The organism is Rhizobium leucaenae USDA 9039 (genome assembly GCF_000426285.1).
GTDB classification, from domain to species: Bacteria; Pseudomonadota; Alphaproteobacteria; order Rhizobiales; family Rhizobiaceae; genus Rhizobium; species Rhizobium leucaenae.
In genome coordinates this window covers 55,506-112,324 of the sequence record NZ_AUFB01000009.1, presented here as the reverse complement: position 1 = coordinate 112,324, position 56,819 = coordinate 55,506, and the positions used below count along the sequence as shown (strand labels likewise).

The 56,819-nt window shown below is 60.0% G+C and carries 57 protein-coding genes (2 of these 57 cut by a window edge); 28 read left to right on the top strand and 29 right to left on the bottom strand.

Going from position 1 to position 56,819, the window contains the following annotated elements; translation table 11 throughout:
* On the bottom strand, positions 1-249 hold the start of the coding sequence (locus tag K290_RS0115765; RefSeq protein ID WP_028752819.1) for a putative bifunctional diguanylate cyclase/phosphodiesterase. 2,055 nt of this gene lie to the left of the window's left edge; the window shows 249 of its 2,304 coding nt (coding positions 1-249); it begins with the start codon at positions 247-249; the stop codon falls past the left edge of the window.
* 228 nt (positions 250-477) lie between these two features.
* The gene (locus K290_RS0115760) at positions 478-1,584 is read right to left on the bottom strand and encodes a TRAP transporter substrate-binding protein (protein WP_028752818.1); all 1,107 of its coding nucleotides are present in this window, start codon (positions 1,582-1,584) and stop codon (positions 478-480) included.
* A gap of 284 nt (positions 1,585-1,868) precedes the next feature.
* On the opposite strand from K290_RS0115760, the gene K290_RS0115755 reads away from it, so the two are divergent.
* On the top strand, positions 1,869-2,657 hold the full coding sequence (locus K290_RS0115755) for a gamma-glutamyl-gamma-aminobutyrate hydrolase family protein (protein ID WP_028752817.1): 789 nt from the start codon (positions 1,869-1,871) through the stop codon (positions 2,655-2,657).
* On the opposite strand, the gene K290_RS0115750 is transcribed toward K290_RS0115755, so the two are convergent.
* The 3 genes from K290_RS0115750 to K290_RS0115740 form a co-directional block, all read right to left on the bottom strand.
* Complete coding sequence (locus tag K290_RS0115750; RefSeq protein WP_028752816.1) at positions 2,658-3,626, bottom strand: 2-hydroxyacid dehydrogenase; 969 nt, start codon at positions 3,624-3,626, stop codon at positions 2,658-2,660. It lies immediately after the preceding gene.
* 30 nt (positions 3,627-3,656) lie between these two features.
* On the bottom strand, positions 3,657-4,679 hold the full coding sequence (locus tag K290_RS0115745; protein ID WP_028752815.1) for a LacI family DNA-binding transcriptional regulator: 1,023 nt from the start codon (positions 4,677-4,679) through the stop codon (positions 3,657-3,659).
* 119 nt (positions 4,680-4,798) lie between these two features.
* Positions 4,799-5,311, bottom strand: coding sequence for a MarR family winged helix-turn-helix transcriptional regulator (locus K290_RS0115740; protein WP_028752814.1), 513 nt, complete (start codon positions 5,309-5,311; stop codon positions 4,799-4,801).
* A gap of 86 nt (positions 5,312-5,397) precedes the next feature.
* Between K290_RS0115740 and K290_RS0115735 the strand changes: the two genes are divergently transcribed.
* The 6 genes from K290_RS0115735 to cysE all read left to right on the top strand — a co-directional run bounded on the left by K290_RS0115735 (position 5,398) and on the right by cysE (position 9,934).
* Positions 5,398-6,189 carry a creatininase family protein gene (locus K290_RS0115735; RefSeq protein ID WP_028752813.1) on the top strand — a complete coding sequence of 264 codons (792 nt, stop codon included), beginning with the start codon at positions 5,398-5,400 and terminating at the stop codon, positions 6,187-6,189.
* Positions 6,190-6,261: 72 nt separating this feature from the next.
* The gene (locus tag K290_RS0115730; RefSeq protein WP_028752812.1) at positions 6,262-6,522 is read left to right on the top strand and encodes a type II toxin-antitoxin system Phd/YefM family antitoxin; all 261 of its coding nucleotides are present in this window, start codon (positions 6,262-6,264) and stop codon (positions 6,520-6,522) included.
* The gene (locus K290_RS0115725) at positions 6,497-6,913 is read left to right on the top strand and encodes a type II toxin-antitoxin system VapC family toxin (protein ID WP_342426198.1); all 417 of its coding nucleotides are present in this window, start codon (positions 6,497-6,499) and stop codon (positions 6,911-6,913) included. The genes K290_RS0115730 and K290_RS0115725 overlap by 26 nt, the downstream gene beginning before the upstream one ends.
* A 102-nt stretch (positions 6,914-7,015) precedes the next feature.
* Positions 7,016-8,113 carry a CobW family GTP-binding protein gene (locus K290_RS0115720; RefSeq protein ID WP_028752810.1) on the top strand — a complete coding sequence of 366 codons (1,098 nt, stop codon included), beginning with the start codon at positions 7,016-7,018 and terminating at the stop codon, positions 8,111-8,113.
* Positions 8,113-9,102: a WD40 repeat domain-containing protein gene (locus tag K290_RS0115715; RefSeq protein WP_028752809.1), complete on the top strand. Its 990-nt coding sequence runs from the start codon at positions 8,113-8,115 to the stop codon at positions 9,100-9,102. Before K290_RS0115720 ends, K290_RS0115715 begins: the two co-directional genes overlap by 1 nt.
* A gap of 16 nt (positions 9,103-9,118) precedes the next feature.
* Positions 9,119-9,934 (top strand): serine O-acetyltransferase, encoded by an 816-nt coding sequence (cysE, locus tag K290_RS0115710; RefSeq protein WP_028752808.1) that lies wholly within the window; start codon positions 9,119-9,121, stop codon positions 9,932-9,934.
* A 210-nt stretch (positions 9,935-10,144) separates the two neighbouring features.
* On the opposite strand, the gene K290_RS0115705 is transcribed toward cysE, so the two are convergent.
* Together K290_RS0115705 and odc2 are read right to left on the bottom strand one after the other, a co-directional pair.
* On the bottom strand, positions 10,145-10,735 hold the full coding sequence (locus tag K290_RS0115705; protein ID WP_028752807.1) for a GNAT family N-acetyltransferase: 591 nt from the start codon (positions 10,733-10,735) through the stop codon (positions 10,145-10,147).
* 90 nt (positions 10,736-10,825) lie between these two features.
* Positions 10,826-11,959, bottom strand: a complete 1,134-nt coding sequence (gene odc2 / locus K290_RS0115700) for an ornithine/lysine decarboxylase (protein ID WP_028752806.1) — start codon at positions 11,957-11,959, stop codon at positions 10,826-10,828.
* 528 nt (positions 11,960-12,487) lie between these two features.
* Between odc2 and K290_RS0115695 the strand changes: the two genes are divergently transcribed.
* The 3 genes from K290_RS0115695 (at position 12,488) to K290_RS0115685 (ending at position 15,234) form a co-directional block, all read left to right on the top strand.
* Positions 12,488-13,381, top strand: a complete 894-nt coding sequence (locus K290_RS0115695) for a LysR family transcriptional regulator (RefSeq protein ID WP_028752805.1) — start codon at positions 12,488-12,490, stop codon at positions 13,379-13,381.
* 90 nt (positions 13,382-13,471) lie between these two features.
* Positions 13,472-14,128 carry a DUF1007 family protein gene (locus tag K290_RS0115690; RefSeq protein ID WP_037135577.1) on the top strand — a complete coding sequence of 219 codons (657 nt, stop codon included), beginning with the start codon at positions 13,472-13,474 and terminating at the stop codon, positions 14,126-14,128.
* Positions 14,122-15,234, top strand: a complete 1,113-nt coding sequence (locus K290_RS0115685; RefSeq protein ID WP_028752803.1) for a nickel/cobalt transporter — start codon at positions 14,122-14,124, stop codon at positions 15,232-15,234. The genes K290_RS0115690 and K290_RS0115685 overlap by 7 nt, the downstream gene beginning before the upstream one ends.
* Before the next feature lie 13 nt (positions 15,235-15,247).
* Here the strand turns inward: K290_RS0115685 and K290_RS0115680 are convergent, their stop codons facing one another.
* The 3 genes from K290_RS0115680 to K290_RS0115670 form a co-directional block, all read right to left on the bottom strand.
* Positions 15,248-15,472 carry a hypothetical protein gene (locus K290_RS0115680; protein WP_037135575.1) on the bottom strand — a complete coding sequence of 75 codons (225 nt, stop codon included), beginning with the start codon at positions 15,470-15,472 and terminating at the stop codon, positions 15,248-15,250.
* 84 nt (positions 15,473-15,556) lie between these two features.
* Entirely contained in the window at positions 15,557-16,264 is a 708-nt protein-coding gene (locus K290_RS0115675) for a tellurite resistance TerB family protein (protein WP_028752801.1), read from the bottom strand.
* A gap of 187 nt (positions 16,265-16,451) precedes the next feature.
* A complete protein-coding gene (locus tag K290_RS0115670) occupies positions 16,452-17,090 on the bottom strand; it encodes a 2-dehydro-3-deoxy-phosphogluconate aldolase (protein ID WP_028752800.1) in 639 nt (212 codons plus the stop codon).
* A 160-nt stretch (positions 17,091-17,250) separates the two neighbouring features.
* On the opposite strand from K290_RS0115670, the gene K290_RS0115665 reads away from it, so the two are divergent.
* Complete coding sequence (locus K290_RS0115665) at positions 17,251-17,736, top strand: CYTH domain-containing protein (RefSeq protein ID WP_028752799.1); 486 nt, start codon at positions 17,251-17,253, stop codon at positions 17,734-17,736.
* Complete coding sequence (locus K290_RS0115660; protein WP_028752798.1) at positions 17,714-18,622, top strand: CHAD domain-containing protein; 909 nt, start codon at positions 17,714-17,716, stop codon at positions 18,620-18,622. Before K290_RS0115665 ends, K290_RS0115660 begins: the two co-directional genes overlap by 23 nt.
* 69 nt (positions 18,623-18,691) lie before the next feature.
* Here K290_RS0115660 and K290_RS0115655 read toward each other — a convergent pair whose 3' ends face one another.
* Complete coding sequence (locus K290_RS0115655; protein ID WP_028752797.1) at positions 18,692-19,156, bottom strand: GNAT family N-acetyltransferase; 465 nt, start codon at positions 19,154-19,156, stop codon at positions 18,692-18,694.
* Positions 19,157-19,323: 167 nt separating this feature from the next.
* On the opposite strand from K290_RS0115655, the gene trhO reads away from it, so the two are divergent.
* Entirely contained in the window at positions 19,324-20,268 is a 945-nt protein-coding gene (trhO, locus tag K290_RS0115650; RefSeq protein WP_028752796.1) for an oxygen-dependent tRNA uridine(34) hydroxylase TrhO, read from the top strand.
* 96 nt (positions 20,269-20,364) lie between these two features.
* Here trhO and K290_RS0115645 read toward each other — a convergent pair whose 3' ends face one another.
* From K290_RS0115645 to K290_RS0115605, 8 genes are all read right to left on the bottom strand, one after another.
* Entirely contained in the window at positions 20,365-22,578 is a 2,214-nt protein-coding gene (locus K290_RS0115645) for a bifunctional diguanylate cyclase/phosphodiesterase (protein WP_028752795.1), read from the bottom strand.
* 109 nt (positions 22,579-22,687) lie between these two features.
* Entirely contained in the window at positions 22,688-23,233 is a 546-nt protein-coding gene (locus K290_RS0115640) for an NADPH-dependent FMN reductase (protein ID WP_028752794.1), read from the bottom strand.
* A gap of 81 nt (positions 23,234-23,314) precedes the next feature.
* A complete protein-coding gene (locus tag K290_RS0115630) occupies positions 23,315-24,688 on the bottom strand; it encodes a GH1 family beta-glucosidase (RefSeq protein ID WP_028752793.1) in 1,374 nt (457 codons plus the stop codon).
* A gap of 189 nt (positions 24,689-24,877) precedes the next feature.
* Positions 24,878-26,065 carry a Gfo/Idh/MocA family protein gene (locus K290_RS0115625; protein WP_028752792.1) on the bottom strand — a complete coding sequence of 396 codons (1,188 nt, stop codon included), beginning with the start codon at positions 26,063-26,065 and terminating at the stop codon, positions 24,878-24,880.
* Between the two features lie 284 nt (positions 26,066-26,349).
* Positions 26,350-27,405 (bottom strand): sugar phosphate isomerase/epimerase family protein, encoded by a 1,056-nt coding sequence (locus tag K290_RS0115620; protein ID WP_028752791.1) that lies wholly within the window; start codon positions 27,403-27,405, stop codon positions 26,350-26,352.
* A gap of 258 nt (positions 27,406-27,663) precedes the next feature.
* Positions 27,664-28,611, bottom strand: a complete 948-nt coding sequence (locus tag K290_RS0115615; RefSeq protein WP_028752790.1) for a substrate-binding domain-containing protein — start codon at positions 28,609-28,611, stop codon at positions 27,664-27,666.
* 63 nt (positions 28,612-28,674) lie between these two features.
* Positions 28,675-29,691 (bottom strand): ABC transporter permease, encoded by a 1,017-nt coding sequence (locus tag K290_RS0115610; protein ID WP_028752789.1) that lies wholly within the window; start codon positions 29,689-29,691, stop codon positions 28,675-28,677.
* A gap of 63 nt (positions 29,692-29,754) precedes the next feature.
* On the bottom strand, positions 29,755-31,278 hold the full coding sequence (locus tag K290_RS0115605; RefSeq protein WP_028752788.1) for a sugar ABC transporter ATP-binding protein: 1,524 nt from the start codon (positions 31,276-31,278) through the stop codon (positions 29,755-29,757).
* 166 nt (positions 31,279-31,444) lie between these two features.
* On the opposite strand from K290_RS0115605, the gene K290_RS0115600 reads away from it, so the two are divergent.
* Positions 31,445-32,470, top strand: a complete 1,026-nt coding sequence (locus K290_RS0115600; protein WP_028752787.1) for a LacI family DNA-binding transcriptional regulator — start codon at positions 31,445-31,447, stop codon at positions 32,468-32,470.
* A gap of 12 nt (positions 32,471-32,482) precedes the next feature.
* Positions 32,483-32,839 (top strand): VOC family protein, encoded by a 357-nt coding sequence (locus tag K290_RS0115595; RefSeq protein ID WP_028752786.1) that lies wholly within the window; start codon positions 32,483-32,485, stop codon positions 32,837-32,839.
* A gap of 41 nt (positions 32,840-32,880) precedes the next feature.
* On the opposite strand, the gene xylA is transcribed toward K290_RS0115595, so the two are convergent.
* The 5 genes from xylA to K290_RS0115570 form a co-directional block, all read right to left on the bottom strand.
* Entirely contained in the window at positions 32,881-34,191 is a 1,311-nt protein-coding gene (gene xylA, locus K290_RS0115590) for a xylose isomerase (RefSeq protein ID WP_028752785.1), read from the bottom strand.
* A 170-nt stretch (positions 34,192-34,361) separates the two neighbouring features.
* The gene (gene xylB, locus K290_RS0115585) at positions 34,362-35,819 is read right to left on the bottom strand and encodes a xylulokinase (protein ID WP_028752784.1); all 1,458 of its coding nucleotides are present in this window, start codon (positions 35,817-35,819) and stop codon (positions 34,362-34,364) included.
* 39 nt (positions 35,820-35,858) lie between these two features.
* Positions 35,859-36,884, bottom strand: coding sequence for a LacI family DNA-binding transcriptional regulator (locus tag K290_RS0115580; protein WP_028752783.1), 1,026 nt, complete (start codon positions 36,882-36,884; stop codon positions 35,859-35,861).
* 157 nt (positions 36,885-37,041) lie between these two features.
* A complete protein-coding gene (locus K290_RS0115575) occupies positions 37,042-38,640 on the bottom strand; it encodes a DHA2 family efflux MFS transporter permease subunit (RefSeq protein ID WP_028752782.1) in 1,599 nt (532 codons plus the stop codon).
* Positions 38,641-38,655: 15 nt separating this feature from the next.
* The gene (locus K290_RS0115570) at positions 38,656-39,885 is read right to left on the bottom strand and encodes an HlyD family secretion protein (RefSeq protein ID WP_028752781.1); all 1,230 of its coding nucleotides are present in this window, start codon (positions 39,883-39,885) and stop codon (positions 38,656-38,658) included.
* A gap of 169 nt (positions 39,886-40,054) precedes the next feature.
* Here K290_RS0115570 and K290_RS0115565 point away from each other — a divergent pair, with 169 nt between their 5' ends.
* The 3 genes from K290_RS0115565 to K290_RS0115555 all read left to right on the top strand — a co-directional run bounded on the left by K290_RS0115565 (position 40,055) and on the right by K290_RS0115555 (position 42,555).
* Positions 40,055-40,735: a TetR/AcrR family transcriptional regulator gene (locus tag K290_RS0115565; protein ID WP_028752780.1), complete on the top strand. Its 681-nt coding sequence runs from the start codon at positions 40,055-40,057 to the stop codon at positions 40,733-40,735.
* A 103-nt stretch (positions 40,736-40,838) separates the two neighbouring features.
* Complete coding sequence (locus K290_RS0115560) at positions 40,839-41,678, top strand: GyrI-like domain-containing protein (protein ID WP_028752779.1); 840 nt, start codon at positions 40,839-40,841, stop codon at positions 41,676-41,678.
* A 133-nt stretch (positions 41,679-41,811) separates the two neighbouring features.
* Complete coding sequence (locus tag K290_RS0115555; RefSeq protein ID WP_028752778.1) at positions 41,812-42,555, top strand: TerC family protein; 744 nt, start codon at positions 41,812-41,814, stop codon at positions 42,553-42,555.
* Between the two features lie 33 nt (positions 42,556-42,588).
* Here K290_RS0115555 and K290_RS0115550 read toward each other — a convergent pair whose 3' ends face one another.
* The gene (locus K290_RS0115550) at positions 42,589-42,999 is read right to left on the bottom strand and encodes a hypothetical protein (protein ID WP_028752777.1); all 411 of its coding nucleotides are present in this window, start codon (positions 42,997-42,999) and stop codon (positions 42,589-42,591) included.
* A gap of 363 nt (positions 43,000-43,362) precedes the next feature.
* On the opposite strand from K290_RS0115550, the gene gltX reads away from it, so the two are divergent.
* From gltX to K290_RS0115535, 3 genes are all read left to right on the top strand, one after another.
* Positions 43,363-44,820, top strand: a complete 1,458-nt coding sequence (gene gltX, locus K290_RS0115545) for a glutamate--tRNA ligase (RefSeq protein WP_028752776.1) — start codon at positions 43,363-43,365, stop codon at positions 44,818-44,820.
* A gap of 16 nt (positions 44,821-44,836) precedes the next feature.
* Positions 44,837-46,333 (top strand): lysine--tRNA ligase, encoded by a 1,497-nt coding sequence (gene lysS, locus K290_RS0115540; RefSeq protein ID WP_028752775.1) that lies wholly within the window; start codon positions 44,837-44,839, stop codon positions 46,331-46,333.
* Between the two features lie 134 nt (positions 46,334-46,467).
* On the top strand, positions 46,468-46,752 hold the full coding sequence (locus tag K290_RS0115535; RefSeq protein ID WP_028752774.1) for a hypothetical protein: 285 nt from the start codon (positions 46,468-46,470) through the stop codon (positions 46,750-46,752).
* A gap of 39 nt (positions 46,753-46,791) precedes the next feature.
* Here the strand turns inward: K290_RS0115535 and K290_RS0115530 are convergent, their stop codons facing one another.
* The gene (locus tag K290_RS0115530; protein ID WP_028752773.1) at positions 46,792-47,640 is read right to left on the bottom strand and encodes a hypothetical protein; all 849 of its coding nucleotides are present in this window, start codon (positions 47,638-47,640) and stop codon (positions 46,792-46,794) included.
* 193 nt (positions 47,641-47,833) lie between these two features.
* On the opposite strand from K290_RS0115530, the gene K290_RS0115525 reads away from it, so the two are divergent.
* From K290_RS0115525 to K290_RS36260, 7 genes are all read left to right on the top strand, one after another.
* Entirely contained in the window at positions 47,834-48,742 is a 909-nt protein-coding gene (locus K290_RS0115525; RefSeq protein ID WP_028752772.1) for a LysR family transcriptional regulator, read from the top strand.
* 146 nt (positions 48,743-48,888) lie between these two features.
* Positions 48,889-50,049: an ABC transporter substrate-binding protein gene (locus tag K290_RS0115520; RefSeq protein WP_028752771.1), complete on the top strand. Its 1,161-nt coding sequence runs from the start codon at positions 48,889-48,891 to the stop codon at positions 50,047-50,049.
* A gap of 166 nt (positions 50,050-50,215) precedes the next feature.
* Entirely contained in the window at positions 50,216-51,202 is a 987-nt protein-coding gene (locus K290_RS0115515) for an ABC transporter ATP-binding protein (RefSeq protein ID WP_028752770.1), read from the top strand.
* Positions 51,199-52,164, top strand: coding sequence for an ABC transporter permease (locus tag K290_RS0115510; protein ID WP_028752769.1), 966 nt, complete (start codon positions 51,199-51,201; stop codon positions 52,162-52,164). Before K290_RS0115515 ends, K290_RS0115510 begins: the two co-directional genes overlap by 4 nt.
* Positions 52,154-52,969: an ABC transporter permease gene (locus K290_RS0115505; protein ID WP_028752768.1), complete on the top strand. Its 816-nt coding sequence runs from the start codon at positions 52,154-52,156 to the stop codon at positions 52,967-52,969. The genes K290_RS0115510 and K290_RS0115505 overlap by 11 nt, the downstream gene beginning before the upstream one ends.
* Before the next feature lie 13 nt (positions 52,970-52,982).
* Positions 52,983-54,410 (top strand): gamma-aminobutyraldehyde dehydrogenase, encoded by a 1,428-nt coding sequence (locus tag K290_RS0115500; RefSeq protein ID WP_028752767.1) that lies wholly within the window; start codon positions 52,983-52,985, stop codon positions 54,408-54,410.
* 207 nt (positions 54,411-54,617) lie between these two features.
* A complete protein-coding gene (locus K290_RS36260; protein WP_028752766.1) occupies positions 54,618-54,791 on the top strand; it encodes a DUF1328 domain-containing protein in 174 nt (57 codons plus the stop codon).
* Positions 54,792-54,826: 35 nt separating this feature from the next.
* Here the strand turns inward: K290_RS36260 and K290_RS0115490 are convergent, their stop codons facing one another.
* The 3 genes from K290_RS0115490 to K290_RS0115480 form a co-directional block, all read right to left on the bottom strand.
* Positions 54,827-55,495, bottom strand: coding sequence for a DUF1345 domain-containing protein (locus tag K290_RS0115490; RefSeq protein WP_028752765.1), 669 nt, complete (start codon positions 55,493-55,495; stop codon positions 54,827-54,829).
* A gap of 118 nt (positions 55,496-55,613) precedes the next feature.
* Positions 55,614-56,345, bottom strand: a complete 732-nt coding sequence (locus tag K290_RS0115485; RefSeq protein WP_028752764.1) for an SDR family oxidoreductase — start codon at positions 56,343-56,345, stop codon at positions 55,614-55,616.
* 115 nt (positions 56,346-56,460) lie between these two features.
* A protein-coding gene (locus K290_RS0115480) for an extracellular solute-binding protein (RefSeq protein WP_028752763.1) crosses the window boundary here: on the bottom strand, positions 56,461-56,819 show its 3' portion. Its footprint extends 775 nt past the window's final position; 359 of the gene's 1,134 nt are visible here — the last part of the coding sequence; its start codon lies beyond the right edge, outside the window — the gene reads right to left on this strand; the stop codon is at positions 56,461-56,463.

Genomic DNA, 56,819 nt, shown 5'->3' with positions numbered 1-56,819 from the left:
GGCACGCGAAAAGGCGTGTTTGTTGGCAGCGTCGAACTGCCAGAAGGAATGCATGCGGAAAGCGAAAACGGCGGCAAAGGCGAGACAAAGGCCGAGATAGATACCGGCACCCGTGCTCAGAAACACGATGACATAAGTTAGGATGTGAACGAACACACCCGTAAACAGCGTTTTACGGTTTCCGAAAAGCGAACTTACGAACGACAGATAAACATCTGTCGGCACGGTGTCCGGGCTTTGAGGCTTCATTCAGAGTTCCCCTGATGCGGCAGGCACTCTAGTTGAAACTTTTTAAAATTTGATTGCCCAAATAGGAGGTATCTGGACGGATTTTCTAATTATCTCGGTTACTTACACTAATTTTGAGTGAGATTTTGCATCGTATTCGTGCAATCAGTTAAAACTGATTCTACTCAGACTATATTTCTTCAATCATCAATTACTAAAACAAGAAGTAGTGAAGTAAGGCGCGACCGACTAGAGTTTGCCCGCTCTCTGCTGGATCATCATGAAAGTATCGAAAGTGTATTCCGAAAGTTGCATCCAAAGATAAGCGTCCTTCTTGTAAGCAACTTGATCGTCATAGATCCGCTTGAAATAATTGTTCGATTTTGAAAGATCACTATAGATGCCCATTGCCGCCTGGAAGCAGGCCTCCAGAATTTCCTGGCTGAACGGCCGCAGCGTCACGCCCTGTTTGACGATCTCCTTCAATGCCTGCGGATTTTTCAGATCGTATTTGGCCAGCATGTTGGTATTGGCGAAGGCGCAGGCGTCCGCAAGGATCGTCTGATAGGTCTTCGGCAGTGCGTTCCATTTTTCCAGATTGAAGAAGGCGTGCACGACAGCGCCTCCCTCCCACCATCCCGGGTAATAATAGTATTTGGCGATCTTCTGGAAGCCGAGTTTCAGATCATCATAAGGGCCGACCCACTCGACCACGTCGATCGTACCCTTCTCGAGCGCGGCGTAGATGTCATTGATGGGGATATCCTGTTGCGGGACGACGCCGATCTTTTCGATGACTTTCCCGGCAAGGCCGGCAATGCGCATCTTCAGACCCTTGAGATCGTCCAGCGTATTGATCTCCTTACGAAACCAGCCGCCCATTTGCACGCCGGTATTGCCCGCCGGCAGGCCAAAAATGCCCTGTGTGGCGTAAAACTCGTTCATCAGCTTGTTGCCGTTGCCCTGGTAGAACCAGGCATTGGTGAGCCGCGCATTGAGGCCGAAGGGCAGAGCGGTGCCGATGGCATAGGTCGGGTCCTTGTTCCAGAAATAATAGGAACAAGTGTGCGCCGCATCGACCGTCCCGGCGCTCACCGCATCGGCCGCCTGCGCGCCGGGCACGATCTCACCGGCTTCGAAGGTCTGGATGACGAAATTGCCGCCGGTCGCATCCGAAACATGCGTCGCGATGTCCTCCGCGCCGCCATAGATCGTATCGAGGCTCTTGGGAAAGGAGGACGTCATCTTCCAGTTGATCTTGGGATATTCCTGAGCCACGGCAGGGCTGGCGAGCGCCGAGGCGGCCGCGCCTGCGCCAAGCGCTCCGGCCCGCCTGATGAACGAACGGCGATCCATCGAAACCTCCCGTACAGATGGCGTTGCGGGAAAGATGCTCTCCCGATCATGGCGCAAGCGATGGAGCTAATCACGCCATGCTTTGTCTTTCAAGGTTGCTTTTGCACTGCATTATGGCGATTCCTGTACATCGTCATGACGAACGGAAACAAAGCCTGCCGGCAACCGATCCGCGTTGCCGAAGGACTGCCCTTCGCGTAGATTTGACCGGCCTCGGCGTTGACACCATATTCATGCTTGGGGTTCAACGATCCCGATAGTTTCGCATTTCTCCGGAGCCTTTCATGCCCAGACCGATCGTCGCCATTCCTGCCGATTTCCGCGAATTCGATGGAGTGGCCTGGCATGCGGTGCAGCAGCAATATGTCCGGGCAGCCGTCAAAGCTGCGGAAGTGACGGTACTGATCGTCCCGGCGCTAGAGGACGGCAACGACATCGACGCCATTCTCGACCGCGTCGACGGCCTGCTTGTCTCCGGATCTGCCAGCAACGTCCATCCCTCGCTCTTTGGCAAGGAAGCGTACGAGAGCGACGGTCCCTTCGATCCGGCCCGTGACGCGACGTCGCTGCCGCTCATTCGCCGCGCCATCGATCGTGCCATCCCGATGCTCGCTATCTGCCGCGGCATTCAGGAATTGAACGTTGCATTGGGCGGCACGCTCGCCAGCGAAATCCAGGAGCAACCGGGCATCTGGGACCACCGCAAACTGCCGAATGTCGATCGCGACACGATGTATTCGATCCGCCAAAGCGTGTTCGTCAAGGAAGGCTCCTGCATCGCCGGCGTCATCGGTCCTGGGGAAGTGCGCGTAAACTCGCTGCACCGTCAGGCGATTGCCGAAACGGCGCCGCGGCTGCAAGTGGAAGCCATCGCCGAAGACGGCACGATCGAAGCCGTCTCGGTCATCGACGCTAAGGCCTTCGCGGTCGGCGTGCAGTGGCATCCGGAATATTGGGCGGAAACGGATTCGCCTTCGCGCAAGCTGTTCGCCGCCTTTGGCGACGCGGTACGCGATTATGCGGCGAGCAAGGAGCAGTCTTTAGCTGCCCCCCTCCACCAGCAGGCCATTTGATCAGCCTTTTGCCTTCACGGGGGTTTCCGGCACCGGCGTCGGGACGTTGCCGTTGGCGAACCATGCGATGATATTCTCCGTCACGAGATCTGCCATGGCGTTGCGCGTCGGCACGGAGGCGGATGCAACATGCGGCAGCAGCGAGACATTCGGCAGAGAAAGATAGGCCGCGGGGACGTGCGGCTCATCGTAGAAAACATCGAGCCCGGCGGCACCAAGCGTGCCGTTCCGAAGAGCTGCGATCAGCGCGTCGTCATCCACCGACCAGCCCCGGCCGACATTGATGAACACGCCCTGCGGCCCCAGCGCAGACAGGATCTCCGCGTCGATGACCTTGTGCGTTTCCGGCGTCTTTGGCACGATGGAGATCAGCGTATCCACCGATTGTGCCATCTCCTTCAGGGTCGGATAGTAGTCGTAAGGTAACGAGTCGCGCGGCGAACGCGTGTGATAGCCGATCTTCACCTTGAAGGGCTCCAGCCGTCTGGCAATCTCCAGGCCGATGCGGCCTAGACCGTAGATGCCGACGCGCCGCCCCCTCATGGAGAATGGGGAAAGAGGGAAAGGTCCCTGGCCCGCCCACCGTCCCTCGCGCAGCCAGGTTTCCGCGCTCGGAAACTGCCGCAGCGTGTTCAGCAGCAAGGCAATCGCCGTATCGGCCACCTCATCGTTGAGCACGTCGGGCGTGTTCGTGACCACGATGCCTTTCGAGGCTGCATGCCTGACATCGATGCCGTCATAGCCGACGCCGAAATTGGCTATGACCTCAATATTGGGGAAAGCGTCCATCCAGATGGCGTTAAAACCGCCTGCCACCGCCACCCCGCGGACACGCGTCGCCGTTTCAGCATCGACCTTCGGGCTTTCGCCGCGCTCGACCGAGACGATATCGAAGCGGCCTTTGAGGGTTTCGAGAACGCGCGGATGTATCTTCCCCGGAACGAGGATGGCGATTCGATTATCGGGCATGATCTTTCCTCTTGAAGATACGGTTCGGCGCTATTGGCGCGCCTGGTAGGGAGATGTCGATTGACGAATGCGCATTTCCGGCTTGATGAGATGAATACCGTCCGGCTCATGGCTGCCCGCCAGCCTATCCAAAAGAGCGCGCGCAGCAAGCCTTCCGACCTCCGCCTGGCCGTTCCACACCGTCGTCAGCGCCGGAGTCGCGATCGCCGCCTCCTCCAGATCGTCATAGCCGGTTACCGAAATATCCTTGCCCGGCACGAGGCCGGCGCGGGAAATGCCGTTCATCAAGCCGATCGCCACGAGATCGTTCCAGCAGACGGCGGCCGTCGGCTTCTGCGGCAATGACAGGAGATGAACCGCGGCCTCGAACCCGCCCTGTTTGGAGCGAGCACCGGGAATGCGCAGGTCGGGATCGACCTCGATGCCAGCCTTGCGCAGAGCATTCACGTAGCCTTGATAGCGGTCGCGGCCGGTCGAGGTCTGATCCGTGCCGCCAATCATCGCGATGGTGCGGTGACCGAGGCTGATCAGGTGATTGGTCGCCAATGAAATGCCGTAGCTGTCGTCGCCGCGAAAGGTCGGCAGGTCCAGCCCTTCCATCGAACGGGCGACGAGAATGGCCGGCATGCCGTTTTCTTCCGCCATATCGAAATCCTCCGGCGGCGTGCCGATTGCCGGCGACATGATGATGCCATCGCCGCCGAGCTGCAGCAGGGTTTCGACGAAGGTTCGTTGCTTCTCGACGGAATCGTAGTGGTTGGAGAGGATGAAGGTATGGCGGCTGCGGTCGAGCTCGCTTTCGATCGCCTTCAGGATCTCGCCATAGAACGGGTTCATGATATCATGAACGACAACGCCGATAATCCCGGATCGCGATGTCCTGAGGCTCGCCGCGCGGCGATTGTAAATATAACCGAGCGTACGCGCCTGGTCCTTGATCTTCTCGCGCGTGTTCACCGCCACCAGCGGACTGTCGCGTAAGGCAAGGGATACAGTCGCCGTTGAAATACCCAGCGTTTCTGCAATGGTCGAAAGCTTTATCTTTTGCGCCACGCGCTCCTCCCCTCGTGAAACGCAGCAAATATGCGATCCCGGCATCTGACGATGCCCGAATTTAAAAACTTTAATTAAAAGCTTAAATCGCGCCGCGCAACTCGAATCCTCAAGGATTCTCAGAATTCCCCATCATCTTCACTATGGTCGCCGGCCTGAAGGTTGCCGTCGATCGCCTTCAACAGGCGCACGAGCGAACGGATATCCTTCTCCGAAAAACCGCGGGTGGCGAGCTCGTCGCAAGCCGCCGCCGAGCTTGTGATCTCCGTGACGCTGTTGCGTCCGGCCTCGGTCAGATAGACTTTTGTCAACCGGGCATCCCCTGCATCGGGTCGCCGCTCGACGAAGCCCTGCGCTTCCATGCGCCCAATCGTGCGGGTCATGGTCGGCGCCTTGACGCCGAGCTTCTGCGCGAGCGTCCCCGCCGGCAAGCCATCGCTTTCCGCCAGGGCGAGGATGACGCCATCTTGGCCAGCGTAAAGGCCGCTTGCCGTCAGGTTGCGGGTCAGAACCGTGCGCATGGAGCGTGCCGCCTGCGTCAACGCCAGCGACAAATCGGCAAGCGTGTAGTCGCCGTGGTCCTTCTTCTTACCCGACTTACCTTTTTTTCCGTCCTTGTTCTTCTTACCCATCGTGATTCCGTTGATCTTTCCGACGCTGCAGCATCACGGTATGACATTGCGCAGCTTATTGACATAAACAAGAGGCACATCCGCAGATGGCACAGCCTATGCCCCGTTTCGATGACAATGATAGGACGCTGGCGCCAACGGACCGGGCAAACTGGATTGCCGTCCTGCCGCTTGGCGCCCATGAACAGCACGGCCCCCACCTGCCTTTCGAAACCGACACCTTGATTGCGGCAGGTATCGTCGCTCGCCTGCAGACGGCGCTGCCTGCCGATTTGCCCGTCACCTTTTTGCCCGCGGAGCCAATCGGTTACTCCATCGAGCATATGGATATCGTCGGCACCAAGACACTCGCCTTCGACGAAGCTGTCAACCGATGGCTTGGCATTGCCGACCACATGCACCGTCTCGGGATCCGCAAATTTGTCATGCTGAACGCCCATGGCGGCAACTCGCCCTTAATGACCATCGTCGCGACGGAAGCGCGTGTCCGCTTCAATATGCTCGCCATCGCGACCAGTTGGACACGCTTCGGCGTGCCGGAAGGGCTGATCGCGCCGGAGGACAAGATTATCGATATCCACGGCGGCGATATCGAAACGTCGGTCATGCTGGCGCTCTACCCCGAGAAAGTCGACATGACCAAGGCTGCGGATTTTCCTTCGCGCCAATCCGATTTCATCAGACGCTTCAAACATCTGCGCGCCTATGGACCGCACGCTTTTGGCTGGAAAATGTCGGATCTGAGCGCAGCGGGTGTGGCGGGCAATTCGGCAGCCGCGACGGCGGAGAAGGGCGAGCTGTTGATCGCCCATGCCGTGAAGGGTTTGGTGGAGTTGTTGAAGGATGTCGATGAATTTGAGATTGCAGCGTTTAAATAGGCCAAGACCTTGTAGGCAACTGAGGAATACACCATAATATCAGAGTATTGATTGTCCCTCGGGAAACAGAGCATGCGTATTTCCATGGCAGATGCCGCAGGACAGTTGGCTGAGCTGTCGCGCCTTGCCAATCAAGGCGAAGAAATCGTTTTGACCCAGAACGGTTATCCCGAAGTGCGCTTGCAGCCAATGCGTAGGATTCTCACCCCGGAAGAGAGGGACGAGGCCGTAAAAAAGATTCAACGAGGGGTGAAGGAAAAAAATCTTTCACCAGGCCCTGATGCGGCTCGTAGCCAAGATTTCCTTTATGATGAATACGGTCTGCCGAAGTGATCGTTATCGATACTTCGCCTTGATGGCGTTAGTGCAAGACGAACAAGCTGCTAAGCAGTGCCATGCAGTGATGCGAAGCCAGGATCGAATTATCATCTCTGCTGGCACATACGCTGAGGCCCTGATCGTCGCAACGATGCGTGGCCTCAGAAGAGACATGGATGATCTGCTCCAAGTGTTCAGCGTCGAAATTATTCCAGTCACTCCGGAACGCGCCCGACTTACAGCCCAAGCCTACAGTGTCTGGGGTAAGGGCATCCACCCGGCCACGCTGAACTACGGCGATTGTTTCGCCTATGCGACCGCCAAGGAATATGGTTGCCCTCTTCTCTTCGTCGGAAATGATTTCTCCCAGACCGACATCGAGCCCGCCGCCCCAAACCTAATGTGATCTTATAACATACAAAAGCCTTTGAACTGACGCCGCCAACTCCTTATATGGAACCCGATCACTTTCCGCTATCCGGGCAAACTCCCATATTTCGAGGCTCCCATGACCGAAACAGCCACGCAGAAGCCCATTCCCGTCACCGTCCTGACCGGCTATCTCGGCGCCGGCAAGACGACGCTGCTGAACCGTATCCTCTCCGAAAACCACGGCAAGAAATACGCCGTCATCGTCAATGAGTTCGGCGAAATCGGCATCGACAATGACCTGATCGTGGAATCCGACGAGGAAATCTACGAGATGAACAATGGCTGCGTCTGCTGCACGGTGCGCGGCGACCTGATCCGCGTAGTCGAGGGCCTGATGCGTCGTCCCGGCCGTTTCGACGGCATCATCGTCGAGACCACCGGCCTTGCCGATCCGGTTCCCGTCGCTCAGACCTTCTTCATGGATGACGATGTGCGCGCCAAGACCGAACTCGACGCCGTCGTGGCGCTTGTCGATGCCAAGCATCTGCCGCTGCGCCTGAAGGATAGCCGCGAGGCGGAAGACCAGATCGCCTTTGCCGACGTCGTCGTCATCAACAAGTCCGACCTTGTCTCTGCAGAAGAGCTAGCTCAGATCGAAGACATTGTCCGCGCCATCAACCCGGCCGCGCGCGTCTACAAGACCACTCGCTCCGGCGTCGATCTCGCCCGCGTTCTAAACCAGGGCGCCTTCAACCTTGAGCGTGCGCTGGAAAACGATCCGCATTTCCTCGAGCACGGCCATGACGATCATGTCTGCGGCCCGGATTGCGATCATCACGACCATGACCACCACCATCACGACCACGATCACGATCATCACCACCATGATCATGATCACGACCACCATCACCACGCCCCATCGCCGATTCACGATGTGACAGTGCAGTCGGTGTCGCTCCGCGGCGGCGAGATGAATCCGGAGCGTTTCTTCCCTTGGATCCAGAAGGTCACGCAGACGGATGGCCCGAACATTCTGCGCCTCAAGGGAATCATCGCCTTCAAGGGCGACGCCGAGCGCTATGTCGTTCAGGGCGTGCACATGATCATCGAAGGCGATCATCAGCGTCCGTGGAAAGACGGCGAAAAGCATGAGAGCCGCCTGGTTTTCATCGGCCGCGAACTCGACCGCGAAAAGCTGGAAAATAGCTTCAAGGCCTGCGAGGCGGCCGCCTGATGCCGACTGTTGCTCCGCTTGATATCGACGGCCACGTTCTGGCCGTCGAATTTTTAGGTGATACCCCCTTCTTCGCCAGCGCCGCCGGCGCGATCCATCACCTGGAAGGCGGCGAGAAGGTGACGGAAGCCCATCAGGGCATGCTCACCTGCATTCGCGATCCCCACAGCGACAGCCTGATTTCCGGCGGCGAGGACGGCAAGGTTCTCCGGATTGCCGCTGACGGTGGCGTTACCGTGCTTGCCGAAGCCCCGCGCAAATGGATCACCCAGGTCGCCGCCGGCCCGCAGGGCGCGGTAGCCTATGCCTACGGGAAAAGCAGCTTCGTGCGGCTGGCAGACGGCTCGGTCAAGGAATATGCCGAGGAGCGCACCGTCGAAGGCATCGCGTTTGCGCCGAAGGGCCTGCGCATCGCGGTCGCGCGCTATAACGGCGTGTCGCTGCATTGGGTCGGCATGGCCGCGCAGCCGGTCAATCTGGAATGGAAGGGCGCCCATACCGGCGTGACCTTCTCTCCCGACGGTCAGTTCGTCGTCACCACCATGCAGGAAAACGCGCTGCACGGCTGGAAGATGGACTCAAAGCCCGGCGCCGAGGCCAGGCATATGCGTATGACGGGATATCCCGCCAAGGTGAAATCGCTCTCCTGGTCCAACAAGGGCAAGTGGCTTGCCTCTTCCGGCGCACCGGCGGCGATCGTCTGGCCGTTTCAGGGCAAGGATGGCCCGATGGGCAAGGCGCCGCTGGAACTCGGCACCCGCGGCAACATCATGGCGACCTCCGTCAAGTTTCATCCGGTGGAAGATATCTTGGCGATCGGCTTCATTGACGGCATGATCCTGGCGGTGCGCATTGGCGACTCCAAGGAAGCGCTCTTGCGCCGTCCTGGCAAAGGTGCCATCACCTCGATGAGCTGGAGCAAATCCGCCAAGCTGCTCGCCTTTGCCTCCGAGGCCGGCGATTGCGGCGTGGTTGACGTTTCTGCTTGACGAGAAAGATAGGCCCATGTCCCAGACAGGAACGGCAATCGCCCGACATTCCCCGGCCCCAGCCGGCAGCGTCTGGGACGTGATCCGCCGCGAGGCCGTCGATCTCGCCGGCCGCGAACCGACCCTGCGCCCGCTGCTCGCGGCGCAGATCATCACGGCGCAATCGGATGCCGAAAGACTTGCCAATGTGCTGGTCGCTCGGCTTTCCGTCGCAAAGATCGAAACCGGCGATCTCTTCGCCCTGTTCCATGATGTGCTCACCCGGCACATCACGATCCTCCAGGCGACCGAGGCCGACCTCGTTGCCGTCCGCACCCGCGATCCCGCCTGCACGACCTATCTGCATGCGCTCCTGAACCTCAAGGGCTTCCACGCCCTGCAGACCCACCGCATCGCCCACGCGCTCTGGATGGAAGGCCGGCCGGAAATTGCCAGTTGGCTTTCCAACCTGGCCTCGCTCGTCTTCGGCCCGGATATTCATCCGGCGGCAAGGATCGGCTCGTCCATCATGCTCGATCACGGATCCGGTATCGTCATCGGCGAGACTGCCGTCATCGAGGATGAAGTCTCGATCCTGCAGAATGTCACACTCGGCGGCACCGGCAAGGAAACCGGCGACCGGCATCCGAAGATCCGCCATGGCGTGATGATCGGCGCCGGCGCAAAAATCCTCGGCAACATCGAAGTCGGCGCCTTCAGCAAGGTCGCGGCCGGCAGCGTCGTCGTGAAGCCGGTCCCGGCCCACTGCACCGTCGCCGGCGTTCCCGCCACCGTCGTCCGCATCCACCGCGCCGACGAGATTCCGGCTGAAACGATGGATCAGAACATCTAGTTTTGGCCTCGTAAACGACTGTGGCCGCCTCGCCCTTCGAGGCTCCGGCCTGTGGGCTATGCACCTGAGGATGAGGCGGAGCAAGCTCTTTATCACGGCAAAAGTAGAGCCCGCACGACTACCCCTTATTGGGGCTGGGCAAAGCCCATAAGCAGGTCTTAACCCGGCTGCGCCAGGAAGCTCCTCATATTCGCCAACAGTTCCTGCTTTTTACGCAGCCTTGGCGATTGGCGGTTGTGCGAGCTTGCGGCCGCTGGCGACGATCATGCCGGCGGCGCCGTCGAGCCAGCCTTCCTTGAGCTCGAGAGCAAGGAAACGCTCGCGCTGGAATGGCCCAGGCATCACAAGATGGCGGGTCTTTGCAGCAAAGAAGCCGAAACGCTCGTAGTATGGCGCATCGCCAACGAGCAGGATCGCACCATGACCGCGCTTCTTGGCTTCCAGGATGGCGGCGCGCATCAGCGCCGAGCCCATACCCTTGCCTTCATAGGCGGGATCGACGGCCAGCGGGCCGAGCAGCAGCGCATCGACCGGCCGGGTATCGCGATCTACGCCGGCTTCGACGTTCCACAAACGTACCGTGCCAATGACATGGCCGGCACGATCGCGGGCGACGAGCGCCAGGCCTTCGGCCGGAACACGGCCGCGGCGGAGCTTTTCGGACGACTTCTTGCGGCGCTCGGCGCCCATGGCGCGATCCAGCAGATTTTCGCGCGCAACGACATCGCCTGCATTTTCCAGGTCGAGGGTGAAAGTGGAAGGCGCAAAGAATGCGCGGACAGAATTAAGAACAGCGGCCATCTCGGCCTCCCGTGCCCAATACCGTTATCAGCGGTGCTAAAGGGAATTGTGAGTGTGCCGCCCCGGCTGATTACGGGCCAGCATTGAATCTTAAATGATGTAGGTCTTCAGCGGATCGAAACCGTTGAATGCGACAGCCGAGTAGGTCGTCGTGTAGGCGCCGGTGCCTTCGATCAGGACCTCGTCGCCGATGGTGAGCGTCACCGGCAGCGGATAGAGGTTCTTCTCATAGAGCACGTCGGCCGAATCGCAGGTCGGGCCGGCAATGACGCAGGGCTCCATGTCGTCGGCGTCCCGCTCGGTGCGGATCGGGTAGCGGATCGCTTCGTCCATGGTTTCAGCGAGACCGCCGAACTTGCCGATGTCGAGGAAGACCCAGCGAGCGGCATCGTTGTCCGACTTCTTGGAAATCAGGACGACTTCAGCCTTGATCACGCCGGCATTGCCGACCATGCCGCGACCCGGCTCGATGATCGTGTGTGGGATCTGGTTACCGAAATGGGCACGCAGAGCCGCAAAGATCGCCTTGCCGTAGGCTTCCGCCGACGGAACGTCGCGCAGGTACTTAGTCGGGAAACCGCCGCCCATGTTCACCATCTGCAGGTGGATGCCCTGCTTGGCGAGCGAGACGAAGACGCGCTTGGCATCGGCAAGAGCCGCATCCCAGGCATCGACCTTGGTCATCTGCGAGCCGACGTGGAACGACACGCCGTAGGACTGCAGACCGAGCTGATGGGCATAGACGAGAACGTCGACGGCCATCTGTGGGACGCAGCCGAACTTGCGCGACAGCGGCCATTCGGCGCCTTCGCCGTCAGTCAGGACACGGCAGAATACGCGAGCGCCGGGAGCGGCGCGGGAAATCTTCTCGACTTCCTCATGGCTGTCGACGGCGAAGAGGTTGATACCGAGTGCATGCGCACGGGCGATATCGCGCTCCTTCTTGATCGTGTTGCCGAAGGAGATGCGGGCAGCCGTCGCACCGGCATCGAGCGCCATTTCGATTTCGGCGACGGACGCGCAATCGAAGTTGGAGCCGAGGCTTGCGAGCAGGCGCAGAACTTCCGGAGCCGGGTTGGCCTTGACGGCATAATAGATGGCGCTGTCGGGCATGGCATGACGGAAGGCATGAAAATTGTCGCGGACGACGTCGAGATCAACCACCAGGCACGGACCGTCCGGACGTCGGGTAGCGAGGAAGTCGCGAATACGTTGCGTGGTCATGTCAAATCCCTTTCAATTCCAAAAGCTCCGGGAGAAAGACCCAGAGGACAAAGGGCGACGCTCATTCGCTTAGGTACCAGCCGGTGGAGACCCCGGAACCGTGCAAATGCGCGAAGCGCGGATGGTGAACGAGTGCCGCAAGCGGCGCTAATTCGCTTTGTCTGCCATGGATTGGAGGGATAATCCCAACCGCACTTCCGGCAATGAAGGTGTGCCTCTTCAGTAACCCCGGCTGATGGAAAGCCGGGAGAGAACAAAAAGGCCCGCACCGTCGTTGCTTCAGATGTCCTCGCATTTTCCGGTTGGCCGGAATAGCGACTGGAGGGGTTAATTCCAGGTACCTTACCGATTTTCTCACCACATCGAGGATCGGCGGACACCCACGGGCACGTGCGACTTTGGGCTGAACCCGAAATAAGAATATTCGCCGACATAATCAAGAATTTTTTTCGCCTATGCCCGAAAAAATTATTGAACAAATCGGCGCATTTTGTTCAATAACTTGCGACAGTTAACGAGGGCTTCGCCATGGACACTTTGACCCGGATTCGCGCCTTCATCGACGTGGTCGAAGCCGAAGGCTTTTCAGCGGCGGCGCGCAAGACCGGACGCTCCAAGGCGCTGCTTTCCAAATATGTCCGAGAACTCGAGGATGAGCTCGGTGCTCTCCTGCTCAATCGCACGACCCGGCAATTCTCGATGACCGAGGCGGGCCACACCTATTATCGCACGGCTTCCGACATATTGAAGGAAATCGACAACCTCGCCGATCTCGTGCGCGAGAGCAATCAGCAGCTCAAGGGCCGCCTGCGCGTATCCGTCCCGCGTACCTTCGTCGACGCCGACGTCGGACAATCGCTAATCGACTTCGCCAAGGAAAATCCTGACCTCGCGCTGGAGATCTCGGCCGACGACCGATTCGTCGACCTGATCGAGGAAGGCTTCGATGTCGCCGTACGCGTCACCAAGCTCGAGGATTCCGGCATGATTGCCCGCAAGATCTCGGATTTCCGGGTTCACATCTGCGCGACCAAAGAATTTCTCGATCGCTATCCGACATTGGAGCATCCCAACGATCTGGCGAGCGTACCCTTCATCATCGATACCAATAACCGTTCGCAGAACAGCATCCGCTTCTTCAATCCTGACAACACCACATTCAATGTCGCGATCAGCGGCCCCGTCGAAGTCAATAGCCCGCACGCTACGCTACGCGGCGCTTTGTCCGGACTCGGTGTCGCCGTGATTCCAGACTTTATCGGCCGCAAAGCAATCGAGAGCGGAGAGTTGCTGACGCTGTTCAACGATTACATGCCGACCGACCGCGGCATTTACGCTGTTTATCCGCACCGCCGCTATCTTCCGGCCAAGGTCCGCATCTTCGTCGACTATCTGCATAACTGGTTCCGCAAGCACGGCTGAGCATTTCAGCCCCGCCGGCCGGTCCCAATTCCGTCTTATTTGCTCACCAGAAAACGCAGTGAATCAATGCTCACGAAACACATCGGACGCATGAGAATATTCACGACCGCCTATGCCATTGCCCTGATCGGCGGCCTGTTGCTTGTGCCGGCCGCAGCATCCGCGCATCCGCATATCTTCGTGGAGGCCCGCCTGGAAGTACTCGCGGGCTCGGACGGTAACGTGCAGGAACTGCGCAATGTCTGGCGCTTCGACGAGGTCTTCTCCTCCTCGGTGCTGATGGATTTCGACAAGAACACCAATCTGAAGCTCGATCCCGACGAGCTGAAGGAGGTCGGAAAAACCGTCCGCGACTCGCTGGCCGACTATGACTACTACACAAATCTGACGTTCAACGGCAAAGCCATCAAGGTCAACAAGCCGGACGTCATCAATGTCGACTACAGGGACGGCCAGCTCCTGATGTTCTTCGCCGTCAAACCGTCCGAGCCGATGCCGCTGAAAGGCAACAAGCTGAGCTTCGGCATTTACGATCCGACACTCTACACCTCGATCGATTTCCCCAGCGACAATGAGCTGGTAACGGAGGGTGATGCCTTCAAAAGCTGCACGCAGAAGGTCGTGCGCCCCAATCCGGACGAGGTCATCGCCGAAAACAAATCGACATTGACGGATGCCTTCTTCAACGATCCGACGGGAACGACCATGTCGAAGCTTTTTGCAACGCGGATGGACGTTCAATGCTGACGTTCCGCATAGCGAAGCTGCTTCCGGCAGTGGCTCTCGCTCTTCTGGGGGCGGCAAGCCTTGCCCACGCCACCGGATCGCCGCTCGGCATCGGCACTGCGGAGCCGAGCTTCCAGCCGGTCGGCGGGCCTCTGGCGCCGATCTTCCTCTATGTGAACTACGAGCAGCAGGCCTTCTATCGGGCGCTTACCAAATCCATCGAGGCCATGCGCAGGGATCCCTGGCAGCTCTGGACGCTGATCGGCCTTTCCTTCGCCTACGGCATCTTCCATGCCGCCGGCCCCGGCCACGGCAAGGCCGTGATCTCGTCCTACATGGTGGCCAATGAGATCGAGCTGAAGCGCGGCATCGTCATTTCGTTCATCTCTGCCTTCATCCAGGGTCTGGTTGCCGTTCTCGTCGTCGGTGCCGCTTATTTCGCCCTGCGCGGCTCGGGCATCACCATGACGATGGCCACCAATGCGATGGAGATCACTAGCTTCGTCATGGTGATCATCTTCGGAAGCTGGCTACTGTTTCGAAAATTGCGCTCGATGATCCGGAGCCGGCCGCAATGCCGGGAAGTGCAGCTCGCGACATCGGCCGGTCCGATCGGCATCTCGCTGTTCGAAGACGCCTCGAACGACACGGCTCCCGTTCAAAGGCTCTCCCACGTCCGCACCACGCCACCGGAGGGCAACCGGTATAATTGCGACGATCCGACCCACGATGCGGCCAATGGCATGGTCTGCGAGAGCTGCGGCCATTCACACCTGCCCGACCCGAAAATGCTGTCGAACGAGAAATTCAGCGTCCGAGAAGCCTGGTCGGCGATCATCACCGTCGGCCTGCGCCCCTGCTCGGGCGCTCTGCTCGTCATGACTTTCTCTATGCTGAATGGGCTCTATCTCGGCGGCCTGCTGTCCGTCGTTGCCATGTCTGTCGGGACGGCGCTGACGGTGTCGCTGCTCGCCACGATCGCCGTCTTCGCCAAGGGAACGGCCGTGCACTTCACGGGCCGCGGCTCGCGACTGTCGATGTGGGTCAGCAATGGCATAGAAATTCTGGGCGCGCTGCTGGTCATCTGCACCGGCATCGTGCTGCTCGGCGCGTCGCTGCAGACCTGACCCGGTCGGTGGATTATCGGCCCTTGCGCCGCTGGTAGCGGGCTCTCAGCCAGAAGACCAGGAAGAAGGCCAGGATGACGAGAACGCCGAAACCGGTGCCGAGCCACGGCGAAACATTGCCGAGCCAAACGATCACATCGGGCATCAGGTACAACAGCACCATCGCGGCCAGCAGGATGATGGCGGCGGCGATCGCAGTGGAGCGGGTTTCGCTGTTTTTATCCGTCAAGATGGGCATTCCTTCGCGCACCACTACTCATTGTCCGGCGAAGGCTTAGGCCGGCCGCCCGCGAAACGCAACCGGCCCTTTTCTGGACGATAGTCAGACCTTGGCGCTCGCAACCGTTGCCTCGATATGGTCGACCAGCGCATCGGCTAGACCAAGCCGGCCGGCGAGAAGATCGAGATAACCGCGTTCTGCCCGCGAATCCGGCTCGATCGCCAGGCGGGAGGCGGTGTAGACCTGCACGCGCTGCTCTTCCGTTTGCGCCGACGCGATGATGGCGTCGAGATCGACGGGATTGGAAAGCTCGCGCTCGAAAAAGGCCTGCGCTTCCGCATCGACGCCCGCCTCCTGCACCTTGCCAAGGATATGCTGCCGCTCCGCATCATCGATATGCCCATCGGCACGGGCTGCTGCGATCATGGCGCGGACGAGGGAAAGCGCGAAATCATTACTGGCAATCGCCGGCGCAGTGCTGAAGCCGGAATTGGTAGGCGGTGGCAGAAATTGCGGTTCCGCCTGCGAGGCGGGCTGCGGCGTCGTCTGCGGTGTATTGCCGGCCTGATAGTTCTTGTAGGCCTGGTAGCCGAGCCCGGCGATAGCGGCGAGACCGCCAAGCGTCAGTACGTTGCCCGCAATGTCGCGGCCTGTCTTCGTGCCCAGCAGCACGCCGGCGATAGCGCTGGTCGCCAGCGGGTTGTCTCTGGCGAGATTGATGGCCTCGCTCGCCTTGTCTCTTACGCTTCCCTGCATTCCCGGAACTTGCGATCCGAGGAACTGATCCAGAAGCTTGCGGGCGTCGATCATGTCGATGGTCCTCCGTCCTTTGTGAAGCATGATCCCAAAACGTACGCAGCGTTTTTTGGGCGAGATCATGCGCAAACAAGATTGCGAGAGGGAGATAGGAAGGTGGGACCGCAAATACAAATCCGCTGAAAAGCAAAAAGGGCGCGCATGAGGCCATGCACGCCCTTTGATCGATCTTCCGGAAGGCTCAGCCCTTCAGTGCAGCGGCTTCGGCGGCGAGCTTGGTGATCCCAGCCCAATCGCCGGCCGCGACCAGTTCCTTCGGCGCAACCCAGGAGCCGCCGACACAGATGACGTTCGGCAGCGACAGGTACTCATGGGCATTCTTCAGCGAAATGCCGCCGGTCGGGCAGAACAGCGTGCCTGCCAGCGGCGAGGACAGCGCCTTCAGATAGGTAGCGCCGCCAGCCTGCTCGGCCGGGAAGAACTTCAGCACCTTGTAGCCTTCCTCGCGTAGCGCCATGACCTCGCTCGCCGTCGCCGCACCCGGCAGCAGCGGCACGTCGGAGGTGCGGGCAACGTCCAGCAGCTCCTGCGTCGTGCCGGGGCTGACGATGAATTTGGAGCCGGCCTGAACGGCCGCCTCCCATTGCGCGACATTCAGGATGGTGCCGGCACCGACTTCGGCGCCTTCGACTTCCTCGGCCACAGCGCGGACGGCATCGAGCGCGCCGGCAGTCCGCAACGTGATCTCGATAGCCTTCAAGCCGCCGGCAACGAGCGCGCGGGCGAGCGGCACGGCCGACTTCGCATCTTCGACGATGAGGACGGGGACGACGGGCTGCAATTTCAGGATGGAAAGAAGCTTTTCGGTTTTCTCGCCCATGATCGGCGTTCTCCCTTAAAACGATTGAAATCCGGTCTCGGAATAGCCTTCCGGAGGGTCCTTGTCGAGACAAAAGCTAAGTTTGAACATGACGGGTAGGAAATGCCAAAAACTTCCGTTAGTCTACCTCGATATGATGCTGGCGGAGCATGTCGGGCATATGGCAAAAGAGATCGAGCGAAAGTTTCTGGTCCGGGGGGATCATTGGCGCGACCTCGTTTCCGAGAAACTCATCTTACGGCAGGCCTATGTCGCCTCCATGGACGACCGTTCCGTTCGCGTTCGCCTGACGAACCACACGGTCGCGACCCTGACGATGAAGATCGGCAGGGCGATGACGCGGGATGAATTCGAATATGAAATCCCCGTCGCCGATGCTGAAGAGCTGCTCGGCAATGCCATCGGTCTCGTCATAGAAAAGATTCGCCACAAGGTCCCCTATAAGGGCTTCGTCTGGGAAGTCGACGTCTTTCGTGGCGTGCATCGCGGTCTGGTAATCGCCGAGGTCGAAATGGAGGATGAAAGCGACGATCCGGAATTGCCGGACTGGGTCGGCCGCGAAGTGACCGGCGAATACCGCTATTCCAACCAGGCCCTCGCGACGCAATTCGAACAGGAATACGATGAGTTATCGCATTCGGCCTGACAAGGCCTTTGATGACGAGGTGCAAGCCGCCGCCGCGCAGCAGCTCGGTAAGGTTATTGCGGCTCTCACCGACCGGCCGGAGGGATTGCATGAGGCGGTGCATACTGCACGCAAGCATATCAAACGCGCACGCGCGCTCTATCGGCTGGTCGCCCGGCGAGCACCGGAGTTCCAGCAACAGGAAAACGACAGGCTGCGCGAGATGGCGCGAACGCTCTCCAGCGTTCGCGACGCCACCGCCTTGATCGAGGCCGGCCGCTATCTGCAGGAAACGGCGACATCCGAGGACGAGGCCCAAGCGCTCGCCCGGGTCATCGATGTGCTCACGGCCCGGCGCGATCGGTTATCGGCGGAAGAAACCGATCTCGAAGAGAAGGCGGAAAAAGCGGTCGCTACCTGCCGCGAAGCATTGGACGCGCTGAATGCCACCTCCTTCGACAGCGGCCGGCGCGCGACCGCGCGAATCTTCCAAAAGAGCTGGCGCAAGGTAGGCTGCAAGGCGACGAAGGCGCTCTCCGAATGCCACGCCCAAGGCCATATCGACCAGTTTCACGAGTTGCGCAAACGCAGCCAGGATTGCTGGATGCACCATGCACTGCTGCGCGACATCTGGCCGGCGGCCATGCACGCAAAACAGCTCGAAGCCAAGGAACTGGTCGACATACTCGGACGCTATCTCGACCTGTCGATGCTATCCGAGGTCACCGATCGCGAACCGCATCTCTTCAACGGCAGCGACGACCGCGCCCGCTTGCTGGAGGCAATCATCTCCCGCCAACAGACGGCCCGCCATGAAGCGCTGACCAAAGCCCGCTGGATTTTTGCGGACGAGCCGAAGCGGGAAGCGCGGACGATCAAGCGGCTTTGGCTGGAAGCAGGGGATTGAATAAATCGCCCATGCACGCTCAGGGCCGAAAAGAAAGAGATTGTCGCAGCGATAACTTTCAGCAGCCGCCTACGAAAGACACTTCTCCATCCAGAAATTTTCGAGCATCTGCCCACGCTTTTCCACTGTCTGCGATGCCAGGACGCGAAAGCCTCTTCGCTCGAAGAACGGTCTGGCGGTAAGGCTCGCCTCTGTGAAAATACGACTGAGCCCTAGCCTTTTTGCCTCTGTCTCGACCGTTGCCAGGAGCAAACTGGCTGCGCCGATACCTTGATAATCGGGATGAACAAACATCATATCCAGAAGCCCGTCGGGCAGTAGATCCGCGAACCCGATTGACACATTCCCATGCTGAACCATCCAGGCTGGCCTGCTTGACCGTCGTTTCGCCCAGGCTTCCCTGTCTTCCACCTTGGCCCAGGCATCGATTTGAGCGTGGTTGTAGTCCTTCGACGCCACCTCCCGGATTGCCGTCAGAAATATGTCGATGGTCAGATCGGCATCCGCCGGGACATATGGTCTTACCGTCAGCATGTTGTCAGACACATCAACCTCATCGCCACGTACCGATCGCTTTTGCGCGTATTCTTATAGGGTAGTGCAGAATAAGGAACTCCCCGCTGGCGGGAGTGACCCGATGGCGCAGCGTCAAAATACGAATCCCGATTGCTTGCCGGCGCGCAAAATTGTATTTCCGCGGCATGACCGACATCCTTTCTACCCCACGGCATGAGGCAGGAGGCGCGTTCCTCGTTGCCGCCCTCTATCATTTCGTTTCCCTCCCGCGTTTTGAAGCCTTGCGGGAACCGCTGCTGGCGCTCTGTGAGGCAAGCGGCGTCAAGGGCACGCTGCTGCTTGCCCATGAGGGCATCAACGGCACCATTGCCGGCACCGATACCGGCATCGGCGCGGTTCTCTCTTTTCTGCGCGCCCGGCCGGAATTTTCGCGGTTGGAGCACAAGGAAAGCCGCGCGTCGAAAATGCCTTTCGTGCGCATGAAGGTGAAACTGAAGAAAGAGATCGTCACCATGGGGGTCGAGAATATCGACCCAAACAGGATCGTCGGCACCTATGTTGCGCCGAAGGACTGGAATGCGCTGATTTCCGATCCCGACACCATCGTCATCGACACACGCAATGACTATGAGACCGCCATCGGCGTCTTCAAGGGCGCGGTCGATCCGAAGACCAAAACGTTCCGCGAATTTCCCGAATGGGTGCGCCAGAACGAGGGCCTGCACAACAAGCCGAAGATTGCCATGTATTGCACCGGCGGCATTCGCTGCGAGAAGGCGACCGCCTTCATGAAGGAGCAGGGTTTCGACCAGGTTTATCACCTCAAGGGCGGGATCCTGAAGTATCTCGAGGAAGTGCCCGCCGAGGAAAGCCTGTGGGAAGGCGCCTGCTTCGTCTTCGACGAACGCGTCTCCGTCGAGCATGGTCTGAAGGAAGGCAATCACAAGCTCTGCCACGCCTGCCGCAACCCGATCACCGCAGAAGAGGTTACCTCGCCCTTCTACGAAGCCGGCGTCTCCTGCAGCCATTGCTATCACGACCGCACTGAGGAAGACCGCAAGCGCTTCCGCGAACGCCAGCGCCAGGTGATGCTCGCCCGCAAACGTGGCCTGGAGCATATTGGCGGCTAAAGAATTTAGAGCAATTTCAGGAAAAGTGCGAAGCGGTTTTCCGTCCGGAATTGCGTAACAACAATGGCATAGAGCGGTTCAACGCAGTGAACCGCGCTATGCGGCTGCCTCGCGCTCGACATCGAGCACGCGGGCCATCTGCGCCTTCAGCCGCTTGCTGATTTCGGCCTCCGGCAACGGTTTGCCGAAGAAATAGCCCTGCAGTTCGTCGCAACCGAAGCGCTCCAGGGCGTTCCCCTGCTCTTCGGTCTCGATGCCTTCCGCCGTCACGGGAATGTCGAGCGAACGCGCCAAAGCCACCGTCGCCTGCAGCATATCGCGGGCGCGGCTATCCTCCAGCACATCCATGGTCAGCGACCGGTCGATCTTGATGCGATCGAAGCCGAATTGCCGGAGATATCCGATCGAGGAGAAGCCCGAGCCGAAATCATCCAGCGCCACCTTGACGCCGAGACGCTTCAGCCGCTCGATCGACTGGCGGGTGCGCTCGGGATTCTGGATAATGTAGCCTTCGGTGATTTCCAGCGTGACGCGTTCGGCTTCGATCTCGGTATGGTTCAGGACATGTCGGACATAATCGGCAAAGGCAGGATTGCGGAATTGTCCCGGCGAGACGTTGACGGCAATCCGCAGATCCGGCCATTGCCGCGCCGCCTCGCAGGCCTTACGCAACACGAACAGCCCGAGTGCTTCGATCAAACCGCTGGTTTCGGCAATGGGAATGAAGGTTTCGGGCGAAATCGGCCCATAACCGGGCCTGTTCCAGCGGACCAAAGCCTCCACGCCGGTGATCTCATGGCTCGTGGCGTCGACCAGCGGCTGATAGGCGAGCGTCAGCTCTTCCTTTTCGATCGCGTTGCGCAGATCGAGTTCCAGCGCGTTGCGCTCCTCGCGATCGGCATCCATCGCCGTCTCGTAGCAGGCCATACGGGCACGTCCGGCTTCCTTGGCCTTGTACATGGCAAGATCGGCGCGGCGCACCAGCTCCTCGCGGCCGATGCGGCCCTCCGGCGAGCTGGCAATGCCGATACTGGCGCCGACGACCACCACGCGACGACCGATCTCCAGCGGCTCGGCAAAGAAATCCAGCACCTGCTCGGCAAGTCTGAGCGCCGGCGCGTCGTTCAATTCCTTGGTCGGAAAGGCGACGGCGAATTCATCACCGCCTAGCCGCGCAAGAATTGCCTTCGGCGGAATAAGCACATTCAGCCCGGCTGCGACGGCGCGGATCAACTGGTCGCCGGTGCCGTGGCCATAGGAGTCGTTGATCTCCTTGAAGCCGTCGAGGTCGAGATAGAGCAACAGCACATTGCTGCCGTCGGCGCGGGCGCTCTCGACCAAGCGGTCGACATCGAGACGAAGGCCCTCGCGATTGAGAAGGCCGCTGAGCCGGTCTCTGAGCGAGCCCTGCCGCGCCAGCGCCTCTTCCGCCCGCAGCCGGCGTCCTGCCAGCGACCCCAGGATCAGCAACACGACGAAAAACATGCCGACCAGGCCGAGCGCACCGAGCACCAGTGGGCTGGCCTGCTGATAGCTTACGTCACCGGGACCGCGCGAAGTCCAGACCAACCGTCCGAGCGGCTTGCCGAGCGGGTCGACGATCGAAACGGCATAACGCGCAGCCGTTTCGGGCGGCACCAGCTTGAGACCGCTGATAACGTAAGTAGTGGAAAGCATTTTGATCTTGGCCGCATCGAGATGTCGGACGAAGATCAGATAGCGGCGCTTGCCTTCCGGCACGGGGATACGGCCAGAGTTTTCGCGGATTGTCCCCACACCAACGGCGGCAATTCCCTTATTGGTCATCACGTAGCCGCTCGCCTCGGGAACGCCGGTGACCCGCGTCTTGCGCACCTGATCCACCAAGGCCCAAAGCGAGGGACCGAAGACATCCTCGATCCTGTCGGTCATCGGCTTGCCGTCCTGATAGGCAATGATCGGCTTATTGTCGTCGTCGACCACCAGTGCCATGTCGAACAGGGCGCCGTCGGAGGACATCTCGCCGTAGTTGCCGGCGATCCAGTCCTGATCATTTTCGTCATAGACATTTTTGGCGGCAGCGTTGCGCGCGGCATAGTCATGCAGCGTGGCATCGAGCAGCCCTTCGAAGGTTTTCAGCGCACCGGCGGTGGTTTCCCAGGAGCGCTCGTCGTCCAATTTGTTGGAATAGTCCGCGACCCGACCGATCGCCGTCAGCACCATCAAGGTAACGACGGTGACCACCAAGGCGAACGAAAACAAAACGGCCGTCACGATTGAATGACGACCGAATTGCGTATTCCGCCGGAATGACCCGAAAACTGCTCCCAACGCACTTCTCCTTGGCGGGGAAGTCTGCCGTCAGGTCTTCAAGAAACGGTTAAAGCGCACCTATGATTATTGCAGTAAAGGGTTGTATTTTTAGCACCGCAGCCGCCGTTCACACGGATGCGCGGATCGCCTCCAAGAAACGATCGAGGCCCGCTTGCAATGCGCCATTCCGTTGTGCTTCCGCCAGGATCGTCGCCTGGGCTTCATCGCTCTTGCCGGCGAGCGGCACCCGCAGAAAAGCCTCCGGTACGATGCGGAGCGACATTGTCTTCAGCACTTCGGTCAGTTGTTCCAGAACTAGATCGCCACGATGCGAGGCATGCGCAAACATCAGAGGCTTGAACGGCACCTCGTCGCGCGACACCAGCCAATCCAATGCGTTCTTGAACCCGCCGGGAATGCCATGGGCATATTCCGGGCAGGAGACGATCAGCCCGTCCGCATCGCGGATCTTCGCCGCAAAGCCTTCGACGACGGGCGGCGTCCTGTCGCCCTCATGATCCGGATTGAAGATCGGCAGACTGCCGATCGAGTCGCAGATTTCGATGGAAACTCCGTCGGGCGATATCAGCCGCAGGGCTTCCAGCAGCCGAAGGCTGGTCGAAGCCTGCCTTTGGCTGCCGCAGAGTGCGTAAAGGGAGAGCGGGCGCTTGATCATGCGCAAGGCTTATCAGGTGCCGGCGATTCGAGCGACCTTCACCCTCTCCTTCTGGAAAGATCGGAAAGGCGGCACTAATCAAGCCGCCTTGTGATTTCCTTTCGGAAACTGCCCGGCGAGTTCGCGATACCACTTGCCGCTCTTCTTCACCGTACGCACCTGCGTCTCGTAATCGACATGCACGAGGCCGAAGCGCATGCGATAGCCTTCCGCCCATTCGAAATTGTCCATCAGGCTCCAGGCGAAATAACCGCGCATCGGATAGCCGTCCTTGATCAGGTCGGCGACGACGCCGAGATGGTCGATGTAGTAATCGAGACGCGGCTGGTCGTCGACTTCACCATTGACGACCCCCATGTTGTAGCAGGCGCCGTTTTCGGTGATGTAGCATTCCGGGAGTTCGTAACGCTTGTAGAGGTCCTGCACAACGTGCTTCAGGCCCGGCGCATAGATTTCCCACCCGATATCGGTCTTGGCGGTGCTGACAGGCGGGGCTTCCTTCGTCCAGGGGAAATCGCCGCTTTTCGTCGCATCATCGAAGACCCGCATCGGCATATAGTAATTCAGACCCCACCAGTCGAGTTTCTGGTTGATGATCTTCAGATCGCCATCCTCGATAAGGGGCGTACGGTCGCCCAGCGCCTCGACGAATTCCTTCGGATATTCGCCCTTGAAGATCGGATCGAAGAAGGCGCCATTGTGGAACTGATGCGCGCGCTCGACGGCAGCCTGATCTTCGGCGCTATCGGAGCCCGGAAGGATCGAAGCGGCATTGAGCACGATGCCGACCGGCACCTTCGGCGCTTCCGCGCGGATTGCCTCGACGCCGAGGCCATGCGCGAGATTCATGGTGTGCATGGCACAAAGCGCGGCCTGCATGTTGCGTTCGCCAGGCGCATGAATGCCATAAAGGTGGCTGAGCCAGACAATACACCATGGCTCGTTGAAGGTGGCGACCGAATCCAGCCGATCGCCGAGGCGCGCCACGACGGTCTTGGCATAACGCTGATAGGCGTAGGCCGTCGAACGTGCCGTCCAGCCGCCGTCGCCTGCAAGCGTCAGCGGCAGGTCCCAATGATAGAGCGTCGCGAAGGTCTTGATGCCGCGCGCTTTGCAGCCGTCGACGAGACGATCGTAGAAATCGAGGCCCGCTTCGTTCACCGGACCGGTGCCATCGGGAATGATGCGCGGCCAAGCGATCGAGAAACGGTAGGCCTCGACGCCCATCTCCTTGATCAGATCGAGATCCTGTTCCAACCGGTTGTAGTGATCGCAGGCGATATCGCCGTTGTGGCGGTGATAGACGCGACCTGGCATGTTGGCGAAAGCATCCCAGATCGACGGCTTGCGGCCATCCGCTTTAGTGGCGCCTTCGATCTGAAAGGCGGCAGTGGCAACACCGAACGTGAAATCGCCCGGGAAACGGGCGGCGAAGCTCTTTGGATCAATCATGACTAATCTCGTTTCTTTCAAACGGCGGGACGGTCGACGGCGAACGACCCGCGCTCACGAATTGGGCCCGAGCGCGGTGTAAACCAACGAAAACGTCCTTGTACAGTCCTGAAATGACAAGCCTGCAACGTTGCAGCCAGAAGTCGAAAAGGATGGGGGCAGCAGACAACCGGCCGCCCCGCACCTAGATCAGACCTTCACCCAGGCACCATTGCGCTTCGAAGACGCAACGCAGGCTTCGACAAAAGCCACACCCTTCACACCGTCATCGACGGTGGGGTAGACCACCGCCGGATCGACGGCGACGCCCTTCTTCCGGGCATTGATGGCACGCGCAGCCTCGGTGTAGATCGTGGCGAAGGCTTCGAGATAGCCTTCCGGATGACCCGAGGGGATGCGCGAGACGCGCGCCGCGGCTGCACCGGAACCTGCACCGTTGCGGGTGATCAGGCGCTTCGGCTCGCCGAACGGCGTGTACCACAGATAATTCGGATCGGCCTGCGTCCACTCGATGCCGCCCTTGGTGCCGTAGACGCGGACCTTAAGGCCGTTCTCGTGGCCCGGCGCCACCTGGCTGCACCACAGCATGCCCTTCGCCGGCTTCTCCTTACCCTTTGCCTTGAAGCGCAGCAGCAGATGACCATTGTCGTCGAGCCGGCGGCCTTCGACGAAGCTGTCGAGATCGGCGGCAAGGCTGTCGAGTTCCAGGCCGCTGACGAAGCAGGCGAGATTATAGGCATGCGTGCCGATATCACCCGTGGAGCCGCCGGCGCCGGATTGGGCCGGATCGGTTCGCCAGGCGGCCTGCTTCTGACCGGACTGCTCGATATTTTCCGTCAGCCAATCCTGCGGATATTCCGCATGCACGAGGCGGATATCGCCGAGGTCGCCATTGGCGATCATCTCGCGCGCTTGGCGGACCATCGGATAGCCGGTGTAGTTGTGCGTCAGGATGAACAGCGCGCCGCTTTCGTCGGCCACCTTCTTCAGCTTCTTGGCGTCGGCAAGATTGGAGGTCAGCGGCTTGTCGCAGATGACATGGATGCCTCGCTTCAGGAATTCCTTGGCGGCGTCATAATGCACATGGTTCGGCGTGACGATCGAAACCGCTTCGATGCCGTTCTTCAGCTTGGCTTCACGGATCGCCATGTCGCGATAGCTGGAATAGGTGCGCGCGGGATCGAGGCCGAGATCGCGCCCGGAAGCGACAGCCTTGTCCGGTGAAGCCGACAGCGCGCCGGCGGCGAGATCGAACTGGTCGTCAATGCGCGCGGCGATACGGTGCACCGCGCCGATAAAGGCTCCCGCGCCGCCGCCCACCATGCCAAGCCGAATGCGCGGCTCCCGCGTCTGCTCCGATGATCCTTCAATTGCCATATGGTCCTCCTGAATAAACTAGAATTCGCGTTTTGGTGCCTGTCATTCCAAGCCACCCGCCTCGCCCTTCGAGGGCCTTGCAGGCCACCTCAGGGTGAGGCTGATCTACTGCACCAGCACTACATCCTTCCACCTGTCGATGCCGAAGATGGTTCTTGTGGAGCTTCGCGAGAGCCGCTCCGCCCTCATCCTGAGGTGCGGAACCTCCTGAGCTCTGCGAAGGAGTGAAGCCTCGAAGGACGAGGGTGGCCCCGGCAGCATCCTCCCGCGCTTGAGAAGAGAAATTACGACAGCCCCAGCATGCGCCGGTTGGCAGCCTGATCCGTGCCGCTGCCGGCAAAATCGTCGAAGGCTTTTTCCGTGACGCGAATGATATGCGCCTTCACAAACTCGGCGCCCTCGCGCGCACCGTCTTCCGGATGCTTCAGCGCGCATTCCCATTCGACTACGGCCCAGCCATCGAAATTATTGGCCGTCATCTTCGAGAAGACGGCACCGAAATCGACCTGCCCATCGCCGAGCGAACGGAAGCGACCGGCGCGCTCGACCCAGCCCTGATAGCCGCCATAAACGCCCTGACGCCCGGTCGGATTGAACTCCGCATCCTTGACGTGGAACATCTTGATGCGGTCTTTGTAGATGTCGATGTTCTCGAGATAGTCGAGGCACTGCAGGACGTAGTGCGAGGGATCATAAAGCATGTTGGCACGCGGATGGTTCTTCACGCGCTCCAGGAACATCTCGAAGGTGATGCCGTCATGCAGGTCTTCGCCCGGATGGATTTCGTAGCAGACGTCGACGCCGTTTTCGTCGGCATGGTTGAGGATCGGCGTCCAGCGGCGGGCAAGTTCCTCAAAGGCGGTTTCGACAAGACCGGCCGGGCGCTGCGGCCAGGGATAGATGAAGGGCCAGGCAAGCGCACCGGAGAAAGTCGCATGCGCCTTGATGCCGAGATGCTTGGAAGCCGTCAGCGCCATCTTCACCTGCTCGACCGCCCATTCCTGGCGCGCCTTCGGGTTGCCGCGCACTTCCGGCGCCGCAAAGCCGTCAAAGGCCTCGTCATAGGCCGGATGCACGGCGACAAGCTGGCCCTGGAGATGGGTGGAAAGCTCGGTGACCTCGACGCCGTTGGCACGGGCGACACCGGCGAATTCGTCGCAATAATCTTTCGAGGAGGCCGCTTTCTTCAAGTCGATGAGCTGGCTCGCCCAGGTCGGAACCTGCACACCGATATAGCCTGCATCGGCAGCCCATTTGGTGATCGAATCCCACGAGTTGAACGGTGCCGCGTCACCGGCGAACTGGCCAAGAAACAGGCCCGGGCCCTTGATCGTCTTCATCAGTAATTCCTCCCTAATCGCGTTCTGTAAACGTTTCCGATACCCTTCCTACGCCTATCCGAGGCGGCTGGGATGCCGTAACCTCAAAAAATTATAGGGTCGTCGGGCTGAAAGTCGAATGCCTCATGACCTAATCACGGCCCGCTGCAGACGGCAAGAGGTACGTGCCGCAAAAAATGCCGGGGCTGCGAAACGGACCGGCAGCCGCATAAAAAACGCCCGCCGGAACCGGCGGGCGCATCTGGCTGAATCAACCGATCAGAAGGGTGAATCGGCGAAGTAGAAATCCTTGGCATTGTCCTTGGTGACCAAGGTCGCATCCAGGATATAGTTGCCGCGCACGGGAACCTGATCATAGAAGTTGGCAGCCGTCAGTTCCATGGCCGTCCCGACCATTGCCGGCGGATAGAGCACGTCGACCGGGATCAGCTTGTCGCCATCCATGACCTTCTTGACCATGTCCTTGGAACCGGCGCCGGCGATAACATACTGGATGTCGGTGCGCTTGGCCTGATCGATCGCCTGCAGCACGCCAACGGCCATATCGTCATCCTGGCACCATACGACGTCGATCTTCGGGAACTTCGTCAGGTAATCCTGCATCACCTTGAAAGCGTCGTCGCGGTTCCAGTTGCCGTATTGCCGGTCGAGAACCTTCACATTGGAGCCGGCGATACCCTTGTCGAAACCGTCCTGGCGCTGCTGGTCGATCGGGATCGGCAGGCCGCGGATGACGACGACCTGAGCATTCGGCGTATGGGCCTTGATATATTCGCCCGCCGTCTGACCGAGAGCAGGATTGTTGCCGGCAACATAGAGATCGCGGACGGAATTGTCGTTGTTGCTCGGCGCGCGGTCGACGAGAGCGACGAACTTGCCCTTGTCCTTGACTTCCTTGATCGCATTGACCAGCGGATCGGGATCCGACGGCAGGATCACGAGAGCGTCGATGCCCTGGGTCTCAAGGTCCTGTACCGCATTTGCCTGGCTTGCCGCGTCGGGCGAGGTCTTGACGATGACATTCAGCCCCGGATGTTCCGCCATCAAGAGCTTGGCGACGCGTTCGGCATGGAAGACGACGCCCGAGGTCCAGCCATGGTCCGCCGCCGGAATGGAAACGCCGATGGTGACCTTTTTGTCCTCGGCGTGGACCGTGCCGCCCAGAGCCGCCAGCACGACAGCCAGACCAATGAGTCTTTTACGCATATTTCATCCTCCCAGATAGAAACAGGGCATTGTCATAGAGGACCGGGCGCCCCTTAGACCCGGTTATTGCTGTTTGCGAGCAAGCGAGCGCTGAACCAGCATGGCGATGATGATGATCGCGCCCTGGATAGCACTGAGCAGATACTCGCTGATGAAATTGGAAAGCAGCATGATATTGCCGACCAGCTCGAGGATGAAGGCACCGCAAATGGTACCCCACACCCTGCCCGCTCCGCCCTTCAGCGCCGTGCCGCCGACGACGACGGCGGTGATCGCCTGCAATTCCCAAAGGTTACCGGTCGTCGCCGATGTCGAACCAAGCCGCGGCACGTAGAGAAGCACGGCGATCGACACACACAGGCCCTGGATGACGAAGGCGATGGTACGCACGCGATTGACCGCCACGCCGGAATAACGCGCAACATCGCGATTGGAGCCGACGGCGATGACATGCCGGCCGTAGCGAGTGCGGTAAAGAATGAAGGCGGCGACGCAGGTCACGAGAAGGATGACCGCGATCGGCACCGGCACGCCGAGCACGGAGCCATAATAGGCAGGCTTGTAGAGCGTCTGTATATCCGCCGCGCGCAAGGTGATGGCGCCGCCCTGCGACAGCCAGGTCGTCAAGCCACGGTAGACGCCCATCGTGCCCAGGGTCGCGATGAAAGGCTCTATCTTGCCCATGGTCGTGATCAGACCATTGGCGAGGCCGCACAGGAGACCGGCGACGATCGAGAACAACACAGCCGCCAACAGCATCAGCGCTGGATCGGCGATGACGCCTGAATTCAGCAGGAGGATCATCAGGCTTGCGACGAAGGCGACCATTGCGCCAACCGACAAATCGAGATCGCCCGCCGAGATGACGAAGGTGGCACCGACCGCGATGATCGCGATATAGGCGCATCTCGTCGCGACATTGGTAAGATTGGTTATGCCGATGAAGTTCGGGTTGACCAACGCCCCGACGATGAGAAGCAGCACCAACGCCGCAAATGGCGCGACGGCCCTGAGATCGACATCTCGCCAGGACCGGCCTCGCCGGCCTGCCTTCCCGCTGCTGTCTTCGCCCACGCTCATATCCAAAACCAACCTCCCGTTCCCATCATGGCTGGGAATTCGCCTTGCTCTCTTGCCGCCCGTTCAGGCCGCCGTCTTTTTCTTCAAGCCCGCCGCATAACGCATGATTTCCTGCTCGGAGATCTCCTCTCCTTCGAGCACGCCGACGATCCGGCCTTCGCGCATCACGGCAATCCGCGTGCACAGCCCGATGACCTCGGGCATTTCCGACGAGACCACGATGATCGAATGACCGTCTCGCGCCAGCGCCGAAATGAAATGGTAAATCTGCTGCTTCGTGCCGACATCGATGCCGCGGGTCGGCTCGTCGATGATGATGATCTGCGGCTCGGTCTCCATGACCTTCGCCAGCAGCAATTTTTGCTGATTGCCGCCGGACATGCGGCCGGCGATTATATTTCCATCACGCACCCGGATATCGAAACGGCGGCGTGCCCGCGCCAGCGCATTGGCTTCGCTAGAGGCGCTGAGATAACCGAACTTGCCGTGCCTATCCAGGGACTGGAGGGTCAGGTTGACAGCCATGCCCGAATTCAGAAGCAAGCCCTTGGATTTCCGGTCCTTGGTCATATAGGCAAGCCCGGCATTGATGGCCGCATGCACGTCATGTGGCGGCACCGTTTGGCCATGGGCGACGACCTCACCGGAGGCGCGTGAGCGCAGGCCGACCACCGCTTCCATGAGTTCTGTCCGGCCCGAGCCGATCATGCCCGAAAAGCCCAATATCTCGCCCTTGCGCAGCTCAAAGCTGGCATCATGGACATAGCCCGTCGAAAGAGCATTGACGCTTAGCACGACCTTTTCGTCGACATCGGGCTCGTTCTTGGCCGGGTAGAGGCTCGAAAGCTCACGCCCGACCATCAACTGGGCAATCGACTCGCCGTCGAGCAGCGAGGTCTGTGACGTCTTCACCCATTGGCCGTCACGCAGCACCGTGACGCGGTCCGTCAGCTCCATGACCTCGTCGAGCTTGTGAGACACGAATACGAAACTCGTTCCCTGGTCACGCAGCTTGCGCACCTGTTTGAACAGGAAGTTGGTTTCCTCCCGCGACAGAACGGCGGTCGGCTCGTCCATGAAGACGATCCTTGCCTCTCGGCTGATCGCCTTGGCGATCTCCACCATCTGCTTGTCAGCGATGGACAGCGTGCCGATCAGGGCATTCACGTCGACATGCGAGCCGAGAAGATCGAGGACACGCCGCGTTTCGGCGCGCATATATTTGCGGTCGAGCACGCCGAAGCGCGTGACTTCGCGGCCGAGAAACAGGCTCTCGGTCACTGTCAGATGTTCGGCGAGATTGAATTCCTGATGGATGATGACGATGCCGAGGGCTTCCGCACCGCCATTAGGCGGCAGCTTTACCGGCTGGCCGTCGAGCAGGATCTCGCCCGAGCTTGGCTGCTCGAAACCGGAGAGAATCTTGACGAGCGTCGACTTGCCGGCGCCGTTCTCGCCCATGAGCGCGTGGATTTCCCCGGCCCTAAGATCGAAATTGACGCTGAACAGCACCTGCACGCCGCTGAAGGACTTGGAAATTCGCCTCGCGGACAGCACCACCGCACCGTCGACGGCCTCCGAACTCATTACTACCTCCCTGTGGCCCCACACCACATCCATGTTGTGTAAACCTTTACATATTCCGTGTAAAGGTTTACATGGTGGCATGTAGCACAATTTATCGCGGTCGCCTTTGATCTCCGCGGAAGTCTGTGTAGTGTCCGGTCCGAGACGAGACCCAAGGCAGAGCGCAGTGTCTAATTCCACGCCCGCAACCATCGAAGACGTCGCCCGAATTGCCAATGTTTCGATCGCAACGGTCTCGCGGGCGATCCATATGCCTGAGAAGGTCGCGAACTCGACGCGCCTAAAGGTCAACCAGGCAATTGCGATCACGGGTTACACCACCAATGCCATGGCGCGCAGCCTGCGGCTCGGTCGGTCGAACATGATCCTGGTCGTCGCACCCGACATCGGCGATCCCAATTTCTCCAATATTCTCATCGGATTGGAGAATGAGGCGCGCTCGCACGGCTATGGCATCCTGATCGGCCACACGCAGAACGATGCGCAACGCGGGCTGGAATATCTGAAGTTCCTGAATTCCAATCAGGCGGCCGGTTTGATCCTGTTCACCGGTATCCTGCCCTTCGGACACCAGACCATGACGGCGCGGCTGCCGCCGAGCGTCGGCGTCTTCGAACCGGTCTTCAACGGCGGTATTCCCTATGTCGGCGTGGACGATATCGCCGGAGCGCGCAAGGCGGTTGACCTCCTCATCGCCGAAGGCCATCGGAAGATTGCATTCATCGGCGATTCGCGCACCCGCCTCGCCTATAACCGCCGTCGCATGGGCTATGACGCGGGGCTGGATGCCGCCCATATCGGTGCCGACCTCCGTATCGTGTTCGAGGGTGACGGCACCATTGAGAGCGGAAGGCTGGCCGTCGAGCAGCTTTTCATGCGTGACACGCTGCCGACAGCCTTCATGTGCGTCAACGATCAGACGGCCATCGGCGTGATGATCGGGTTAAAGGCACGTGGCTATGACATTCCAGGGGATTTTTCGGTGACCGGCTTCGACGATGTGCCGCAAGCCGTTTTCATGTCGCCCTCGCTGACGACCATCAGGCAGCCACGCACCGCCATCGGCAAGCACGCGATGTCACTCCTGATCGAGCTCCTGTCGGATGGCCAGCCAGCCGAGACGGAGATTTTGCTGCTGCCCGATCTGGTGGTGCGCAACTCGGTCTCGGCACCGTCGCGCGCCCGGCGATAGGAACGCGTTGCCATGCCGCTCGGCAGACTCGTCCTTTACGCCCGCGATGTGGAAGAAACGATCGGCTTTTACGAGAAGCATTTTGGCTTCAAGCCGCTCCGGCGTGAGGGCGATCGAATTGTCGAGCTGCTGGCACCGGATGGCGGCGCCAATCTGATGATCCATCCGGCAGGAAAGGCGCAGAAAATGGGCCAAGTGCTGGTAAAACTCGTCTTCGACATCGAGCATGTCGAAGCTTTCCGCGCCAAATGCGTGAGCGATGGACTGGAGTTCGGACCGCTGCATCAAGCCGACGGCCATGTCTTCGCCAATGCCAAGGACCCCTGCGGAAATTCCATATCCATATCGAGCCGCGCATTCCGGCGATAGCCGCGGGAGGCGATGGATCACCGCCTCCCGCCTTTTGATGATCAAACGTACCGATTGACGATGTTTTCCAGGAGCTCCTGCTTGCCGGACTTCGGCTGCGGGTTGATGTCCTTGCTCTCGACCCACTGGGCGATCTGGTCGAGGGAGTATTCGCCGCGCAGCAGCTTCTGGCCCTCAGCCGAATCCCAGCCGGCGTAGCGATCGGCGAGCGGCTTGGAGAGCGCCTTGTCCTCGATCATCTTGGCAGCGGCCTTGAGGCCACGGGCGCAGCAATCCATGCCGCCGATATGACCGATGATCAGGTCTTCCGGATCGAGCGACTGACGGCGCAGCTTGGCGTCGAAGTTGGTGCCGCCGGTCTTGAAGCCGCCGCCTGCCAAAACGTGGTAGTAAGCGAGCGACATTTCCGGAACATTGTTCGGGAACTGGTCGGTATCCCAGCCGGACTGATAGTCGTTGCGGTTCATGTCGATGGAGCCGAAGATGCCGAGGGCATTGGCGAGCGCCAGTTCATGCTCGAAGGAATGGCCGGCAAGGATCGCGTGACCCTGTTCGATGTTGACCTTCACTTCATTTTCGAGGCCGTTCTTCTTCAGGAAGCCGTAGACGGTCGCGACGTCGTAGTCATACTGATGCTTGGTCGGCTCCTGCGGCTTCGGCTCGATCAGGATCGTGCCCTTGAAGCCGATCTTGTGCTTGTACTCGACCACGAGATTGAGGAAGCGGCCCATCTGGTCCAGCTCACGCTTCAGATCGGTGTTGAGCAAGGTTTCGTAGCCTTCGCGGCCGCCCCAGAGAACGTAGTTTTCACCGCCGAGCTTGTGCGTCGCGTCCATGCAGGTCTTCACGGTCGCGGCCGAGAAAGCGAAGACATCCGGATCCGGATTGGTCGCGGCACCCGACATGAAGCGGCGGTTGGAGAAGAGGTTCGCCGTGCCCCACAGCAGCTTGACGCCCGTTTCGGCCTGCTTCTCAGCAAAGTAATCGACGATCTCGTTGAGGTTCCTCGTATTCTCGGCGAAATTCTTGCCTTCCGGACGCACGTCGGCGTCGTGGAAACAGTAGTAGGGCGAACCCAGCAGGGTGAAGAATTCAAAGGCGACGTCGGCCTTCAGCTTGGCAGCTTCCATTGTGTCCTGGAACCAGGGGCGGAGAAAGGTCTGCCCGCCGAAGGGGTCGCCGCCCGGCCAAGTGAAAGTGTGCCAATAGGCAACGGCAAAACGCAGATGGTCTTCCATGCGCTTACCGAGAACAACTTCATCCTTGTTGTAGTGCCGGAAGGCCAGCGGGTTGGTGCTGTCGGGGCCTTCGTATTTCACTTTCTTGATGTCACCAAAAAATCCGGTGCCCATAACTCATCTCCTTGGGTTTGGTATTCGGTATTCTTGTTTGTGCCGTGTGGCACCCCCTCATCCGACCCTTCGGGCCACCTTCTCCCCGAGGGGAGAAGGTACAGGCGGCTGCCGCAAACTCGGTCTCACCCTCTCCCCTCGGGGAGAGGGCAGGGTGAGGGGGTTTCCCTTCAAACTGTGCTCAGCGTCTTGATCGCCGGATAAAGCGCGCGGTAACGCTTGTAGGCGTCGGCATAGGCATCCGTCAGCGCTGTTACCGGTTCGATCGTGCCGGCGGTTTTCGGCGGCGTGCAGACCTCAATCGGGTCGGCGCCGGTTGCCGCGATCAAGCCGAGACGGGCAGCGCCGAAAGCGGCCCCGAAATCACCGTCGGCCGGCACATCGACGGGAACGCCGAGCGCGGTCGCGATCGAGGCCAGCCAATAGCGCGAGCGCGAGCCGCCGCCGATGGCGGTGACGCGGGCGATATCAGTACCCGCCGAGCGCAGCGCTTCGAGATTATCTCGAATGGCGAAGCTGACGCCTTCGAGCACCGCCTGCGTGAGCACAGCGCGGCTGCTTTCATGGCCGAGACCGATGAACGCGCCGCGGATGGTCGCGTCATTATGCGGCGTGCGTTCGCCGGAGAGATAGGGAAGGAAGGTGACACCGGACGGTGCCTTCAGCGCATCCCCCAACTCGCCGGTGAGTTCGGCGGCGGATTTGCCGGTGACGTTCGAATGCCAGTTCAACGCGTCGGTCGCCGAGAGGATGACGCCCATCTGATGCCAGGTGTTCGGTAGCGCATGACAGAAGGCATGAACGGCGCTTTCCGGCTTCGGGAGGTAGGAGCCGTTGGCGGCAAAGAGCACGCCCGAAGTACCAAGCGAGACAAAGGCGGCGCCATCGCTGACCGTACCCATGCCGCAAGCCGAGGCCGCGTTGTCCCCTGCCCCGCCGGCCACGACGACGTCGCCGGCAATACCCCACTTCGAGGCAAGTTCGCCGCGCAGCCTGCCGGCAGCTTCCGTACCTTCCACCAGCGTCGGCATCTGCTTTTCATCGAGATTGGTGACGGCAAGCAACTCGGAAGACCATTTGCGCTTGCCGGCGTCCAGCCACGAGGTTCCGGCGGAATCGGACATCTCAGACATATGTTCGCCCGTCAGCCACAAGCGCAGATAGTCCTTCGGCAGCAGCACCCAGCGCACCCTGGCGAAGACATCCGGCTCGTGCTTGGCGACCCAGGCGAGCTTAGGTGCGGTGAAACCGGGGAAAACGATGTTGCCCGTCAGAGCGCGGAAGCGCGGATCGGCGTCGAGAGCGGCAGCTTCCTGATAGCTGCGCGTGTCGTTCCAGAGAATGCAGGGACGCAGCACTTTGTCGTCGCCATCGAGCAGCGTCGCGCCATGCATCTGGCCGGACAGGCCGATACCGCGCACTGCCGCCAACTCCTTCGGATGAGCCGCCTTCAGCTCGGCGACCGCCTCCTCGGTGGCGCGAATCCAGTGCGCCGGCTCCTGTTCCGACCAGCCCGGATGCGGACGCGACACGTCGAGCCCGCCATTGGCCGATCCAATGATCTTCTGGTTGCCGTCGATCAGCATCGCTTTGACGCCGGACGTTCCGAGATCAAGACCCAAATACATCAGATGTAACTCCCTGTGCTCTGCCGCCGGTTTTGATGCTCAGGGCAGATTGTCCTTCAAGAAAATGTCGAGGCGGATGCGCTCCTGGCCGGCGATGACATCCTGGCCGTCCGCCGTCGCCTTCATGACGCGTATGGCGCTGCGCACCTCATGGCCGGCGTCCTGGTTGAGAACGGCATCGATGGTGCCGTCCTGGAGCGCCGCGCGGGTGTGTTCGGTCAGCTCATGTACGACGACCGTCAGCTCGCGCCCCTGGCCGGTGTCCTTGAGCGCCTTGAGCAGGCCGCGATTGCCGGCACCGAGGCTATAGATGCCGATGATGCTGTTGCTGCCGGAAAGCGCTTCGGAGATCAGCCTATTGGCGATTTCCGGATCGTCGCGACCTTCGAGCACCGGCAGCAGGCGCAGTTGCGGAAATTCCGCCGCCATCACCGAGGAAAATCCTTCCAGGCGCTCACGATGGTCGCGCACCAGCATGGACCCGGCGAGAATGGTGAGATCGCCCTTGCAGCCACCGAGAAAACGGCCGAGCAGCCGGGCAGCCGTTCGGCCAGCACCGATATTGTCGACGCCGGCATAGTGGTGCCGGGTCGAGCCAGTGAGATCGGAAACGAGCGTGACGACGGGAATTCCTGCCGTTACCAGCCGGTCGACGGCGGCGCGTACCTCCGGCGCGTCGGTTGCCACCAGGGCCACGCCGGCGAGGTCCAGCCCCTGCAGCGCGTCGAGCGCTGCCACCAGCGCCGGTGCGTCGAAGGCTGGCACCTCCACGATACGAATTTCAGTGCGATCGAAGGTCGAGCGCGCCATCGCCTGACGCACCTCGCCATAGAGGCCGTGCATAAAGGAATTGTCGCCGGTCGGTAGGATGAAGACGAGCGGATAGACGCGGCCCTTGGCAAGGTTGGCCGCCGCCACATCACGGATATAGCCAATGTCACGGATGGCTGCTTCCACCTTCTCGCGTGTGACGAGACGAACGCCTGGGCGCCGGTTCAGCACCCTGTCAACGGTCGCGAGGCTGACACCCGCAGCAGCGGCGATGTCGTAAACGGTGGGTCTCATCGGCTCCTCCTGACGAAATCCTTTACTGCGAATTCTGATGTACGTAAATCAAAAATTTCCGAAGCCTGAAATTTCCTATAGATCGGCACGAAAGAAAAAGGCCTCCCGATCCGAGAAGCCTTTTAATTACATGTAGATAGTAGAAGAACGGTTAAGCCTAGTGACCGCCGCCGCCAGCCCCCTTCGGCGGAGCGTTCGGCTTACTGAGCATCAACACGCCGAAGATCATCGCCAGGAACAATACAGTCAGCATCAGGAAGACGTCGCCGAAGGACATGATGACCGCCTGTTGCTCCGCCATGTTGACCAACTGCCGCAATGCTGCCTGCGGACCGTCCAGGCCATTGGCATTGAAATTGGCGGTCATGTTGTTGATCTGATCGACGGCGGCGGGGCTCCCCCAATGCACATGATCGCGCAGATGCATGTAGTGGGCGTCCTGACGGGTGCTGAGGACCGTATTGATAATGGCGAGCCCGACGGCGCCGCCGAGGTTGCGGGTCAGGTTGAACAGGCCGGAAGCGCCGCGCATGCGGGCAGGAGGCATGGTTCCGAGCGCGATGTTGTTGATCGGGACCATGCACAACATAAGCCCGAAGCCGCGAAGAATCTGCGGGATGAAGAGCTCCCAGAAATCCCAGTCCGTCGTAAGGCCGGTCATGATCCACGTGCCGGTCGCAAAACTGCAGAAGCCGATGATCATCATGATCCGAAGATCCATCTTGCCGGAAAGAACACCGGCGAGAGGGGCGGTGAAGAACATTGCCAGCCCCGAGACGAACATCGTCTCACCGATCATCAGCGAATCATATCCACGAATACGGCTGAGATAGACGGGATAGATATAGGTCAGGCCATAAAGCCCGATGCCCATCACGAAGGAGAACATCGAACCAAACGCGAAATTCTTGTTGCCGAAGGCCTTTAAGTCGACGACGGGGAAATCGACGCTGAAAGCCCGGTAAAAGAAGATGATCGCGCCAATGGCGGAAGCGACTGCGGCGATGACGATATAGTTGTCATTGAACCAGTCGTTGGTGTTGCCTTCTTCGAGCACATATTCCAGCGCGCCGAGAAACACCGCCATGGAAAACAATCCCCACCAGTCGAACTTCTTCATCAACGACAACTCCGGCTTGTCGAAGTCGATGAAATTCCAGGTGACCAGGGTGACGATGACGCCAGGCCCGATGTTGACGAGGAACAGCCAGTGCCAGGAAAAGGCGTGGCTGAGATAACCGCCGACCGTCGGGCCGATGGTTGGGGCAAGCGTCGCGATCAAACCGATGATCGGCGACACCACATTGCGTTTCGACGGCGGGAAAATGGTGAAGGCGGCCGCGAAAACCGATGGGATCATGCCGCCGCCGATAAAGCCCTGCAGCGCACGATAGACGATCATCTGATCGATGTTGGTCGCCGTCGCGCAAAGGCCGCTGGCGATGGTGAAGCCTGCAGCGGAGGCCGCGAATAGATATCGCGTCGAGATGATGCGGGCGAGCGTCCCCGAAAGCGGAATCATGATGACTTCCGCGATCAGATACGCCGTCTGCACCCAGGGAATTTCATCCGAGCCGGCACTAAGACCGGCCTGGATTTCGCTGAGGGAGGCGGAAACCACCTGAATGTCCAGGATCGACATGAACATGCCAAGCACCATCGCGAAGAAAGCGATAAGCTTACGGGGGTCCATGTGATCCGCCGCTGGCGCGACGGGACCGGCTGTCGAACCTACGGTCGCTGCTGTCGAGGCCATCGGCGCTCTCCGAATTTAGTTACTCGCCAAACCGGCGCGATCGGGCGCGGTGCGGGTATCGACATCGACGACGACGCTCAGACCGGCACGCAAACGACCGCTGTCGAGCGCGTCCTGCGGCAGTGCGATGCGAACCGGTACGCGCTGGACCACTTTGGTGAAATTGCCCGTCGCATTTTCAGGCGGCAGCAGCGAGAAGACCGAACCGGAGGCCGGCGAAATCGACGCGACAGTGCCGACGATCGGATGATCGCTGTAGGCATCGACATGCACGTTGACCTTGGAACCGGCAACCAGATGCTGGATCTGCGTTTCCTTGAAGTTGGCGTCGATGTAGAGCTGGCGGGTCGGAACGATCGCCATCAGCTTCTGGCCTGGCGAAACGAGATCGCCTTCCTGAACCGAACGATTGCCGACGACGCCGTCATAAGGCGCCTTCAGCACGGTGAAGGAGAGATCGCGGGCGGCCTTGTCGCGAGCGGCTTCCAGGCCCTTGATCGTGCTTTCGGCCTGACGGCGCTGCGCCTGCAGCAGGTTGATATTGGCCTGAGCCGACGCGATGGCGGCATCGCCGCCGACCAGATTGGCTTTGGCCTGATCGAGGGCGATATTGGCGCTGTCCAGCGAAGCCGTGGTGCCCACCGATTTCGATTGAAGTTCGGCAGCACGCGTCTGGGTGATCTGCGCGCCGCGGACGGTCGCTTCCAAAGCGACCTTCTGTGCCTGCGACTGGGCAAGCGCAGCCTGGCCGGCGGCAATCTGCGCATCGATGGTGTGCAGCGACAATTGCTCGGTATCGAGCGAAGCCTGGGCCTGCTGCAGCGCCAGCTTGTAATCGCCGTCGTCTAGCGTGGCGAGCACATCGCCCGCCTTGACCAACTGGTTGGCAACGACGTTCACCTTGGCGACATAGCCCGTCACCTTCGGCTGGATAGTCGCGATGTCGCCTTCTATATAGGCGTCGTCGGTCGACACCAGGAAACGGCCAGTCGTCCACCAGTCATAGCCGTACCAGCCGCCGGCGACGAGCGCCAGAACGACAACGATAGGCAGTACCAGGCTGCGCCGCTTCTTCTCGGCCGGCGGTGGGGCCGCCTGGACCGAGTGAGCAGGCGCAGCCTGGGCGGGGGGCGGGCTGTTAGGCTTTTCCGCGGCAGGAGCCTCGGCGGATGCGCCGGTGTGCGGAGCCTCCACTTCGACATCATCAACGATGCGCGCTACATTGTTACTATGACTTGACGACATGGTCCTACCATTGGAAATCTGTGGTAATATAATCGAACCGAACGGTTCAGTTCAGTTCAGTTGACATAGATCGTTTTTCATTCCATATCAAGTCATATCGAACCACCCGGTTCGATTTAATTAACGAATCTGATTAAGATTCAGAAAAAGTGATCGAGCGAAGGAGACGATGAAACACGAACCGCAAAACATGGCCGTCTTGAACGCACCTGCTTCAGGGGGGCGTTGGGCCGCTGGAGAAGATCCCGTCAAACGCCAGCAAATTCTGGATGGCGCCACGCGTGTCTTCATGAAAATGGGGTTCGATGCCGCGAGCATGAACGACGTCACGCGCGAAGCAGGCGTCTCCAAGGGCACGCTCTACGTTTATTTCGCCAATAAGGAAGACCTGTTCTCCGCCATGATCGACAGTGAGCGGGCGCGTTTCGTTGAGACCGTACGCACCGCTCTTGCCGATGACGTCGATGTGGCCACCAGTCTCTATGAGTTCGGCATGGTGTTCGTGACCCACGTCACATCGGACAAGACCATCAGCGCCATGCGCACCGTCATTGGTGTTCGCGAACGCATGCCAACTCTCTGTCAACGCTTCTTCACCGGCCCGGAAAACCTGCGCACGGTTCTGCGCGGCTTTCTCGAACGTCAGGTTGCTGCCGGTGGTCTCCGTATCGAAGACTTCGATATGGCCGCACGCCATTTCCTCGACATGGCCAGCGGCAGTTATTTCAAGCTGAGACTGTTCGGCGACATGGATTACCCTCCCTCGAAAGAGGAGATCGACTATGTGGTGCGCGGCGCCGTTCGCGTCTTCATGGCCGCTTATGGTAACAATCGGAAAGATCAGGCCTGACCGCCTTCCGATAGCCAGCGGATAACCCCGCAATCCCGCAATTGCGATCAAACCCGATAGCCGGTCGGCGCCTAACAATGGGCTGGCAACCAGGGAATCGAATATGAGCGCGATCGGAAAAGCCATATGGTTCATAGAAAGCCATTTCTCGTCCGATATCTCGCTGGACGAGATTGCAGATACGGCCGGCTTGTCGCGCTATCATCTGTCGCGCGTCTTTGGGCTCACCACCGGACATTCGATCAGCGGCTACATTAGGGGCCGACGCCTCAGCGGGGCGGCTCTTGCGCTGATCAACAGCTCATCGACCATTCTCGAGGTTGCCCTCGATGCGGGCTACGGCTCGCATGAGGCTTTCACTCGTGCCTTTCGCGAGCGATTCGGCATGACGCCGGACGGTTTGCGCAAACAGGGGCACGCCCGAAACCTTGTTTTGCTGGAGCCGATCAGAATGGACGACACCCGCCTTCCCAAACTCGATGCGCCACGTTTCGAGACCCGCCCCGCAATGCTGCTTGCCGGTCTTGCGGAAACCTATGCCTGTGAAGCCACGCAGGGGATTCCCTCGCTGTGGCAGAAATTCAACCAGCATTTCGGCCATATTCCCGGCCAAGTGGGCAATGTCGCCTATGGCGTCTGCACCCAGACTGAAGGCGAGACTGAAAGCTTCCGCTATATGTCTGCCGCCGAAGTCACCTCGGCCGACGATCTGCCGGAGGGCTTCACGACCCTGAAACTGCCACAGCAGCGCTATGCCGTCTTTACCCATCGCGGTCATATTTCCGGCATCTCCGCGACCGTGCAGCAGATCTTCGGTGATTGGCTGCCGCAATCCGGCCACCAGCACGGCGGCTTGCCCGACATGATGGAGCGTTACGACGATCGTTTCGATCCCCACACCGGCATGGGCGTGACGGAGATCTGGATTCCGCTTAAGGCTTAGAAATATGCGCGCCGGCCGCGAAAATAATGCTGGCGCTTGCACCTGCGATTTCGCTCCTTACATAACCGACACTATTGAGGAGCCGGAGCTGGGGGTCAGCGTCGGCAGACGCTGACCAGAGGAAATTTCGTCGATGGACATTGTTGGTTTGATGCAGGATCCGAGCGCATGGATTGCCCTTGTCACGCTCGTCGTCATGGAGGTGGTCCTTGGTATCGACAACCTCATCTTCATTTCGATCCTGACGAACAAGCTGCCGGTCGAACACCGTGAAAAAGCACGCAAGATCGGCATCGGCCTCGCCCTGATCATGCGTCTTGCCCTCCTCGGCACCGTCGCCTGGATCGTGCAGCTCACGCAGCCGGTCTTCGAAGTCTTCGGCCAGGGCTTCTCCTGGAAGGATATGATCCTGATCGGCGGCGGCCTGTTCCTGGTCTGGAAGGCGACCAAGGAAATCCATCACAATGTCGATCCGCAGGAACATGGCGAGGATTTCATCGCCAAATCGACCACGACCGGCTTTGCCTCGGCCATCGGCCAGATCCTATTGCTCGATCTCGTCTTTTCGATCGACAGCATCATCACCGCCGTCGGCATGACGCCGCATCTGCCGATCATGTTCATCGCCGTCATCGCCGCAGTCACCGTCATGCTGGTGGCCGCCACGCCGCTTGCCAACTTCATCGAAAAGAACCCGACGATCGTCATGCTGGCGCTCGCCTTCCTCCTGATGATCGGCACGACGCTGATCGCCGAAGGCATGGGCTTCCATGTTCCCAAGGGCTATGTCTACGCCGCCATGGCCTTCTCCGCCGTAGTCGAGGTGCTCAACATGCTGGCACGGAACCGCCGGAAAAGACTATCCGGCGGCCATTGACGGCAATATCCGTGGTCGAAGTGGCCGCGGCGCTCAATCCTGGACGTGAACGTCGACAGACTCGCCGACATTACCACGTCCGTAAATATCGACTTTGACCCAGACGTTGCCGCGAGCGATCAGGTTGGCAGCATCACCGACGATATTGCCGCTTTCCAGCATGGCTTCCAACTTCTGGCGATTGGATGCCAGCGAAAAAAAGCCGTCGCCTTCGTCACCCCGATCACGGCGGCGATAGGCATGATAATTCGCACGATCCTGGCGGATGATCTGCCAAGGCAGCGTCAGACGCTCTCCCTTGGAGTTATAAAGATCATCGCTGCCTATATAGGCACGATAGGACTCGATCAGATGTGCCGAGCCGTCGCGGGTTATTGTCGATTGTGCCGCTGCTGCGTCAAATAGGGCGGCCGCCAACATGAAACTCAAAACCAGCTTCTTCATTTTTTCCTCGCGGTGAACGATTGGAGACCTATGTCGCCACTGCCGCGAAAATTGCAAAAGAATTCGACGAATGATCTGCTTTTATCCCCCTGGTATTATGAAGGGTAAAAATGCCTGGTGAAAATTGAGAGGTCGGCTCGAATCGAGGCGACGCAAGCTCGGCACCTCTGCCCAGGCAATCCCGCGGCGCAGTTTCCCTTGACGTTACCCCTTGAATATGGCCTAAGGCCTGCCAAACGGAAAACGCAGGATTGAAGCGGCAAGACGCCCTTTTCCGGCCGGTTTCCTGATCCAGATAAACATCTCCAGCCGGGCGGCGCTTATCCCAAGCAGCGGCCTGGCTTTCTCTGACGGGCAAACAAGATGACAACATCAGGCGTTCGCGTCCGCATCGCACCCTCCCCGACTGGTGAGCCGCATGTCGGCACCGCCTACATCGCGCTGTTCAATTATCTCTTCGCCAAGAAGCATGGCGGTGAGTTCATCCTGCGCATCGAAGACACCGACGCAACACGCTCGACCCCGGAATTCGAAACCAAGGTGCTCGACGCACTGAAATGGTGCGGCCTGAAATGGTCTGAAGGACCCGACATCGGCGGTCCCTATGGTCCCTATCGCCAGAGCGACCGCAAGGACATATACAGGCCCTTCGTCGAGAAGATCGTCGACGCCGGCCACGGTTTCCGCTGCTTCTGCACGCCGGAGCGCCTGGAAAAGATGCGCGAAGCCCAGCGCGCCGCCGGCCTGCCGCCGAAATATGACGGACACTGTCTGAACCTCACGGCCGAGGAAGTCTCCACGCGCGTTGCCGCCGGCGAGCCGCATGTCGTGCGCATGAAGATCCCGACCGAAGGCTCCTGCAAGTTCCATGACGGCGTCTATGGCGATGTCGAAATCCCGTGGGATGCGGTAGACATGCAGGTTCTGCTCAAGGCCGACGGCATGCCGACCTACCATATGGCCAATGTCGTCGACGACCATCTGATGAAGATCACCCATGTGGCGCGCGGCGAGGAGTGGCTCGCCTCGGTGCCGAAGCACATTCTGATCTATCTGTATCTCGGCCTCGAGCCGCCGCAGTTCATGCACCTGTCGTTGATGCGCAATGCCGACAAGTCGAAGCTGTCGAAGCGCAAGAACCCGACGTCGATCTCCTACTACACCGCGCTCGGCTATATTCCCGAGGCGCTGATGAACTTCCTCGGCCTGTTCTTCATTCAGATCGCCGAGGGCGAGGAACTGCTGACCATGGACGAGCTTACCGAAAAGTTCGATCCGGAAAACCTCTCGAAGGCCGGCGCGATCTTCGATATCCAGAAGCTCGACTGGCTGAACGGCCGCTGGATTCGCGAGAAGCTCTCTGAAGAAGAGTTCCAGCATCGGGTGCTCACCTGGGCGATGGAAAACAGCCGGTTGAAGGAAGGCCTGAAGCTGTCGCAGTCGCGCATCTCCAAGCTTGGCGAACTGCCCGATCTGACCGGCTTCCTGTTCAAGTCCGAGCTCAACCTCGATCCCTCGGCATTCGCCAAGATCAAGTCGACGCCGGAAGAGCTGCTGGAAATCCTGAACACGGTGCAGCCGGATCTCGAAAAGATCCTCGAATGGAATGTCGAGACGATCGAAGCCGAACTGCGCGCCATCGCCGACCGCATGGGCAAGAAGCTGAAGGTCGTGGTCGCTCCGCTCTTCGTGGCCGTCTCGGGCTCGTCGCGCTCTCTGCCGCTCTTCGACAGCATGGCGATCCTCGGCCGCTCCGTTGTGCGCCAGCGGCTGAAACTTGCCGCCCAGACCGTTGCGACCCTCGTCGGCCCGAAGAACTGAACCGGACGAAAAACCCATGAACGACAAGACCGAAGCATCCGCCCTCTCCTCCGACGCAACGGAGGTCCGCCGCCAGAAGCTGAAGCTCTTGCGCGAGCAGATCGGCGACGTCTATCCGGCCCACTTCCATCGGACGCTGACCAACGCCGAGCTGGCTGCAAAATACGAGGGCCTGGAGCCGGATACCGAAACGGGCGACGTCGTCACGGTCGCCGGCCGCGTCTATTCCTCCCGCAATTCCGGGATGTTCATGGACATCCATGATGCGTCGGGCAAGATCCAGATCTTCAGCCACAAGGACGTGACCGGCGAAGAGGCCCGCGCCCTGCTGCCGATGATCGATATTGGCGACATCATCGGCGTAACCGGCGTCGTGCGCCGCACCAAGCGCGGCGAGCTGACGATCAATGCCCAGCAAATCACCATGCTGACCAAGTCGCTGCTGCCGATGCCGGAAAAGTGGCATGGCCTGTCCGACATCGAGCTGCGCTACCGTAAGCGCCATCTCGACATCATGACCAACGAGGAATCGAAACTCCGCTTCCAGCAGCGCAGCCGCATCGTCTCGGGCATCCGCCGCTTCATGGAGACTGACGGCTTCATGGAAGTCGAAACGCCGATGCTGCATTCGGTCTATGGCGGTGCCACGGCCGAGCCATTCAAGACGCATCACAACACGCTGAAGCTCGACATGTACTTGCGCATCGCGCCGGAACTGTTCCTGAAGCGCACGCTGGTTTCGGCCCTCGCGGACAAGGTGTTCGAGATTAACCGCAACTTCCGCAACGAAGGCGTCTCTACCCGGCACAATCCAGAATTCACCATGATGGAATGCTACTGGGCCTATGCCGACTACGAGGACATGATGGATCTCGTGGAACGCCTGTTCTCGACGCTGGCGATGTCAATCCACGGCACCACCGAATTCGCTTTCGGCGACAAGCAGATCTCCTTCAAAGGCCCATTCCGCCGCGTGCCGATGCCCGATGCCGTCAAGGAAGCGACCGGTATCGACTTCCTGGCGATCAAGACCGATGAGGAAGCCCGCGCCGCCGCCAAGGCTGCCGGCTTTGCCGTCGAGAAGGACGCCACCTGGGGTGAATGCCTCGCCTTCATCTTCGAAGAGAAGGTAGAGGGCACGCTGATCCAGCCGGCACACGTTACACATTTCCCGAAGGACATCTCGCCCTTCGCCAAGGAAGTGCCGGGCGAACCGCGCCTTGTCGAACGCTTTGAGACCTATTGCAACACCTGGGAACTCGGCAACGCCTTCTCGGAACTCAACGATCCGGAAGAACAGCGCGCCCGCATGGTCGAACAGCTCGAACAGGCTCATGCCCGCGGCGAGAAGCAGAAGGAACTGGACGAGGAATTCCTCGACGCCATCGATCAGGGCATGCCCCCCGCGGGTGGCCTCGGCATCGGCGTCGACCGCCTCATCATGCTGCTCACCAACTCCGCATCGATCCGCGACATCATCCTGTTCCCGGCGCGGCGCAGCAAGGCGGACTAAAACGGCTCCGCACAGACGAAGGGCCGCCGCGCTCAGTCACGGCGGCCTTTTTTCGTTGAGCCATTGCTTGTGGATTGCGTATAAGTGCCGCCAAGGCAGCGAATCCTCGCCTTCCCGAAACAAGAGGCACGACAATGACCGAGATAGAAAACCCGACCACGGATACCGATCACGAGCAGCAGCGCCTCGCCGATCTTGCCGAAATCGGCGATGTCGATCTGACGCAATTCGCGCCGGGCACATTCGGCTGCCATGAGGTGATGCACACGACCTCGCTCATGCTCGACATGACCGACGATCATCTGCTGCAGCACCCCGCCATTCTCGCCAATCCGGAATTCTACCGTCTTGCCGGTGAAGTCCACGAAGCATTGTTTGCGCTCTATCAGGCCATTGGCGAGAAACATCTGGCGGATTGACGGAATTCCTTGGTCTCCGCAAGGCCAAGGACCCCACCCTCAATTAGTGACTGGCGACCGCCGATTGCTGGCGCCTGTCATCGTCGGGTCTAGGCCCGGCGATGGTGCCGCATTTGGTTCGGTGGCGTCGACGCCAATGAAGCTGCCGGTATTGCTTCCCTCAGGCGGGAGACTGCTTCTGGACGCGGGAGGGTTCTGCTCCGGAGGCGTCGCGGGCGCGTCCTCTTTTTCCTCGCGGGCGACGGCTTTCTGTTCGGCGGCTTCGGCGGCTTTCTGTTTGTCTTTTTTGGCGCTGCCGCCTGCCTCGCTGTCAGCCGAGAGCGGGTTATCGCAGTCGCTATGATCCTGAAGCGCCGCCAGCGCGTCATCGATATCCTTGGGCAGCATGTTGATCTGTTCGCCATAAAACAGACCTTGGGCGCTCGCGCCGCCATTATAGTAGCGCGCCGTCACCGGCTCCTCGGCAGCACCATCGGCGACCTTGTCGGGATGCGGGACGTAGACGACATCGGCCCCCAGCGCCCGGCCGCGAATATCGGAGCGTAATGTCGGACCGTTCCTGTCGAGGACGACGACCTGAACGAGATCCGGCTTTTGTTCATCGTACACGGCTTTGGCGACACGAAGCGCCGTTCTGACGCGCGTCAGTCCGTCGGTCGGATCGGTGCGGATATATTTGCGCACCCAGAGCCGGTTCTCCTTACGGATGGTAACGAGATTGACATCGCTGCATGTCAGGCCGTTCGGCGAAGCCGAGGCAAGACCCAGAAGTCTGTCTTTGCCGATATAAAGCGCGAAGACGCCGGAGCAGCCTATCAACAAGGCCACTCCGCCGATAATGGCGACAAGCTTCCGGGACGGCCGGAAAATGTGCAGTAAGGCGCTCACCCCAACTGCTCCACCATAAAGCACTCCAACGCGACAAAATGATCAACTCTCACGTTAGGGATATCGCGTTTCGGAATACTTAAAGAAGAGATGAATCTTGCCTCGCCCGCATTTCCGTTACCAAAAAAGGTCCAAGCCTTTCAGAACGATGCCGGTTCTTGCCTTGCACGGCATACCCATGCTCTAACCGCGTATGGCCTTCACTTTGAGACAGCTTCAATATTTCGTCGCCGTGGCGGAACAGGGCTCCATTACCCGCGCGGCGCAGAACCTGTCGATCTCGCAATCCTCTGTCACCGAAGCCCTGAAAGAGCTGGAAAGCGACCTTGGCGTCGAGCTTTTCGACCGCCATCCGCGCGGCCTCGCCATCACCCATAACGGCCACCAGTTCCTGCGCCACGCCACAAAAATCCTCGCGACCGTTTCCGACGCGCGCACCAGTTTTTCCAGCCAGCAGAATGAGGCCGGCGGCACGTTGAACATCGGGGTCACCTCGCTCGTCGCCGGTTATGTGCTCTCCGATCTCCTGGCGCGCTATCGTCGCGCCTGCCCCGGCGTCGAGGTCAGCGCTATCGAGGACAATGGCGGCTATCTCGAACATCTGCTGGTCGGCGGCGAACTCGATGTCGCCGTCATGGTCATTTCCAACCTGCGTGACCGCATGGCGCTGCAAGCCGAAATCCTTGAGACTTCGCCCTATCGTCTGTGGCTGCCCATGGGCCACCCCCTGGTCTCCGCCGATATCATCAGCGTCGCAGACATCACCCGCGAACCGCTGATCATGCTGACCATCGACGAGATCGAGGAGAATACCGGCAAGCTGCTGACAGCGCTCGGCGCCCGCCCGCATGTCGCCTTCCGCACCCGCTCCGTCGAGGCGGTGCGCAGCTTGGTCGCCACGGGTGCCGGCGTTGCGCTGCTGCCGGACCTTGTCTACCGCCCCTGGTCTCTGGAAGGCGACCGTATCGAAAGCCGCGACGTCTCGGGCTCTCTACCGGTCGTGCAAGTCGGCATGGTCTGGCGCAAGGGTTCCAGCCTGCCGCAGGCCGCCCGCGATTTCGTCGGCATAGCCGAAGCCATGCGTTCGGGCCGTCAGCGGTAAATCTGCACGCATATATCGGAAATTCCGATATCGCCTTTCTGATAAATGAATTTGCGAATACGGCAAAATCGCGTCACCTTTTCTCCGGGAACAAAACGCCAGGAACTGGCTCCGATACCAACTGGCTCAAGAACCGGGAGAGTTTGATGAAGCATCTGCTGAAATCATGCACGGCAGCGCTCGCATGTTTAGGTTTCGCCACGCAGGTCATTGCCGCTGAGCCGCTGAAGACGCTCGGCAAAGGCGAAGGTGCCGTCAGCATCGTTGCTTGGTCCGGCTATATCGAGCGCGGTGAGAGCGACAAGAACTACGACTGGGTCACCCAATTCGAGAAGGACACCGGCTGCAAGGTCAGCGTCAAGACCGCGGCCACCTCCGACGAAATGGTGGCGCTGATGAATGAAGGCGGCTTCGATCTCGTGACCGCCTCAGGCGATGCGTCGCTGCGCCTCGTTGCCGGCAAGCGCGTCCAGCCGATCAACACCGATCTGATCCCGAGCTGGAAAAATCTTGATGAACGTCTGAAAAATGCCCCGTGGCATACGGTCAACGGTGTCCACTACGGCGTGCCCTATCTCTGGGGACCGAACGTGCTGATGTACAACACCGACGCTTTCAAGGATCAAGCACCCAAGAGCTGGAATGTCGTCTTCGAGGAAATGACCCTGCCGGACGGCAAGTCCAACAAGGGTCGCGTGCAGGCCTATGACGGCCCGATCTATATCGCCGATGCTGCGCTCTATCTGATGGCCCACAAGCCGGAACTCGGCATCAAGGACCCCTACGAACTCAACGAAGATCAGTACAAGGCCGCTCTCGACCTTCTGCGCGGCCAGCGCAAGCTCGTCAGCCGCTATTGGCACGATGCGATGATCCAGACGGATGACTTCAAGAACGAAGGCGTCGTCGCCTCCGGCTCTTGGCCCTTCCAGGTGAACCTGCTGCAGGCGGACAAGCAGAAGATCGGCTCGACCTTCCCGGACGAAGGCACGACCGGATGGGCCGACACCACCATGCTGCATGCCGACAGCGAGCATCCGAACTGCGCCCATATGTGGATGGAACATCCGCTGCAGGCGAAGGTCCAGGGTGATGCCGCCGCCTGGTTCGGCGCCGTGCCCTCGGTTCCGGCCGCCTGCAAGGGCGACGAGCTTCTGACCGACAGCGGCTGCGCCACCAACGGCTACGACCATTTCGACAAGATCAAGTTCTGGAAAACCCCGGTCGCCAAGTGCACGACCGAGAGCGAATGCGTGCCCTACCATCGCTGGGTTTCAGACTATATCGGCGTGATTGGGGGCAGATAGTTCACGCCGATCATGGCGACCGCCTCTACAGCCTAAAGAGTGCGATCGCATCGGGACGATGAGGGGCCCGAATCCGACGCCCCTCATCGCCTCGTCGAGCCTCTTCCAAACGGAGAGGCGCGACGAAACGATATGCCCTTCACCTCCGCATACCCGGGAGCATCCCATGACTGCCGTTCGTTTCCAGCAGGTATCGCGCCATTTCGGCCAGATCCGCGCCGTTGACCGCGTCGATCTGGAGATCGCGTCCGGTGAATTCTTTGCCATGCTCGGTCCCTCCGGCTCCGGCAAGACCACTTGCCTCCGGCTGATTGCTGGTTTCGAGCAACCGACCGGCGGCCATATCGAGATCTTCGGCGAAACCGCCGAGGGCGTGCCGCCCTATCGCCGCAACGTCAACACGGTCTTTCAGGACTACGCCCTCTTTCCGCATCTCAATATCCTCGACAATGTCGCCTATGGGCTGATGGTCAAGGGCATCGGCAAGACCGAAAGGCTGAAAGCGGCCGAACAGGCTCTCGAACTGGTGAAATTGCCAGGTTATGGCAACCGCCGCCCCGGCCAGCTCTCCGGCGGCCAGCGCCAACGCGTGGCGCTCGCCCGCGCCCTCGTCAACAAGCCGAAAGTGCTGCTCCTCGACGAACCTCTTGGTGCGCTTGACCTGAAACTGCGCGAGCAGATGCAGGAGGAGCTGAAGAGCCTGCAGCGCGCGCTCGGCATCACCTTCGTCTTCGTCACCCACGATCAGGGCGAAGCACTCTCCATGGCCGACCGCGTCGCCGTTTTCAACAATGGCAGGATCGTGCAAGAGGGCACGCCGCATGACATCTATCAGCGTCCGAAGACCCGGTTCGTCGCCGATTTCGTCGGTTCCTCCAATGTGATTGCCCCTGAGACCATGTCATCGCTCGGCGGCGAACGGCGCTGGGCGAGCCTGCGGCCGGAAGCGATACGATTGACGCAGGATGCCGGCGTTCCGGCGACGGTGCAGGCGACCAGCTTTCTCGGCGCCGCCACCCGGCTTTCGGTGGAAGCGCAGGGCACGCGCATGCATATCACAGTGCCCGCCGGCCAACCCATTCCCGACACCGGCGCCTCGGTGCGCATCGCCTGGCTGCCTGCCGATATCCATTACATGGACGACGCCGCATGATATCAGCCGCCATCGCCGCACCCGCGGCCACCTCGATCCTGCCACGCCGGGGCGGTTTCTTCGGCCGCCTCTCGGATCTCTTCTGGCGCCGACCGAAACTGCTGCTTTTCCTGATGCTCACGCCGCCGCTGCTCTGGCTCGGCATCATCTATATCGGCTCGCTGATCGCGCTGCTCTTGCAGAGCTTCTTCTCGATCGACGATTTCTCCGGAATGGTGAACTACGAATTCACCCTCGCGACCTATGCGCAGCTTTTGAACTCCGCCAATTTCGACATCATCATCCGCACGGTCGTCATGGCGGCGCTGGTGACTATCGCCTCCTCCTTCGTCGCCTTTCCGATCGCCTATTATGCGGCGCGGTACGCCAAGGGAAAATGGAAGGCGCTGTTCTATCTCGGCGTCATGCTGCCGCTCTGGTCGAGCTATCTGGTCAAGGTCTATGCCTGGAAGCTGATCCTCGCCAAGGAAGGCATTTTGACCTGGCTTTTCGACAAGCTCTACCTCGGCTGGTTGCTCGACGGCGTGCTTAACCTACCGATCGTCGGCGGCAATTCGCTGTCGGTGAGCTATATCGGCACCTTCCTTGTCTTCGTCTATATCTGGCTGCCCTATATGATCTTGCCGACGCAGGCTGCCCTCGAGCGCGTGCCTGCCAACCTCCTCGAAGCCTCGGCCGATCTCGGCGCCACGCCGAACCAGACCTTCCGCACCGTGTTGCTGCCGCTGGCGCTGCCCGGCGTCGTCGCCGGCTCGATCTTCACCTTCTCGCTGACGCTCGGCGATTACATCATTCCGCAGATCATCGGCTCGTCGCGCCTCTTCATCGGCCAGGCCGTCTATGCGCAACAGGGCACGGCCGGCAACGTGCCGCTCGCCGCCGCCTTCTCGGTCGTGCCGATCGTCATCATGGCCGTCTATCTCGGGATCGCCAAGAAACAGGGAGCTTTCGATGCGCTCTGATCGCGGCCAGCAGGCTTCCCTGCCCTTGAAGATCGCCGCCGCCTGCGGGCTGCTTTTCCTGCATCTGCCCATCCTGCTGATCTTCGTATATGCCTTCACGACGGAGGAGAAGAGTTATCAGTGGCCGCCGCCAGGCCTCACGCTGCAATGGTTCGGCATTGCCTGGAACCGACCGGATGTCTGGTCGTCGCTGGCGCTGTCGGTGCAGGTAGCGACCGTCGCAACGGCGATCGCTTTGGTGCTCGGCACGCTCTGTGCCGCCGCCGTCAGCCAGACGAGATTCTTCGGTCGCGAGGCGATCTCGCTGCTGGTCATCCTGCCGATCGCCCTTCCGGGCATCATCACCGGCATAGCGCTGCGCTCGGCCTTCAGTCTGTTCGATATTCCGTTCTCGGTCTGGACGATCGTTCTCGGCCACGCCACCTTCTGCGTCGTCGTGGTCTACAACAACGCTGTCGCCCGCTTCCGCCGCACCTCCGGTTCGCTGATCGAAGCCTCGATGGACCTCGGCGCCGACGGTTTCCAGACCTTCCGCCATATCATCCTGCCGAATATCGGCACGGCGCTGCTGGCCGGCGGCATGCTCGCTTTTGCGCTTTCCTTCGACGAAGTCATCGTCACCACCTTCACCGGCGGCCAGCAGATGACATTGCCAATCTGGATGCTGGAAGAGCTGATCCGCCCGCGCCAGCGCCCCGTCACCAATGTCGTCGCCATGGTCGTGGTGCTCGTTACCTTCCTGCCGATCCTGGCAGCCTACTATCTTACCCGCGACGGCGATCAGATCGCCGGCGGCGGCAAATGAAAGGGAGATAATTATGGATACCCAAATGCTGATCGGCTCCCGCTTTGAGGCCGGTACGGAGACGGAAGAGCATATCCTCAACCCGAAGACGGGGGAGACGGTGCTCAACCTGCCGGAAGCCTCGCTCAGCCAGATCGACATTGCCGTCGACGCCGCCGAAAAGGCTTTCACGAGCTGGTCGCAGACGACACCCGCCCAGCGCTCCACCTATCTCCTGAAGATCGCCGATGCCATCGAGAAGGATGCCGAAGGCTTTGCAACGCTGGAAGCGCTGAACTGCGGCAAGCCGATCAATGCCGTCCTCAACGACGAAATCCCGGCCATCGTCGATTGCTACCGCTTCTTCGCCGGCGCCGTGCGTAACCTGCATGGGCCGGTTGCCGGCGAATACTTGCCCGGCCACACCTCGATGATCCGCCGCGATCCGATCGGTATCGTCGGCTCGATCGCGCCGTGGAACTATCCGCTGATGATGATGGCCTGGAAACTGGCACCGGCGATTGCCGGCGGCAACACCGTCATCTTCAAGCCCTCCGAACAGACACCGCTGACGGCACTGAAGATGGCGAAACTGCTTTCGGACATCCTGCCGGAAGGCGTCGTCAACGTCATCCTCGGCCGCGGCGAAAGCGTCGGAAATGCGCTGATCAACCATCCGAAAATCAGCATGGTGTCGATCACCGGCGATGTCGCCACTGGCAAAAAAGTGCTACAGGCCGCCGCCAAGACAGTGAAGCGCACGCATCTCGAACTCGGCGGCAAGGCACCGGTCATCGTCTTCGATGACGCGGACATCGATGCCGTCGTCGCCGGCATCCGGACCTTCGGCTATTACAATGCCGGCCAGGACTGCACCGCCGCCTGCCGCATCTACGCCGACGCCAAGGTCTATGACAATTTCGTCGCCGACCTGACCTCAGCCGTCTCCAGCATCAAGTTCAACCTGGGGGACGACACCGAAAACGAGATCGGACCGCTGATCTCCAAGCGCCAGCGTGACCGGGTCGAAAGTTTCGTCACCCGGGCCGCCGAGCACAAGCACATGGAAATCACCACCGGCGGCAAGACCTCCGGCGATCGCGGCTGCTTCTATGCCCCGACCGTGGTTGCCGGCGCCACACAGGACGACGAGATCGTCCGGCGCGAAGTGTTCGGTCCCGTCGTCTCCGTTACCCGCTTCACCAGCGCCGACGACGCCGTCGCTTGGGCCAACGATAGCGATTACGGCCTTGCCTCCTCCGTCTGGACCAAGGACATCAGCCGCGGCATGCAAACCGCCGCCCGCCTGCAATACGGCTGCACCTGGATCAACACCCACTTCATGCTGGTCAACGAAATGCCGCATGGCGGACTGAAGCAATCCGGCTATGGGAAGGACATGTCGGTCTACGCTATCGAAGACTACACTGCCGTCCGGCATGTCATGATCAATCATGGATGAGGAACGGTTCGGTGCAACCGAAGCAATCGGTCCATTGGGTCGATTGCAGCGCCGGCTGACGCGGGACGTTCGAACTCCATTTTTCCCTGTTGGATGAGACGGACTCCCCTAAAACGATAGGTCCATCACTCCCGCCGATCAAAACGGCATCGGAACAATTTCTTGTGTTCTGCGTCTTCATTAGGCGCAACGCAGAGGAGATTTCTAATGCTGAAATGGGCTCTCATATTCTTCGTGATTTCCCTGATCGCCGGCTTTTTCGGCTTTTCCGGCGTCTCGGCCGCAACGGCGACCATCGCCCGCGTGCTGTTCGCGATCTTCCTGATCATCTTCATAGTATTCCTGATCATGGCGGTAATGGCCGGCAACGCCGTGCTTTAGGCCGGCGGTACCTCAACAATGCTTCGGAGGGCGAGCTACACCAGGCTCGCCCCGACATTGATGGCAAGCGCCAGGATCGTCGTGTTGAACAGGAACGACAGGATGGCATGCAGCAGCACCAGCTTGCGCATGCTCATAGTGGATACGCCGATATCGGCGGTCTGGGCGGCGACACCGATGGTAAAGGAGAAATAGAGGAAATCCCAATAAATCGGCTCCTCTAGCGGCTCGGCGAATTTCAATCCCTGTCCCTTGCCCGGACCGCGATAGAAGCGGTGCGCATAGTGGACAGTGAAAAGCATGTGCAGGAACACCCAGGAAATCAGGATCGTCACAATCGCCATCGCCACGCGGAACAGCGCCACCTGCGGCGGCGCTTCCTTGACGCCGAGAAGGTCCAGGGCGATGCCGCCGACACTGGCAATTGCAGCCGCGATCGAGAGGAACAGCAGAACTGCATCCGAAAAATCAAGATCAGCCGAACGCTTGCGAATGCGATGCACATCGGATGTCAGCATTCGATACAGACTGAAGACGATATAGACGATGGCGGTAGCATCCCAGCAGATAAGCAAGTTGCCAGGATTGAACGCACGCGAGGTTAGAAACAGGAAGAACAAGATGCCGGCCGCGACGCTGACCAGAATCACCTGATGCTTGTGCAACAGCATGGCAGCCCCGGAACGATGGTGCTGTTCGTCCATGCGCATGCCGCCCTCTCCCATTCGCTAAATATCCATCAGATATAGATTCTCTGACGAAACTGGCAAACGAAAAGAGGCCCCGCAATTTGAGGCCTCCGTTCTCTGAAAAGACGCTAAGTCAAGCTGTCCAACCGCCGTCGATGACATGGATCTGACCGGTGGTGAAGCCCGCTTCGTCGCCGGCCAGATAGGTCACCAGCGCCGCGATCTCCTTGGCGTCGGCAATACGGCCCATCGGCTGACGGGCGATGAAGTCGGTCATGGCCTTCTCATAATCGCCGGTGGCGCGCAGGCGCTCATGCAGCGACGGGCTGTCGACCGTGCCCGGGCAAATGGCGTTGGCGCGAACACCCTTGGCCACGAAATCGGCGGCGATCGCTTTGGTGAGGCCGATCACGGCTGCCTTGGAGGCACAATAGGCGAAGCGATTCGGCACGCCCTTCACGCTGGAGGCGACCGAGGACATGTTGACGATGGATCCTTTGCCCTTCTCGAGCATACCCGGCAGGAAGGTGCGGCAGGTCGTGTACATCGCCTTTGCATTAAGGTTGAAGGAGAAATCCCAATCCTTCTCTTCGCAGTCGAGGATGGTGCCGGCATGCACGAAGCCGGCGCAATTGAAGAGCACGTCGATCGGGCCGAGTTCGTCGGCATAAGCCTTCACCGCGGCACTATCGAGGACATTCAGCACATGCTTGCTGGCGCCTTCCAGCGTCGAGAGCGTCTGCTCGTTGACGTCGGTGGCGAACACATGCGCGCCGAGCGAAATGAAACGCTCCGCCGTTGCACGGCCGATACCCTGTCCCGCCGCCGTGATGACGACCTTTTTGCCTTCCAATCCGTGACTCATATTCCTGATCCTTTCCTCCAGGGCATGATCCCGGCACCGAAAGGCCACGAAGCGAAAATGCGTGGTTGCTTGCGGATAAGATCATGCGAAAACAAACAGCTAAAACCGCCTTACCCTAGCTTTCGAACGATTGCGCGAAGCGCCGGTTGAGCTTGTCGATGAGGACTGTATGCCGCTCGGCCGTGCGCAGTCCATTGTTAATAATATCAGACGCTTCGCTCTGGAAAGCCATGTAGCCATTGTGACGCGGCCGGACATAGGAGCCCTCCAGCGTGGCGCGCGTATTGCGGTAGAAATCGAGTGCCGGCGCGTTGACGGCATCGCTGACCCAGGCCTCGGCGTGGCCGGGCTGGCCATTGCCGCTGGCATAGGCGCCCGCCTGCACCGGCCCGCTGGCAATCCAACGTGCAAAAGCCTTGGCTTCCTCCGACATTTGCGTCCGGGCCGAAACGGCAATACCGGTGCCGCCGAGCG

Coding starts and splice junctions, on each gene's coding strand:
- K290_RS0115760 (WP_028752818.1), bottom strand. CDS start 1,584: ATGGATCGCCGTTCGTTCATCAGGCGGGCCGGAGCGCTTGGCGCAGGC.
- K290_RS0115755 (WP_028752817.1), top strand. CDS start 1,869: ATGCCCAGACCGATCGTCGCCATTCCTGCCGATTTCCGCGAATTCGAT.
- K290_RS0115750 (WP_028752816.1), bottom strand. CDS start 3,626: ATGCCCGATAATCGAATCGCCATCCTCGTTCCGGGGAAGATACATCCG.
- K290_RS0115740 (WP_028752814.1), bottom strand. CDS start 5,311: ATGGGTAAGAAGAACAAGGACGGAAAAAAAGGTAAGTCGGGTAAGAAG.
- K290_RS0115735 (WP_028752813.1), top strand. CDS start 5,398: ATGGCACAGCCTATGCCCCGTTTCGATGACAATGATAGGACGCTGGCG.
- K290_RS0115730 (WP_028752812.1), top strand. CDS start 6,262: ATGCGTATTTCCATGGCAGATGCCGCAGGACAGTTGGCTGAGCTGTCG.
- K290_RS0115725 (WP_342426198.1), top strand. CDS start 6,497: ATGATGAATACGGTCTGCCGAAGTGATCGTTATCGATACTTCGCCTTG.
- K290_RS0115720 (WP_028752810.1), top strand. CDS start 7,016: ATGACCGAAACAGCCACGCAGAAGCCCATTCCCGTCACCGTCCTGACC.
- K290_RS0115715 (WP_028752809.1), top strand. CDS start 8,113: ATGCCGACTGTTGCTCCGCTTGATATCGACGGCCACGTTCTGGCCGTC.
- cysE (WP_028752808.1), top strand. CDS start 9,119: ATGTCCCAGACAGGAACGGCAATCGCCCGACATTCCCCGGCCCCAGCC.
- K290_RS0115705 (WP_028752807.1), bottom strand. CDS start 10,735: ATGGCCGCTGTTCTTAATTCTGTCCGCGCATTCTTTGCGCCTTCCACT.
- odc2 (WP_028752806.1), bottom strand. CDS start 11,959: ATGACCACGCAACGTATTCGCGACTTCCTCGCTACCCGACGTCCGGAC.
- K290_RS0115695 (WP_028752805.1), top strand. CDS start 12,488: ATGGACACTTTGACCCGGATTCGCGCCTTCATCGACGTGGTCGAAGCC.
- K290_RS0115690 (WP_037135577.1), top strand. CDS start 13,472: ATGAGAATATTCACGACCGCCTATGCCATTGCCCTGATCGGCGGCCTG.
- K290_RS0115685 (WP_028752803.1), top strand. CDS start 14,122: ATGCTGACGTTCCGCATAGCGAAGCTGCTTCCGGCAGTGGCTCTCGCT.
- K290_RS0115680 (WP_037135575.1), bottom strand. CDS start 15,472: ATGCCCATCTTGACGGATAAAAACAGCGAAACCCGCTCCACTGCGATC.
- K290_RS0115675 (WP_028752801.1), bottom strand. CDS start 16,264: ATGATCGACGCCCGCAAGCTTCTGGATCAGTTCCTCGGATCGCAAGTT.
- K290_RS0115670 (WP_028752800.1), bottom strand. CDS start 17,090: ATGGGCGAGAAAACCGAAAAGCTTCTTTCCATCCTGAAATTGCAGCCC.
- K290_RS0115665 (WP_028752799.1), top strand. CDS start 17,251: ATGGCAAAAGAGATCGAGCGAAAGTTTCTGGTCCGGGGGGATCATTGG.
- K290_RS0115660 (WP_028752798.1), top strand. CDS start 17,714: ATGAGTTATCGCATTCGGCCTGACAAGGCCTTTGATGACGAGGTGCAA.
- K290_RS0115655 (WP_028752797.1), bottom strand. CDS start 19,156: ATGCTGACGGTAAGACCATATGTCCCGGCGGATGCCGATCTGACCATC.
- trhO (WP_028752796.1), top strand. CDS start 19,324: ATGACCGACATCCTTTCTACCCCACGGCATGAGGCAGGAGGCGCGTTC.
- K290_RS0115630 (WP_028752793.1), bottom strand. CDS start 24,688: ATGATTGATCCAAAGAGCTTCGCCGCCCGTTTCCCGGGCGATTTCACG.
- K290_RS0115625 (WP_028752792.1), bottom strand. CDS start 26,065: ATGGCAATTGAAGGATCATCGGAGCAGACGCGGGAGCCGCGCATTCGG.
- K290_RS0115620 (WP_028752791.1), bottom strand. CDS start 27,405: ATGAAGACGATCAAGGGCCCGGGCCTGTTTCTTGGCCAGTTCGCCGGT.
- K290_RS0115615 (WP_028752790.1), bottom strand. CDS start 28,611: ATGCGTAAAAGACTCATTGGTCTGGCTGTCGTGCTGGCGGCTCTGGGC.
- K290_RS0115610 (WP_028752789.1), bottom strand. CDS start 29,691: ATGAGCGTGGGCGAAGACAGCAGCGGGAAGGCAGGCCGGCGAGGCCGG.
- K290_RS0115605 (WP_028752788.1), bottom strand. CDS start 31,278: ATGAGTTCGGAGGCCGTCGACGGTGCGGTGGTGCTGTCCGCGAGGCGA.
- K290_RS0115595 (WP_028752786.1), top strand. CDS start 32,483: ATGCCGCTCGGCAGACTCGTCCTTTACGCCCGCGATGTGGAAGAAACG.
- xylA (WP_028752785.1), bottom strand. CDS start 34,191: ATGGGCACCGGATTTTTTGGTGACATCAAGAAAGTGAAATACGAAGGC.
- xylB (WP_028752784.1), bottom strand. CDS start 35,819: ATGTATTTGGGTCTTGATCTCGGAACGTCCGGCGTCAAAGCGATGCTG.
- K290_RS0115580 (WP_028752783.1), bottom strand. CDS start 36,884: ATGAGACCCACCGTTTACGACATCGCCGCTGCTGCGGGTGTCAGCCTC.
- K290_RS0115575 (WP_028752782.1), bottom strand. CDS start 38,640: ATGGCCTCGACAGCAGCGACCGTAGGTTCGACAGCCGGTCCCGTCGCG.
- K290_RS0115570 (WP_028752781.1), bottom strand. CDS start 39,885: ATGTCGTCAAGTCATAGTAACAATGTAGCGCGCATCGTTGATGATGTC.
- K290_RS0115565 (WP_028752780.1), top strand. CDS start 40,055: ATGAAACACGAACCGCAAAACATGGCCGTCTTGAACGCACCTGCTTCA.
- K290_RS0115560 (WP_028752779.1), top strand. CDS start 40,839: ATGAGCGCGATCGGAAAAGCCATATGGTTCATAGAAAGCCATTTCTCG.
- K290_RS0115555 (WP_028752778.1), top strand. CDS start 41,812: ATGGACATTGTTGGTTTGATGCAGGATCCGAGCGCATGGATTGCCCTT.
- K290_RS0115550 (WP_028752777.1), bottom strand. CDS start 42,999: ATGAAGAAGCTGGTTTTGAGTTTCATGTTGGCGGCCGCCCTATTTGAC.
- gltX (WP_028752776.1), top strand. CDS start 43,363: ATGACAACATCAGGCGTTCGCGTCCGCATCGCACCCTCCCCGACTGGT.
- lysS (WP_028752775.1), top strand. CDS start 44,837: ATGAACGACAAGACCGAAGCATCCGCCCTCTCCTCCGACGCAACGGAG.
- K290_RS0115535 (WP_028752774.1), top strand. CDS start 46,468: ATGACCGAGATAGAAAACCCGACCACGGATACCGATCACGAGCAGCAG.
- K290_RS0115525 (WP_028752772.1), top strand. CDS start 47,834: ATGGCCTTCACTTTGAGACAGCTTCAATATTTCGTCGCCGTGGCGGAA.
- K290_RS0115520 (WP_028752771.1), top strand. CDS start 48,889: ATGAAGCATCTGCTGAAATCATGCACGGCAGCGCTCGCATGTTTAGGT.
- K290_RS0115515 (WP_028752770.1), top strand. CDS start 50,216: ATGACTGCCGTTCGTTTCCAGCAGGTATCGCGCCATTTCGGCCAGATC.
- K290_RS0115510 (WP_028752769.1), top strand. CDS start 51,199: ATGATATCAGCCGCCATCGCCGCACCCGCGGCCACCTCGATCCTGCCA.
- K290_RS0115505 (WP_028752768.1), top strand. CDS start 52,154: ATGCGCTCTGATCGCGGCCAGCAGGCTTCCCTGCCCTTGAAGATCGCC.
- K290_RS0115500 (WP_028752767.1), top strand. CDS start 52,983: ATGGATACCCAAATGCTGATCGGCTCCCGCTTTGAGGCCGGTACGGAG.
- K290_RS36260 (WP_028752766.1), top strand. CDS start 54,618: ATGCTGAAATGGGCTCTCATATTCTTCGTGATTTCCCTGATCGCCGGC.
- K290_RS0115490 (WP_028752765.1), bottom strand. CDS start 55,495: ATGGACGAACAGCACCATCGTTCCGGGGCTGCCATGCTGTTGCACAAG.
- K290_RS0115485 (WP_028752764.1), bottom strand. CDS start 56,345: ATGAGTCACGGATTGGAAGGCAAAAAGGTCGTCATCACGGCGGCGGGA.